The sequence below is a fragment of the Streptomyces sp. NPDC050439 genome, from assembly GCF_040655335.1.
In the GTDB taxonomy this organism is placed as follows: domain Bacteria; phylum Actinomycetota; class Actinomycetes; order Streptomycetales; family Streptomycetaceae; genus Streptomyces.
The window spans coordinates 57135-111482 of sequence record NZ_JBFAJT010000010.1 but is presented as its reverse complement, the minus strand read 5'-3'; the positions used below and the strand labels follow the sequence as shown (position 1 = coordinate 111482).

General features: G+C 68.3%; 59 protein-coding genes, 1 pseudogene and 1 riboswitch (2 of these 61 running past the window's edge). Of the genes and pseudogenes, 29 read left to right on the top strand and 31 right to left on the bottom strand.

Going from position 1 to position 54348, the window contains the following annotated elements; genetic code table 11:
- Positions 1–686 carry the 3' portion of an FG-GAP and VCBS repeat-containing protein gene (locus tag AB0I66_RS35135; protein WP_363212081.1) on the top strand. The gene continues 547 nt to the left of window position 1, outside the view, so 686 of the gene's 1233 nt are visible here — the last part of the coding sequence; its start codon lies off the left edge, out of view; the stop codon is at positions 684–686.
- 197 nt (positions 687–883) lie between these two features.
- Here AB0I66_RS35135 and AB0I66_RS35130 read toward each other — a convergent pair whose 3' ends face one another.
- Positions 884–1489, bottom strand: a complete 606-nt coding sequence (locus AB0I66_RS35130) for a TetR family transcriptional regulator (protein ID WP_363212080.1) — start codon at positions 1487–1489, stop codon at positions 884–886.
- Positions 1490–1598: 109 nt separating this feature from the next.
- On the opposite strand from AB0I66_RS35130, the gene AB0I66_RS35125 reads away from it, so the two are divergent.
- Positions 1599–2288, top strand: coding sequence for a nitroreductase (locus tag AB0I66_RS35125; RefSeq protein WP_363212079.1), 690 nt, complete (start codon positions 1599–1601; stop codon positions 2286–2288).
- A 197-nt stretch (positions 2289–2485) separates the two neighbouring features.
- Here AB0I66_RS35125 and AB0I66_RS35120 read toward each other — a convergent pair whose 3' ends face one another.
- Positions 2486–2914 (bottom strand): hypothetical protein, encoded by a 429-nt coding sequence (locus tag AB0I66_RS35120; protein ID WP_363212078.1) that lies wholly within the window; start codon positions 2912–2914, stop codon positions 2486–2488.
- 253 nt (positions 2915–3167) lie between these two features.
- Between AB0I66_RS35120 and AB0I66_RS35115 the strand changes: the two genes are divergently transcribed.
- On the top strand, positions 3168–3857 hold the full coding sequence (locus AB0I66_RS35115; protein ID WP_363212077.1) for a DUF4232 domain-containing protein: 690 nt from the start codon (positions 3168–3170) through the stop codon (positions 3855–3857).
- 139 nt (positions 3858–3996) lie between these two features.
- On the opposite strand, the gene AB0I66_RS35110 is transcribed toward AB0I66_RS35115, so the two are convergent.
- Positions 3997–4659: a class I SAM-dependent methyltransferase gene (locus AB0I66_RS35110; protein ID WP_363212075.1), complete on the bottom strand. Its 663-nt coding sequence runs from the start codon at positions 4657–4659 to the stop codon at positions 3997–3999.
- Positions 4660–4730: 71 nt separating this feature from the next.
- Between AB0I66_RS35110 and AB0I66_RS35105 the strand changes: the two genes are divergently transcribed.
- From AB0I66_RS35105 to AB0I66_RS35085, 5 genes are all read left to right on the top strand, one after another.
- Entirely contained in the window at positions 4731–5387 is a 657-nt protein-coding gene (locus tag AB0I66_RS35105) for a TetR/AcrR family transcriptional regulator (RefSeq protein ID WP_363212074.1), read from the top strand.
- Positions 5384–5755 carry a hypothetical protein gene (locus AB0I66_RS35100; RefSeq protein ID WP_363212073.1) on the top strand — a complete coding sequence of 124 codons (372 nt, stop codon included), beginning with the start codon at positions 5384–5386 and terminating at the stop codon, positions 5753–5755. The genes AB0I66_RS35105 and AB0I66_RS35100 overlap by 4 nt, the downstream gene beginning before the upstream one ends.
- Before the next feature lie 209 nt (positions 5756–5964).
- A complete protein-coding gene (locus tag AB0I66_RS35095) occupies positions 5965–6660 on the top strand; it encodes a L,D-transpeptidase (protein ID WP_363212366.1) in 696 nt (231 codons plus the stop codon).
- Between the two features lie 119 nt (positions 6661–6779).
- Positions 6780–7328 carry an EF-hand domain-containing protein gene (locus AB0I66_RS35090; protein ID WP_363212072.1) on the top strand — a complete coding sequence of 183 codons (549 nt, stop codon included), beginning with the start codon at positions 6780–6782 and terminating at the stop codon, positions 7326–7328.
- Positions 7329–7395: 67 nt separating this feature from the next.
- Positions 7396–7947, top strand: a complete 552-nt coding sequence (locus AB0I66_RS35085; protein ID WP_363212071.1) for an EF-hand domain-containing protein — start codon at positions 7396–7398, stop codon at positions 7945–7947.
- Positions 7948–7994: 47 nt separating this feature from the next.
- Here AB0I66_RS35085 and AB0I66_RS35080 read toward each other — a convergent pair.
- The 7 genes and pseudogenes from AB0I66_RS35080 to AB0I66_RS35050 form a co-directional block, all read right to left on the bottom strand.
- Positions 7995–8321: pseudogene (locus AB0I66_RS35080) on the bottom strand (hypothetical protein); the annotation flags it as partial.
- Between the two features lie 168 nt (positions 8322–8489).
- Positions 8490–9890: a cytosine permease gene (locus tag AB0I66_RS35075; protein WP_363212070.1), complete on the bottom strand. Its 1401-nt coding sequence runs from the start codon at positions 9888–9890 to the stop codon at positions 8490–8492.
- The gene (gene tenA, locus AB0I66_RS35070; RefSeq protein ID WP_363212069.1) at positions 9887–10576 is read right to left on the bottom strand and encodes a thiaminase II; all 690 of its coding nucleotides are present in this window, start codon (positions 10574–10576) and stop codon (positions 9887–9889) included. Before tenA ends, AB0I66_RS35075 begins: the two co-directional genes overlap by 4 nt.
- 5 nt (positions 10577–10581) lie before the next feature.
- Positions 10582–11406 (bottom strand): bifunctional hydroxymethylpyrimidine kinase/phosphomethylpyrimidine kinase, encoded by an 825-nt coding sequence (gene thiD / locus AB0I66_RS35065; RefSeq protein ID WP_363212067.1) that lies wholly within the window; start codon positions 11404–11406, stop codon positions 10582–10584.
- A complete protein-coding gene (thiE, locus tag AB0I66_RS35060) occupies positions 11403–12041 on the bottom strand; it encodes a thiamine phosphate synthase (protein WP_363212066.1) in 639 nt (212 codons plus the stop codon). The genes thiD and thiE overlap by 4 nt, the downstream gene beginning before the upstream one ends.
- Before the next feature lie 203 nt (positions 12042–12244).
- Complete coding sequence (gene thiM / locus AB0I66_RS35055; RefSeq protein ID WP_363212065.1) at positions 12245–13078, bottom strand: hydroxyethylthiazole kinase; 834 nt, start codon at positions 13076–13078, stop codon at positions 12245–12247.
- Positions 13072–13197, bottom strand: a riboswitch (TPP riboswitch). Its footprint overlaps the gene before it by 7 nt.
- 541 nt (positions 13198–13738) lie before the next feature.
- Positions 13739–14245: a peptidoglycan-binding protein gene (locus tag AB0I66_RS35050; protein WP_363212064.1), complete on the bottom strand. Its 507-nt coding sequence runs from the start codon at positions 14243–14245 to the stop codon at positions 13739–13741.
- 299 nt (positions 14246–14544) lie between these two features.
- Here AB0I66_RS35050 and AB0I66_RS35045 point away from each other — a divergent pair, with 299 nt between their 5' ends.
- Positions 14545–15513, top strand: a complete 969-nt coding sequence (locus AB0I66_RS35045) for a helix-turn-helix domain-containing protein (RefSeq protein ID WP_363212063.1) — start codon at positions 14545–14547, stop codon at positions 15511–15513.
- Between the two features lie 226 nt (positions 15514–15739).
- On the opposite strand, the gene AB0I66_RS35040 is transcribed toward AB0I66_RS35045, so the two are convergent.
- Positions 15740–16120, bottom strand: a complete 381-nt coding sequence (locus tag AB0I66_RS35040) for a hypothetical protein (RefSeq protein WP_363212062.1) — start codon at positions 16118–16120, stop codon at positions 15740–15742.
- 278 nt (positions 16121–16398) lie between these two features.
- Between AB0I66_RS35040 and AB0I66_RS35035 the strand changes: the two genes are divergently transcribed.
- Positions 16399–16809 (top strand): ASCH domain-containing protein, encoded by a 411-nt coding sequence (locus AB0I66_RS35035; RefSeq protein ID WP_363212365.1) that lies wholly within the window; start codon positions 16399–16401, stop codon positions 16807–16809.
- A 566-nt stretch (positions 16810–17375) separates the two neighbouring features.
- Here the strand turns inward: AB0I66_RS35035 and AB0I66_RS35030 are convergent.
- A complete protein-coding gene (locus AB0I66_RS35030; RefSeq protein ID WP_363212061.1) occupies positions 17376–18203 on the bottom strand; it encodes a serine protease in 828 nt (275 codons plus the stop codon).
- A gap of 121 nt (positions 18204–18324) precedes the next feature.
- On the opposite strand from AB0I66_RS35030, the gene AB0I66_RS35025 reads away from it, so the two are divergent.
- Complete coding sequence (locus AB0I66_RS35025) at positions 18325–19398, top strand: LysR family transcriptional regulator (RefSeq protein ID WP_363212060.1); 1074 nt, start codon at positions 18325–18327, stop codon at positions 19396–19398.
- A 49-nt stretch (positions 19399–19447) separates the two neighbouring features.
- Here AB0I66_RS35025 and AB0I66_RS35020 read toward each other — a convergent pair whose 3' ends face one another.
- Entirely contained in the window at positions 19448–20461 is a 1014-nt protein-coding gene (locus AB0I66_RS35020; protein WP_363212059.1) for a LysR family transcriptional regulator, read from the bottom strand.
- Between the two features lie 175 nt (positions 20462–20636).
- Complete coding sequence (locus AB0I66_RS35015; RefSeq protein WP_363212058.1) at positions 20637–21581, bottom strand: saccharopine dehydrogenase; 945 nt, start codon at positions 21579–21581, stop codon at positions 20637–20639.
- Between the two features lie 156 nt (positions 21582–21737).
- Here AB0I66_RS35015 and AB0I66_RS35010 point away from each other — a divergent pair, with 156 nt between their 5' ends.
- Both AB0I66_RS35010 and AB0I66_RS35005 read left to right on the top strand, forming a co-directional pair.
- Positions 21738–22328: a TetR/AcrR family transcriptional regulator gene (locus AB0I66_RS35010; RefSeq protein WP_363212057.1), complete on the top strand. Its 591-nt coding sequence runs from the start codon at positions 21738–21740 to the stop codon at positions 22326–22328.
- A gap of 289 nt (positions 22329–22617) precedes the next feature.
- Positions 22618–23193 carry a hypothetical protein gene (locus tag AB0I66_RS35005; protein WP_363212056.1) on the top strand — a complete coding sequence of 192 codons (576 nt, stop codon included), beginning with the start codon at positions 22618–22620 and terminating at the stop codon, positions 23191–23193.
- A gap of 70 nt (positions 23194–23263) precedes the next feature.
- Here AB0I66_RS35005 and AB0I66_RS35000 read toward each other — a convergent pair whose 3' ends face one another.
- The 4 genes from AB0I66_RS35000 to AB0I66_RS34985 all read right to left on the bottom strand — a co-directional run bounded on the left by AB0I66_RS35000 (position 23264) and on the right by AB0I66_RS34985 (position 25875).
- Entirely contained in the window at positions 23264–23908 is a 645-nt protein-coding gene (locus AB0I66_RS35000; protein WP_363212055.1) for a hypothetical protein, read from the bottom strand.
- A gap of 132 nt (positions 23909–24040) precedes the next feature.
- Positions 24041–24832 carry a sulfite exporter TauE/SafE family protein gene (locus AB0I66_RS34995; protein WP_363212054.1) on the bottom strand — a complete coding sequence of 264 codons (792 nt, stop codon included), beginning with the start codon at positions 24830–24832 and terminating at the stop codon, positions 24041–24043.
- A gap of 89 nt (positions 24833–24921) precedes the next feature.
- Entirely contained in the window at positions 24922–25149 is a 228-nt protein-coding gene (locus AB0I66_RS34990) for a hypothetical protein (RefSeq protein ID WP_363212053.1), read from the bottom strand.
- Between the two features lie 117 nt (positions 25150–25266).
- On the bottom strand, positions 25267–25875 hold the full coding sequence (locus AB0I66_RS34985; protein ID WP_363212052.1) for a hypothetical protein: 609 nt from the start codon (positions 25873–25875) through the stop codon (positions 25267–25269).
- A gap of 610 nt (positions 25876–26485) precedes the next feature.
- On the opposite strand from AB0I66_RS34985, the gene AB0I66_RS34980 reads away from it, so the two are divergent.
- The gene (locus AB0I66_RS34980) at positions 26486–27694 is read left to right on the top strand and encodes a hypothetical protein (protein ID WP_363212051.1); all 1209 of its coding nucleotides are present in this window, start codon (positions 26486–26488) and stop codon (positions 27692–27694) included.
- 94 nt (positions 27695–27788) lie between these two features.
- Here the strand turns inward: AB0I66_RS34980 and AB0I66_RS34975 are convergent, their stop codons facing one another.
- A complete protein-coding gene (locus tag AB0I66_RS34975; RefSeq protein WP_363212050.1) occupies positions 27789–28127 on the bottom strand; it encodes a thioredoxin domain-containing protein in 339 nt (112 codons plus the stop codon).
- A gap of 190 nt (positions 28128–28317) precedes the next feature.
- On the bottom strand, positions 28318–29457 hold the full coding sequence (locus AB0I66_RS34970; RefSeq protein WP_363212049.1) for a helix-turn-helix domain-containing protein: 1140 nt from the start codon (positions 29455–29457) through the stop codon (positions 28318–28320).
- 86 nt (positions 29458–29543) lie between these two features.
- Between AB0I66_RS34970 and AB0I66_RS34965 the strand changes: the two genes are divergently transcribed.
- Positions 29544–30599 carry a ferredoxin reductase gene (locus AB0I66_RS34965; protein ID WP_363212048.1) on the top strand — a complete coding sequence of 352 codons (1056 nt, stop codon included), beginning with the start codon at positions 29544–29546 and terminating at the stop codon, positions 30597–30599.
- A gap of 7 nt (positions 30600–30606) precedes the next feature.
- A complete protein-coding gene (locus tag AB0I66_RS34960) occupies positions 30607–31731 on the top strand; it encodes an acyl-CoA desaturase (RefSeq protein WP_363212047.1) in 1125 nt (374 codons plus the stop codon).
- An 86-nt stretch (positions 31732–31817) separates the two neighbouring features.
- On the opposite strand, the gene AB0I66_RS34955 is transcribed toward AB0I66_RS34960, so the two are convergent.
- Complete coding sequence (locus tag AB0I66_RS34955; protein WP_363212046.1) at positions 31818–33080, bottom strand: MFS transporter; 1263 nt, start codon at positions 33078–33080, stop codon at positions 31818–31820.
- 112 nt (positions 33081–33192) lie between these two features.
- Between AB0I66_RS34955 and AB0I66_RS34950 the strand changes: the two genes are divergently transcribed.
- On the top strand, positions 33193–33570 hold the full coding sequence (locus AB0I66_RS34950) for an ArsR family transcriptional regulator (protein ID WP_363212045.1): 378 nt from the start codon (positions 33193–33195) through the stop codon (positions 33568–33570).
- A 149-nt stretch (positions 33571–33719) separates the two neighbouring features.
- Here AB0I66_RS34950 and AB0I66_RS34945 read toward each other — a convergent pair whose 3' ends face one another.
- On the bottom strand, positions 33720–34211 hold the full coding sequence (locus tag AB0I66_RS34945) for a hypothetical protein (protein WP_363212044.1): 492 nt from the start codon (positions 34209–34211) through the stop codon (positions 33720–33722).
- Positions 34212–34477: 266 nt separating this feature from the next.
- On the opposite strand from AB0I66_RS34945, the gene AB0I66_RS34940 reads away from it, so the two are divergent.
- The 4 genes from AB0I66_RS34940 to corA all read left to right on the top strand — a co-directional run bounded on the left by AB0I66_RS34940 (position 34478) and on the right by corA (position 38488).
- Positions 34478–35221 (top strand): SDR family oxidoreductase, encoded by a 744-nt coding sequence (locus AB0I66_RS34940; RefSeq protein ID WP_363212043.1) that lies wholly within the window; start codon positions 34478–34480, stop codon positions 35219–35221.
- A 20-nt stretch (positions 35222–35241) separates the two neighbouring features.
- Entirely contained in the window at positions 35242–36237 is a 996-nt protein-coding gene (locus tag AB0I66_RS34935; protein ID WP_363212042.1) for an RNA polymerase subunit sigma-70, read from the top strand.
- Between the two features lie 276 nt (positions 36238–36513).
- Positions 36514–36924 carry a VOC family protein gene (locus AB0I66_RS34930; protein ID WP_363212041.1) on the top strand — a complete coding sequence of 137 codons (411 nt, stop codon included), beginning with the start codon at positions 36514–36516 and terminating at the stop codon, positions 36922–36924.
- A 586-nt stretch (positions 36925–37510) separates the two neighbouring features.
- Entirely contained in the window at positions 37511–38488 is a 978-nt protein-coding gene (gene corA, locus AB0I66_RS34925; RefSeq protein WP_363212040.1) for a magnesium/cobalt transporter CorA, read from the top strand.
- A 185-nt stretch (positions 38489–38673) separates the two neighbouring features.
- Here corA and AB0I66_RS34920 read toward each other — a convergent pair whose 3' ends face one another.
- Positions 38674–38907 carry an ANTAR domain-containing protein gene (locus AB0I66_RS34920; protein WP_363212364.1) on the bottom strand — a complete coding sequence of 78 codons (234 nt, stop codon included), beginning with the start codon at positions 38905–38907 and terminating at the stop codon, positions 38674–38676.
- A gap of 947 nt (positions 38908–39854) precedes the next feature.
- On the opposite strand from AB0I66_RS34920, the gene AB0I66_RS34915 reads away from it, so the two are divergent.
- Positions 39855–40502, top strand: a complete 648-nt coding sequence (locus AB0I66_RS34915; RefSeq protein WP_363212039.1) for an ANTAR domain-containing protein — start codon at positions 39855–39857, stop codon at positions 40500–40502.
- Between the two features lie 50 nt (positions 40503–40552).
- Entirely contained in the window at positions 40553–41302 is a 750-nt protein-coding gene (locus AB0I66_RS34910) for a GAF and ANTAR domain-containing protein (protein ID WP_363212038.1), read from the top strand.
- A 354-nt stretch (positions 41303–41656) separates the two neighbouring features.
- On the opposite strand, the gene AB0I66_RS34905 is transcribed toward AB0I66_RS34910, so the two are convergent.
- Entirely contained in the window at positions 41657–42241 is a 585-nt protein-coding gene (locus AB0I66_RS34905) for a TetR family transcriptional regulator (RefSeq protein WP_363212037.1), read from the bottom strand.
- A gap of 292 nt (positions 42242–42533) precedes the next feature.
- On the opposite strand from AB0I66_RS34905, the gene AB0I66_RS34900 reads away from it, so the two are divergent.
- From AB0I66_RS34900 to AB0I66_RS34885, 4 genes are all read left to right on the top strand, one after another.
- Positions 42534–43127, top strand: a complete 594-nt coding sequence (locus AB0I66_RS34900) for a dihydrofolate reductase family protein (protein ID WP_363212036.1) — start codon at positions 42534–42536, stop codon at positions 43125–43127.
- A gap of 666 nt (positions 43128–43793) precedes the next feature.
- On the top strand, positions 43794–44438 hold the full coding sequence (locus tag AB0I66_RS34895) for a DUF2975 domain-containing protein (RefSeq protein ID WP_363212035.1): 645 nt from the start codon (positions 43794–43796) through the stop codon (positions 44436–44438).
- A complete protein-coding gene (locus tag AB0I66_RS34890; RefSeq protein ID WP_363212034.1) occupies positions 44439–44660 on the top strand; it encodes a helix-turn-helix transcriptional regulator in 222 nt (73 codons plus the stop codon).
- Positions 44661–44922: 262 nt separating this feature from the next.
- Positions 44923–45522: a GPP34 family phosphoprotein gene (locus tag AB0I66_RS34885; RefSeq protein ID WP_363212033.1), complete on the top strand. Its 600-nt coding sequence runs from the start codon at positions 44923–44925 to the stop codon at positions 45520–45522.
- A gap of 433 nt (positions 45523–45955) precedes the next feature.
- Here AB0I66_RS34885 and AB0I66_RS34880 read toward each other — a convergent pair whose 3' ends face one another.
- Together AB0I66_RS34880 and AB0I66_RS34875 are read right to left on the bottom strand one after the other, a co-directional pair.
- Positions 45956–46813: a lamin tail domain-containing protein gene (locus AB0I66_RS34880; RefSeq protein WP_363212032.1), complete on the bottom strand. Its 858-nt coding sequence runs from the start codon at positions 46811–46813 to the stop codon at positions 45956–45958.
- Between the two features lie 381 nt (positions 46814–47194).
- On the bottom strand, positions 47195–48583 hold the full coding sequence (locus AB0I66_RS34875; RefSeq protein WP_363212031.1) for an NAD(P)/FAD-dependent oxidoreductase: 1389 nt from the start codon (positions 48581–48583) through the stop codon (positions 47195–47197).
- 154 nt (positions 48584–48737) lie between these two features.
- Between AB0I66_RS34875 and AB0I66_RS34870 the strand changes: the two genes are divergently transcribed.
- Positions 48738–49850, top strand: a complete 1113-nt coding sequence (locus AB0I66_RS34870; protein ID WP_363212030.1) for a glutamate--cysteine ligase — start codon at positions 48738–48740, stop codon at positions 49848–49850.
- 154 nt (positions 49851–50004) lie between these two features.
- Here AB0I66_RS34870 and AB0I66_RS34865 read toward each other — a convergent pair whose 3' ends face one another.
- Positions 50005–50733 (bottom strand): SDR family oxidoreductase, encoded by a 729-nt coding sequence (locus tag AB0I66_RS34865; RefSeq protein WP_363212029.1) that lies wholly within the window; start codon positions 50731–50733, stop codon positions 50005–50007.
- Between the two features lie 76 nt (positions 50734–50809).
- Here AB0I66_RS34865 and AB0I66_RS34860 point away from each other — a divergent pair, with 76 nt between their 5' ends.
- Entirely contained in the window at positions 50810–51187 is a 378-nt protein-coding gene (locus tag AB0I66_RS34860) for a MerR family transcriptional regulator (RefSeq protein WP_363212028.1), read from the top strand.
- A 226-nt stretch (positions 51188–51413) separates the two neighbouring features.
- Here AB0I66_RS34860 and AB0I66_RS34855 read toward each other — a convergent pair whose 3' ends face one another.
- The 4 genes from AB0I66_RS34855 to AB0I66_RS34840 all read right to left on the bottom strand — a co-directional run.
- A complete protein-coding gene (locus AB0I66_RS34855; protein WP_363212027.1) occupies positions 51414–51956 on the bottom strand; it encodes a hypothetical protein in 543 nt (180 codons plus the stop codon).
- Positions 51957–52100: 144 nt separating this feature from the next.
- Positions 52101–53009, bottom strand: a complete 909-nt coding sequence (locus tag AB0I66_RS34850; protein WP_363212025.1) for a helix-turn-helix domain-containing protein — start codon at positions 53007–53009, stop codon at positions 52101–52103.
- Between the two features lie 418 nt (positions 53010–53427).
- Positions 53428–53841, bottom strand: coding sequence for a hypothetical protein (locus tag AB0I66_RS34845; protein ID WP_363212024.1), 414 nt, complete (start codon positions 53839–53841; stop codon positions 53428–53430).
- A gap of 379 nt (positions 53842–54220) precedes the next feature.
- Positions 54221–54348, bottom strand: the end of a protein-coding gene (locus AB0I66_RS34840; protein ID WP_363212023.1) for a hypothetical protein. It continues 202 nt past the right edge of the window; 128 of the gene's 330 nt are visible here — the last part of the coding sequence; its start codon lies off the right edge, out of view; its stop codon occupies positions 54221–54223.

The window sequence follows — 54348 nt, the reverse complement described above, 5'->3', positions numbered from 1 at the left end:
CATATGCGGAAGACGAGGATCCGGGTTCAGACCCGATTCCGGCAGCTGCCTACTTCCGTGGCGGCCCTGACGGCCCTGTCCGGGCCGACCCGCCCAAGGGCCTGGACAACAGCGTCGAGGACGGAGTCCTGACGCCGCTGGCCGGCGACGTGAACGGCGACTGCATCACCGACCTCCTCATCGGAGGAGGCGGCCTTGCGTCACCGGCCGAAGGCCTTGACCCGGGACAGCTCACCATCGTCTACGGCGCCCCGGGCGGCCCCGGTACGGGTCGCCGCAACACGGTGTACGACCAGGAGACCCCGGGCATCCCCGGTGATTCGCAGGGCAAGGACATGTTCGGTGCGGTCTCCGGCGCCGGTGATGTGGACGACGACGGGCACCCCGACCTGGTGGTCAACACCCCGGGCGAGGACAAGGCAGGTCGCTTCACCCTGCTGCCCAGCGCGACCGACGGCTCCGGCCCCGACCCATCGCGGGCCACCGCCTTCGATGCGACGGCCTACGGCGGGGAATCGCTCAGCGCCACCATGCCCCTGCTGGACATCAACGGCGACAGGTACACGGACGTGGTGGCCGAGACAACGGACGGCCTGCTGCTCTTCCCGGGAGGCAAAGCGGAGTTCCCCGCCAGGGAGCCGGAACTCACCAAAAGCGCGAAGGCGGGGATGGGCGTGCGGAGCTGACGCTGCGGGCTCCCTCATCTCCCCACCCTCGAACCGTCGATGACTCGATGAGACTCGATCGCCCTTCGTCCTTCGCCCTTCGCCCTTCGCCCTTCGCCGGCGCAGGACGGCAGCGGTGCTGAGGTCAGCAGGGCCGGACTCCCCGGTGTGGGAATCCGGCCCCGGTGCGTGCGTGGTGCAGCACTCGCACGACATCGTCAGCTTGATCTTGGCAGAGCCTGATCGAGGAGGACTTCCGCCGCCGCCCAGGCGTGACGGCCGTAGTCCGCTTCGTCGAGCACCATGGCGCGGCTGGCCGCGCCATCCGCGAGGGTGGCCAGTTGCTCGGCGAGTACGAGGGGTTGGCGACAGCCCAGCTCCGTCACCAAGGCCACGATCAGTTCCACCATGCGCAGTTTCTGCTCGCGGGCGTAGGAGTGCACCGCGCTCTGCGGGTCGGGGAACTCCGCTGCGGCATCGATGAACGGGCACCCGCGCACCGGAGCCGCGTCCGCCTCCCAGGGGTCGAACAGCTTACGGATCCGGTCACGCGGCGGGATGTCCTCGCGGGTCAGCACGGCTTCCAATGTGGCCCCCGACGTTACGAGGCCCTGCAAGTGGGCGATGACAAGGTCGTTCTTGGTGCGAAAGTGCGCGTAGAGCGTCCGCTTGGACACGGGTGCTTCTTCCGCGACCTGTTCCATGCCGGTCGCGTTGATGCCCTGAGTCGCAAACAGTCGGGCGGCGATAGCCAGAATGCGCTCGCGCCCTCCACGCCCCCGCCGAGGGGATGCGGGTGCCGTCGCGCGCTCGGTCGTATCCACGCCGTAAGTATACGGGTTCGTTTACTTCGGTCGGCGGGCACGCTACGGTGACGTCCTGATGTAAACGCATCCGTTTACATCGGCTCTTTCTCGATCACCAAGGAGTCCCATGGACACGTGCGTCCCCACCGAACTGAGCGGTTGCGCGGAGAAGCTCATACGCGGCCGCCACGCGACCCGGGCGTTTCGTCCGAACGCCGTACCCGAGGAGACGATGCACAAAATCTTCTCGCTGGCCGGCACCGCGCCGTCCAACTCCAACGCCCAGCCGTGGCAGGTGGAGGTGGTGAGCGGAGCGGCACGTGAGCGACTGACCGCTGCCTTGCAGACGGCCCACGCCGGACAGCGCACTGCGGCGGACTTCCCGTATTCCGAGGAGATGTACACGCAGGTGCACCAGGAACGCCGGCAGGCGTTCGGCGCCGAACTGTACGGGGCGTTGGGGATCGGTCCCGATGACCACGCGGCACGTGCGGCATACGACGTGCAGAGCCTGCGGTTCTACGGTGCGCCACACGCGGCGTTCCTCTTCGTCCACGGTGACGGACAGGCGCGCCTGGCCGCGGATGCCGGCGCCTACATGCAGACATTGCTCCTGGCGATGACCGCGTACGGCGTGGACAGCTGCCCGCAGGGGTTGTTGAGCTTCTACGCCGACACCGTCCGCACTGAACTCGGCATCACCGGTGGGAAGTTGCTCGTCGGCATCTCCTTCGGCTACGCCGACGAGAGCGCGCCGGTGAATCGGGTGAGGACCCAGCGCGCTCCCGTCGAGTCGACTACGGCCTTCCACCGCTAGATGTGCTGTTCGGGCACGTTGCATCAGAAGCGAGCTTCGGTGATCTCGTGTCGCGTGCGGCAGGTGTCTGGCTGCGCTTGCGAGGGCCCTAACGAAATCCGGCCACTGGCCGACGTCGTCCCGGCCCACGGCGCTGGACGAGTGGAGTGCGTGCGATGTCTACCGCCTCGCCGCCATCCGTACACGAGCCGCACAGGTCAAGTCAGCTGTCGGGATACGGCCGCAGCGGCTGTTTCCTGTTGGCGATGAAGCTTCTCCAGGACACGGTCACGCAGAAGCTCATACTCCTCGCGGAGCCTGCGCCACTCGGTCACGGGCGGGCGAGGGATCACGATGCCTTCGGTGACGATCTCCTCCGGCCTGAACTGCTCGCGGGTGAGGTCGATGTCGATGCCCATGCCCAGTCGGTTCCACCAGTGGTAGTCCACACGCTCTCCGTCGACGTGGACCTCGCCCCGGATCAACTCGCCTTCCAGCAGGTCGTTGAGCACCATGGCAGTTACGCCGCACTGGTCCCGGGCCGGATTGTCCTTGGTCCAGTGCGACCGAAATTCAGGTGTGGCCGTCTCGGCACTCCAACTGCTGCGAACGGCTCGCTCGATGTCGGTGAGAAGCAACGGTGTCATGCCGGTGATCCTGCCAGCAGGCACTGACAACGGCCGGGCGCCGAAGGCACGCTGCCGTCCGCCACGGTGACACCCCCGACCGTGCGATGCGATGCAGTGCGGTGCGGTGCGTGGACAGAGTGGGAGCTTGCGCGGGGGGATCTTTGTTAGGCGGACGTTAGCGGGACAGCAACGATGCAGTAGCGGCCTCCCGCAACGTGGGTGTTGTTCCCCAGAAGGGAGCACCTCGGACGACCTAGCAAAGGATCCCCCCATGCGCTCCAACGCCACCTCCTTTGGAAACCGCCGTCGCACGCTGCGTTTGGCCGCCGCGGCTCTGACCGTGGCCGCGGGCCTGTCCCTGACCGCCTGCGGCAACGGCGACTCCGGGGCGGACGCCTCCGCCGAGGGCTCCTCGTCCTCTTCTTCCGGTGAGGGCACGAAGACGGAAAGCGGCTCGGGCTCTGGCAGTGCGGCGGCCGGCAACGCGGCAGCGGGCTCCCAGAAGGGCCCGGCGAACCAGGCGGCCACGGATGGTGCGGCGCAGACCAGCACCAAGGTCTCCTTCTGCAAGAGCGAGGACCTGGCCATCAACGCTGTTGACGCTGCGCCCGACGAGACGTCCGGCAGGATCAACATCACCATGATCAATCGGGGTTCGGCCACCTGCTCGGCCACCGGTTTCGCGGGTGTGGACATCAAGGATGCCGACCACACCTCCAGCCCGATCGAGCGCGGCTCCGTGCAGCCTCGCGTCACCACCCTCAAGCCCGGTGACGCTGCTGTCTTCAATCTCGCCTACACCGTCGACAGCAATGGCAACAGCCTTACGTCCCCGACCCACATCCTGGTGACGCCCCCGAACGAGACCCACACCGTGACCCTGGACTGGCCCGCGGAAGCGGGGGCCATCAAGGGCGCCTACACCGACGTCCAGGTCTTCCCCACCCACACCGCGAAGTAGAGCTCGTACCCGGCCCTGGCTCCGGCAGTGTGCAGGCCGCCGGCGGGGCAGGCGGGCAACGATTGAACCTTGTCCCTTCTTCGGGCGAAGCTCCGTCGAAGAAGGCGATGCCCGTGCCTGATGACGACGTCAGACACGTCTAGAGGCGGCAGCTGATCTCCATGCCGTCCTCCACGGGGAACGTGACGCTCTGATAGCCGTTCTGGGGGTTACGTACGTAGTCGAGGTAGGGCGCCAGGTCCTCCAGGTCGACGTCGTCGGCGACGACGAGGGTGCCGGGCGCGAGGCGTGGTTCGAGGAGTCGCAGGACGGGCAGGCACAGGTCCTTCCAGCCGTCGAGAAGGACGAAGTCCGCGGACTCGGCGACTTCGGTGAGGGTGTTGCGGGCGTCACCTTCGAGGACGGTGATCAGGTCGTCCAGTCCCGTCTCGGCGAATGTCCGGCGGGCGGCTGCGGCCTTGACGGCGCTCAGTTCCGTACTGATCACGTGTCCCGTCCCGTTGTCGCGCACCGCGGCGGCGAGATGGAGCGTGGAGATGCCGAAGGACGTACCGAACTCGATCACGGTGGCGGGGCGGATGGCCCGGATCAGGTTGTAGAGGAGGCGACCGCCCTGGGCGGAAATCGGCATGTACACCTCTGCTTTGGCGTCGGCCTGCTCCTGCGGGCCGAGGGGCGCCGCGCCCTGGGGCCATGCCGCCCGGATCCGCCTGCTGGTCGCCTCGTCCTGCTCGGCGTGCCGGAACATCCGGTCGAGGGCAGAGGCGACGCGGGGTTCCTCGAGGGTGTTGGTGGGTGTCATGAATCCTAGAGTAGACGCACCGTTGCGTAGCGTCTAGAGGTTCTGGCCTACTCTGACCTCGGGAGGCAGACATGGAACGAGGAAGTACGGCCGCAGCGGCGGCCGGGCCTAAATCGGCGGCACGCCACCACGGCAACCGACACGGCCGCAGCGAACAGGCCCGGCAGGCAGTGCTGGAGGCGGCCGACGACCTCCTGGTCGAAAAGGGCTTCACCGGCGTCACCATCGAGGGCATCGCCGCCCGGGCAGGCGTCGCCAAACAGACCGTCTACCGCTGGTGGAAGACCAAGACCGACATCCTCCTGGACGCCTTCCTCCAGGACGCGGCCGAAGCCCTGACCCCGCCGGACCATGGCGACCTGGCCGCGGACCTGCGCGCCCACCTGCACCAACTGGCCTTGTTCCTCACCCGGTCCGACGCGGGCGCCGTCTTCAAAGCCCTCATCGGGCACGCCCAGCACGACCCCGCATTCGCCGCCGCCCTACGATCCGGGTACCTCGATGAACAGCGCCGACGCGACCAACTCCCGCTGCAACGCGCGGTCGAACGCGGCCAGCTCGCCGCCGGACTCGACATGGCGGCAGAGATCGACCAACTCGTGGGACCGCTCTACCACCGCGTTCTGGTGACGGCGGAACCCGTCGACCAGACTTTCATCGATCGCCTCGTCGAGGCGTTCCTGCGCCGCGCGGGCGTAGCCGACGCAGGGGAGATGGGAAGCAGATGACTCTGAAGGCAGGCCAGCGGGTGGTGTTGGCAGCGGACACCCGACTCACCGATTCGGCCGAGGTGTCGGGGGTCGTCATCGGGTTCCTGTCGTTGGCGGCGGGTATCGGCGGGACCGTCGAGCAGGTGGTCGACCACCAGGACGAGACCGACGACGTGCGCGAGTACGAGCGGCTCAAGTCGCTGCTCGACTCCTTCGGAGGTCAGATGCCCACGGAGAGCAGGAAGCAGCTCGAAGAGAAGATCGCCTCTCTGAAACCCGCGTGGATCGCTTTCCAGGAACGGGGGCCCAGCGTGAGCGTGCGGGTCCGATTCGACAACGGGTTCATCCTCGATGGGGCCCACGAGGACGTCTTCGTTCCTGCCTGAAATCTTCCGCCAGCTGACCGCGACCTCACAGTGATCACCGGCGCGACCGTCGTCCGTGCGGTGGGGGGACTGGGACGGGCAGCTCCCCTGGCGACGACGCGGCCTCTGTTACACACCTGTGTCGGTTTGTCCTACAACGAACGGCGGGGCCGTGTCGTCTAGCAGGTGGGACGCACCCGCGGACCAATGACGATCGGGGAGTGGCAGCAGTGGGGGACATACGCAGACGAGGAGCCGTGGTTCTGGGGATCACCGCGCTGGTGGCTCCGCTCACGGTGGCGCTCGGCACAGGCAGTGCTCAGGCAGCGTCGTGCTCGACACAGACCGGCCCGTACCAGAAGCAGGTCGAGAAGTTCCTCGGCCGCCCGGTGGACGGCAAACAGTCGGCCACGGACTGCAAGGCCATCAAGGCCTTCCAGACCAAACACAAGATCACCCCGAACGCCGGGTACGCGGGCAGCGTCACCTGGGGCGTCATGAACCTCATGAACAAGCAGAAAGCCGTCGGCAACAACCCCAACAAGGCCGGCAAGTGCCCGACCAACAAGGGGCGCATCGCCTGCGTCGACCTGACGCTCCAGCTCAGCTGGATCCAGGACGGCAAGACCCTCAAGTACGGCCCGGTCCCGGTGCGCACCGGCCGCAACGGCCACGAGACCCGCACAGGCTTGAAGAAGGTCTACTGGCGCAACATCGACCATGTGTCGAGCATCTACCACGTGCCCATGCCGTACAGCCAGTTCTTCGACGGCGGCCAGGCGTTCCATTCGGTCGGCGTCAGCGTCTGGTCCCCGCCGGGCTCCCACGGCTGCGTCAACATGACGAAGAAGGACGCCGTGAAGTACTGGGACATGCTGCGCAAGGGCGATGACGTCTTCGTCTACGGCCGCAAGCCGGGCACCTGATCTGCCGTCCGGTAGGGGTGCGGTGACTCTGGAGGCCGCACCCCCAGGAAGAGAGGTCTGCGCATCGACGGCCGGGAATAGGCCTAGCCGACCGGCTGACGCGCTTTTACCGTGCGCCTATGACTGAGCTGCGTGTACGCAAGTATGAGCGGTGGTTCAGCGCCGCAGACGTCGACGGCGACAGCGCGATAACGCGGCAGGACGTCGTCATGATGAGCGAACGCTACGTGCAGGCCAGGGGGCTCGCCCCCGACTCACCTCAGGCACGGCAGATGTACGACACCATGAACGAGTTCTGGGAGTCCGTGATCGCCCCTGCCGACGCCGACAAGGACGACAGGGTGACCTCGGCGGAGCTCACGCAGGCGTTCGCCGCCGCCTTCACCAATCGTGCTCACTACCCCGAGGAGCTCGCGCCGGTCGCCGACCGCTTCTTCGACCTGGCCGACGGCGACGGCGACGGCGCCGTCAGCCGCAGCGAGTTCACACACATCTTCGGTAGCACGGGACGCGCCACCGACGCGGAGATCGCTGAGGTGTTCAACGCACTCGACCTCGACTCCTCCGGGTCCCTGTCGCGGAGCGAGTACCACAAAGCCGTCTCAGAGTTCTTCTACGGGAACGATCCCAACTCGCCGGCCAACCACATATTCGGCCGCCTCGCGTAAGGGAGGAAGGCGGTGAGTCGGCACGACAGGAGAATCCCGATCAACCTCTGCGTTCAAGGAGAGCACCATGGTGCAGGACAGCACCGAGCGTAAGTTCACCTCCCTGTTCACCTGGTTCGACCGCACCGGCGACGGCTACCTCACCCGCAATGACTTCCAGCAGATCGGCGAGGTATTCGCCGCGGTAGCCCCGGACGAGAGCAACAAGAGCGCGCTGCGCGACGCCTTCATGCTCTGGTGGGGCGTCATGGGTGAGGCCGGCGCACTGGACACTCAAGGCCGTATCGGGCGGCAGCAGTTCATCACCGCCATGCGCTCCCACGTCGCCGCCGATGCCAAGACCGTCGAACGTCTCGTCATGCCCATCATCGACGCCCTGATGCGCGCCCTGGACACCGACAAGGGTGGCATGCTCACCGTCGATGAGTACGTGCGCATGTACGACGCCCTCGGTATCGACCCATCCACCTCGGGCGCGGCCTTCCGGCGCCTTGACCGCAACGGCAGCGGCACCATCACCCATGACGAGTTCCGTACCGCCATCGAAGAGTTCTATCTGAGCACCGATACCGAGGCACCCGGCAATTGGTTGCTCGGATCGCCACTGCCACGTGGTTGATCGGTCCCGATGAGCACCGGGTCTTCGTGCCGCCGCGGTAGCTGCGGCTACCCCGTGTGTAGCCGCAACCAGCGGTCGAGAGCGGCAAGGTCCTTGCTCGCGATGCCTTGTCGGGGGTCGATGCGATAGGGCAAGGCTGGGCCTGGGTGCTGTGCCTCGATCCAGGTCCGGTCGGCGTCTGTGATCTCGTCATCGACCCAGGCGAAGGGCCGTCCGGCTGCCCATCGGAGAAGGTCACGGGTCTTCCAGTGCAGCCCGTCCCTCCCACCCTCGTCGGACGGGTCGGGCCACATCACCACGGGCAGCTGCGGCAGGCCGAGCCACGGCGCGATGCATTCGTTCGCGTCGGACATCCACGTCGTGGCCCACACCAGAAGGGGAAGCGTGGAACCGATCACGGCTGCACGCTAGCGGTGTTCGGGCTCATGTGACAGCGGACTGAGCCGGTCTCCGGGCAGGGACCTCCCACCACGCCGCCGCGAGGATGGCCAAGCGGCGGCGGTCGTGGTGGCCAGGTCGAATAGCACCCGTGCTGCCCGGCACTACCCGGGCAGCGACTCGGGCGACGCTGCAACGTGCCGCCGCCTGCGGCCCACGGCGAGGGTGGCGAGGGCAGCCACCGCGAAGGAGAGCAGGGAGGCGCTCATCCACGGCTGGACGGTGAGGCCCACGGCGTCCTGCAGCCAGGCCCAGAAGTCGGACCAGCCGGCGATGTTCGTGGGTGCGATCAGTTGGTAGGTGGCGAAGCCGAGGGTCCAGGGCAAAAGCATGACCCAGCGGGTGGGGGCCTGTTCGGAGACGTCCCAAGTGCGGTGACCGCCGAGGACGAAGAAGTCCACGACCAGGACGGCGAACATCGGGATAAAGACCGCGCCGATCAGGTAAAGGAAGCTGGCGTAGCTGTCCATGTTCACCAGGAGTGCCAGGGTGGTGGCCAGGGTGCCGCTGATCAGGCACAGGATGCGGCGGTCTGCCCGGGGGAGCAGGTTCTGGGCGGACACGGCGGTGGAGTAGACGTTGGCGAAGGACTGGTCGACCTCGCGCAGGACCAGGACCCCGAAGCAGATCACGCCGACGCTGGTGGCGGTGAAGGGGTCGAAGACCTTGTATGGGTCGGTGCTGTCGAAGGCGATCATCGCGAGGGCGGCCACGCCGAGGACCGAGCCCGCGACGCCCGCCAGGGTCTGGCCGATGACCAGGCCGCCAAACGCCGCCTTCTCGCTGCGGGAGTGCCGTGAGTAGTCGGCGACCAACGGCAGCCAGGAGATCGACACGGCGATCACGCTGTCGGCGGCGAACCAGAAGTCCTTCCAGGAGCCGCCCTCCATCGGGATGCCGCGGCCGGCCAAATCCCAGCCCAGGTAGGCGATCGCCACGACGACGGCGATGGTGACGTAGCGGCGGATGATGCGCAGGGCGCCCAGCGGGCGCAGCGTGAGCGCTGTCGTCACCGCGCCCGCGATGAGCACGTACAGCCAGCCGGGGCCCGGTTCGCCGAAGGCCTGACGGGCCAGGATCTTCAGGCCGGTGGAGATGACCACCAGCTCGAAGACGGCCCAGCCGACCATCTGCAGCACGTTGAGGACAGTGGGAAGGTAGGACGCCTTCGCGCCGAACAGACCGCGCAGCAGCACCATCGAGGGCGCGCCGGTGCGGGCCCCGGTGATGGCGGCGAGACCTAGGGCGACGGTGCCGATCAGGGTGCCGACGACGGACGCGGTGACGGCGGCGGCGAACGACAAGGTCGGAGCGCCGGTGCCCAGCGGGTCGAGGACGACCAGCATGCCGCTGAAGCCGAGCAGGCTGACGCCCAGGTTGGCCCAGAAGGTGCCTTGGTCCAGGCCGGACAGGACCTTGGGGGTGGGCTGGTCGAGGGTGAGCGGCGCCTCGTTCGCCGGCACCGATTCCGGTGTCGGAGTGGTGGATTCGCTGGTGATCGTCACTTGGCGGGCTCCGAGACCTGGGCAGGAGCGTCGCCGAACGGCCAGGACTCCACGCGCCAAGCGGCGTCCCAGAACATCCACTCCCAGGTGGACGCGGTGGTGAAGGCCGTACGCATGCGTGCGCGGGTGGCCGGTTCGGCCTGCTCCGCAAGCCGGTTGACGATCTGTCGGGCGTGCTCGGTGGCGGCCTCGAACTCCTCGTCGGCGTACGTGCCGATCCAGTCGCCGTACGGGTGGGCCGTGAGGTCGCCGGCCTGTTCCAGGAGCGCCCGGCCCACCTCGGCGTAGATCCAGAAGCAGGGCAGGACCGCGGCGGCCAATTCCGCATACCCCTGGGTGTGGGCCACCGAGAGCAGGTAGGAGGTGTATCCGGTGCAGGTGGGGGAGGGAGTCCAGGCATCGACGTCGACCACGTTGGTCTCGTGCAGGGAGCTCTCGACGACGACGGCATCGTGGGCGGACTTCGCGAAGAATGCGATGTCCTGCGGCCGGTCCGCCTTCGCGGCGGCGCTGGCCAGCGCGCGGGCGTAACCGCGCAGGTAATGGGCGTCCTGGGCCAGGTAGTAGACGAACTTCTCCCGGTCCAGGCTGCCGTCGCCGAGGCCGGTGACGAACGGCAGCTTGTCGATGGCCGAACGTATCTCGGCCGTGGCCGCCCACAGCTCGTCGCAGAACGTCGTGGTCATGGTGCTCAACTCCAGTACTGGTGGAAGTGGTGGACGGGGCCGTGGCCGTGGCCGACGTGCAGGGTGTCGGCGGCACGCAGGGCCCCGGTCAGGTACTCCTTGGCGGCGCGGACGGCGGTCTGCCAGTCGTCGTGCTGCGGGCGGAGGGCGGCGATCGCGGCGGAGAGGGTGCAGCCGGTGCCATGGGTGTTGCGCGTGTTCACGCGCGGCGCGGACAACTCGGTGACGCCAGTGCCGCTGGCGTCCGTGGAGTCGATGAGGATGTCGACGGACTCGGCGTCCTGAGTGTGGTGGCCGCCCTTGAGGAGAACGCGCTGCGCGCCGGTCTTGAGGAGCGCCCGCGCCTGTTCGACGGCCTCGGTGCGGTTGTGTGCGGAGGAGGCGCCGAGGAGGTCGCCGGCCTCGGGGAGGTTGGGGGTGATGAGATCGGCGAGCGGCAGGAGACGGTCGCGTAGCACCGACACCGCATCGGCCTCCAGGAGGCGGTGACCGCTGGTCGAGACCATGACGGGGTCGAGGACGACGTACCGGGGGCGGTGGCGCTCCAGAGCGTCCGCGACGGCCGTGGCGATGGCGGCGTCGGCCAGCATCCCGATCTTGACGGCGTCCACCGCGACATCGGCGAACAGCGTGTCGAGCTGCTCGGTGACGAACGCCGGAGGGATGGCATGGATGCCGGTGACGCCTCGGGTGTTCTGTGCGGTCAGGGCGGTCAGAACCGCTGTTCCGTAGGCGCCGTTGGCGGAGAACGCCTTGAGGTCGGCTTGGATCCCGGCGCCGCCGGAGGGGTCGCTGGCGGCGATGGTCAGGGCGATGGGCGGGCTGGTCATGCGGGGACCTCCGGTCGCAGGGCGCGGACGAGGGAACGGGCTGAGGTCTCGGGGTCGGGCTGTCCGCAGATCGCGCTGACGACGGCGATCCCGGCTGCACCACTTGCCTTGACCGCAGCGGCCTCGGACACGCCGATCCCGCCGATGGCCACGCACGGCAGCGGGCTCTGGCGGACGATCCGGGCCAGACCGTCCAGACCCAGCGGGGTATCGGCGTCCGGCTTGGTGGACTGCTCGAACACCGGCCCGACACCGAGGTGGTCGACGGCATCCGGTACGTGCGCCAGCTGCTCGGGACGGCTGACGGACAGGCCGACGTATGCCTGGGGACCGAGCTGGCGCCTGGCGGTCGCGGGGGAGACGTCCCGCTGCCCCAGGTGGACGCCGTCCGCGTCCAACCAGACCGCCACATCCAGGCGATCATTGACGATCAAGGGGACATCGGTGCCCGCGAGTTCGGCCTGGATGGCCCGGCCGAGCGTGAACAGCGCGCGGGCGTCCGCGTCCGGATCGCGCAACTGGACAGCAGTGACACCGCCCCTGACAGCGGCTGCCACGGTGGCGGCAACACCGCGGTCGCGGCAGAGCCGGGTGTCGGTGACGAGATACAGGGACAGGTCAAGTGGTGGTCGCATGGGTTGCTCCTTGGGGTCTCCCGGCCGGGGAAGGGCGCGGGAAACGCATCGGGAGGTGCAGGGAAGGGGAGCGGGACGTGCAGTGCGGCTGCGAGGACTGGCCGACTTGATGTCGGTGGGTCGCCCTCAGGTCGGGCGGGCGCTGTTCAGCAGCTGGCGGCCAGGCCGACCGCTCACCGCGGAAGTCCGCAACGCCCGCAAGCTCAGCGCAGGTTGAGAGATCCGGCGAGCTGATCCGGGCTGAGCTTGTGCAGCGCGTCGATCAGCGCGACCGCGAAGGTGCCGGGGCCCGCCGAGCGGGTGGCGGCGGTCTCCGCGGCCACGGTGAGCAGACCCGTCGCGGCAGTGGCGGCCAGCAGCGCATCGCCGGTGACGGCTGTGCAGGCGGCCACCAAGGCGCCCAGTGAGCAGCCGGTTCCGGTCACCAGGGGCAGCATCGGGTGCCCATTGGCGACCCGTACCACTCGCGTCCCGTCCGTCAGGACGTCCTCCGGGCCGCTCACGGCGACCGCGCAGCCGTAGCGCCGGGCGAGCGCGGTGGCTGCGGCCAGCGCAGCCTCGGGGGCGTCCGTGCTGTCGACGCCGCGCCCGCCCGTGCCGCCGCCGTCCAGCGCCAGGATCTCGGAAGGATTGCCGCGAATGACTGCTGGAGGTGCGCTCTCCAGGAGTTCGTGGGCGAGTTTTGTGCGCCAGGGCAGCGGACCGACCGCGACCGGGTCGAGCACCCACGGGCGCCCGGCCGCGGCCGCTTCCTTGACCGCGACGCGCATCGCCTCCGCCGTCACGGACGTCACCGTCCCCAGGTTGACCAGGACACCCCCGGCCACCCGGGCCAGCGCTCCGGCTTCCTCCGCGCTGTGCACCATTGCGGGGGCAGCCCCCGCCGCGAGCAGCACGTTCGCGGTGAACTGCGACACCACGACATTGGTCAGGCAGTGCACAAGGGGCGCGGAGGCCCGCAGCGACGCGATCACGTCCGCCGCGGCATCACGGGAAACGGCAGGGCCGTTCTGGGCAGGTACGGAGGCAGCATCCATCGTCAACACTCTTCCTACGCCGGAATTACCCGGTCCAGGTTCATGCGGTCGGCGGAAAGGGGAGCAAGTCCCGTCCGCCCTCTCAGCCCGGCTACTCCCGAGCTCCCGCGGTGGTCACTAGGCAATGTACCTCCCTTGGGAACGGGAGTCCGCCCTTGGGGCACAACGCGGCAGGACACGGCTCTGCTGGGGGGAGCGGAGCTGGCGATCTCTTTGGGTCACAAGGTCCGGTTTGTCCATGGGTATCGCCTGATGCCGCAAGTGCGTGTTAAAAGCACCACAGGGAGCCCACCACCTGCGCAGGGCCACGCTCAGATTCACGGTCGGGGCATCTCGGATGTCGTCGACCGTCACGACGTGCTGGTCGTTCACGTCGATCAGCGGGGCCTGTTCGGCGAAGGCCGGCGAGAGGGGCAAGCTCTCGCCCGCGTCTTCGACGGAGAGCAAAACCTCCTCGTCGTCCACGCCGCAAGGTGAGCGCACGACCCACTTGTCTGACGGCAAGCCGAGATGAGGATGGCGGCCAGAGTCCCACCGCCCGGTTTCGGACCGACAGCCAGATCCGTTACGTGTGCCAGTACCTACGGGAGTGGCCGGCACGGCAGACGTCGACGCCGGCCTCAGGCGCAGAGGTCGGCGTCGACAGACGTTGTGTTGATGTTAGAAAGGGGGCTGGAGGCAGGCGATGTAGGTGCCGCCCTCGGTATACAGCGGCCACCGCATCTGTTCACGGGTCGCCGGCCCGTAGTCGCCGTCGGCGCTCACGCCGAGGCGGTTCGCTTGAAGCCACCGAACGGCATCCTCGGTGCCGGCGCCGTAGTCTCCGTCGGCTCCTCCGGTGTCGATGATTCGCCTGGCGGCGTAGGTGCCGTCGTAGCAGGAGACGATGGCCCTCTGCAGCGCAGTCACGGCGTTCGAGCTGCCCGTCTGATATTCCATGTAGCAGCTCAGACCGTTGCCGGTGCGCGCGGGGATTTTGTAGTGATTGCCAGGGTTGCCGCCACTGCCCAACCCATCGGTGCGCTTCACCGTCGTGTTGCACGGACCGTAGGCGGCATGGGCCGGCGCAGTCATCATCGGGCTGGCCGTCAGGCCGGCCGCGAAGAGGAGAGCCAGAGCCCCCAACACTCCGATCCGCATGCGGAGCGTCGTTGATACACGTTGCACGATGCGACCCTTCTGGTCGGTGATGGCGTCTCAGTGACAGCCTCGCCAACGACCATAGGGTCGTCGTGACCTTCGGACTTTGTCATCCGTGCAGGGAACCTTGTCAGCTGTGCACAGCCTCGATTTGACGCCGCATCAGGTGAGGACCCTGCTTGTGTCCGCGGAAGTCGTTGCGCGGCGAGAGGGAATCCGGCCAGACTGATTTCGGCAACGGTCCGTGTCTAGGGGGGACTTGTGGGGGAACGGGCAGAGGCACTGTCAGGTTGGCTTGATGCCCGAGGCAGACGAAGGTCTCTCTCATGAGCCCGGTCCTGGACACCGCGTTCATACCGCCGCGGGACCGGGAGGAAGTGATCCGGAATGCGGTGTGGGAATCCATGGTGGCGGTCGACATCGACCACCGTCCTCCGGCTGAGGGCATCTCCGTTCGCATCGGGCTCGCCGCCGCGGGGGCCGTCAGGATCTGCGCGGCGCAGGCGACCGCGGTCACACTCCGTCGAACGGAGCGGCTTGCCCGTAAGGACGAGGAGCCGGCCGTCACTCTCGGTGTGCAGATGACGGGCAGCAGTCTGGTGGTGCAGAACGGGCGTGAGTGCCTGTTGCGGCCCGGACAATTCGCCGTCTACGAATCGATCGATCCCTACACGCATATCTTCGACGAGGCAGTCGACTACCGCTTCATTCGTTTTCCCCGCGCGGCGCTCGCGCTCCCCGACCGGTTGCTACGAGACGTCACCGCGGTTCCGCTGGGGTCCGACAGCCTCGTTGCGCGTCTGGCCTTCACCTACTTTTCCCAACTGGCGGTCAGCGACGAACTGCACCAGGGAAGGCACGCCGACGCCGTGGTGGAACCCAGCGTCGAACTCCTCCGTGCCGTCCTGACCACCCAGCACGGCAACTCCACCCTGGCCAGAGCACCCTTGGAAGCGACACTCAGCCTGCGCATCACTCAATACATCCGGGAGCACCTGCGTGATCCCGAGCTGTCGGCGGCACGGATCGCCGCTGCACACAACATTTCCGTACGTCACCTCTACGCGGTGCTGTCCCGGTCGGGCATCCGTCTCGGGGACTGGATCCGCACCCGCCGCCTGGCCGCATGCCGGCGCGAGCTGGCCGATCCGAACGGACGGCTGCGGACCATCGCGGCGATAGGGCGGAGTTGGGGCTTCGTAGAGGCGACCCACTTCAGCAAGGTGTTCAAGCAGGCGTACGGGATCTCGCCTCGGGCCTGGCGCGACCAGAACCGCCCCCGCTCCTCCGGGTGATGGTCTACGCGTGGCCGTGTTGCGCTCGACCGACCTTGGGTGTTCGGTCTCGGCCCAAGATCTGCCGAGCGGACCAACACAGCTCGCGGACCTGGTGCACCGTGGTGGCGATGTGCAGCGCGGCTGTATCTGGCGGCTGTACTGGCGGACCGGGTGTGGCTGGCGGCGCCGCACCCTCGACAACCCCGCACCCCTGTTGGCCACCTCGCCGGTCCGCCGGGCGACTTCAGCAGGTCAGGCGGCGTTCGGCGCTCTCGTAGGTGGCGAGGTTGGAGTCGACGCCCACAACCGTCTTGTAGGTGTAGGTGCCAGAGCCCGTGCAGTGCCAATAGGCCAACTTGGTGCCGCTCTCAAGCGGGGTCCAGTCCATCTCTTCCCAGCCGTACCAGCGGTGGCGCTGCAGGGATATCGTGGCGTCCGTGCAGCCGCTGCGGGTCTTGCCGGCCTTGCCGATGATCTCGCTGATGCCCTTGTAAGGGGCCGAGATGCTGTAGCAGTTGCGGTCCCAGTCCGAGGCGGCGGCCGGAGTGGCCGGCATCAGCAACGTGGCGGCGCAGGCCAAGGCGAGGGCGACGGATGACTTTCCGGCGAAACTGAGAGTGCTCATGACAAACGTTCCTGTCTGCGAAAACGTGTGGGAGGAAACGTGCAAGAACACTCTTTCATCGGGGCCGAGACAAGATCAAGCCAACGCCTACACAGCGTCAAACTCGCGCCCGCTGCGGCTACTTGGCGCCGACAATACCCACCGGCCCTCATGGTGGTTGCGCCACAACTGAGTTGCCCGCCGTACACCGGCATTTCTACTCTCTCCCAAAGCGTGGATGCCGGAGAGCTGCGCGTACAAGGCAAGGGGGCGAGCCAGTGTGGCCGCGAGTGAACGGCATGCGAGCGATGGAACTGGGGTCCGCCGGGAGGGTACGCGAGCGGTTGAACTCACTCGTGCTGGCCGAATCCAAGGTCGCGACGACGGGGCTGCTCGCTGAGTACCGTGCGGAGACCGAGGGGCTGGAGTACGTCGGAGAGCGGCTGGCCCTCCTTGACGACTCAGGCCATTCGATCGCGACCATCGAGATCACCGGGGTAGAGGTCAGGCCCTTCAGTGAGGTCACCTGGACGCACGCACAGGCCGAAGGCGAGGGCGATGCCTCACTCGAGCAATGGCGTGTCGGCCACCAGGCTTTCTGGAGCCAGATGGGCACTCCTGTCGACGACGACACGCTCCTGGTGTGCCTTGCCTTTCGCCTCGCCAGCCCATCGCCACTGGCCGATCAGCTTCGACCTCGAATGGCATGAGCTTGGCGTGGCACGCCCGCCTGGCGCCCACAACCCCGACTGGACGGGGGAGACCAGCCGGGGTCGTGGAGCGTGACTCGCGGAGGGCGGTCGCCTCTCGGCGAAAGGCTCCATGGGGCTTCAGCCGAACGATCTTCCCCATGGGCTATAGGTGAGGCCCGGGGACACTGTCCCCTCCGCAGCCACATCTAGATGAACGGTGGACCGCTCGCGGATGTTCCGGGCCGGCGTGGAGTCCGAGGGTGAGCTGTGGCACATCGGAGAGGGCAGCGCGGTCGGTGGCATGGCCAACGGAGGCGGGCGCACTTTGACTCGTGGTGCGCCTGGACAGGCGGCGGGGCACGGGTTTCTCAATGGCTCTCGTACGCGGGGATGGCCGTCGTGTTCGCCCCCGCACAATGAGGTCATCGGCGAGCCCGTTGCCCCGCCGCTTTCGCACCGCCCCGTCACGCCCCATGGACGTCAGCGGTGCGAGTCTGGCTCGGCAGGATCCTCCCCTGCCCGTACGGGACGCCGTGCCCGGGGACCCTGCCGACGCATGGCAGAGGCCCCCGGGCACGAGGTGGTCAAGAGCGGGTTGCGGCTCCGCCGGTGTTCTGGCTGATCCACTGCCGGTGTGCGGTGACGTCGGTGTAGATGGTGGCATTGCCGGTGCCGCATGTGTTGCCGTCGCGCCCGGCGCGGCTGGTGGCGCCGACCAGCTGCCAGCTCCCGGACGAGCCGATCAGGGCCGGGCCGCCGGAGTCGCCGTAGCAGGCGGTGGCCTGCGGGGTGCCGTAGACGCACAGTTCGCTGGCCGGGTTGAAGCCGGCCGCGCACATCCGGTCGGGGTTGATCCGGGTGTCGAGCTGCTTGAGCATGCGCGGCGGCTGTTGCGAGCAGCCCTGCTGGGGACAGGTCTGGCCCCAGCCGAGCAGCCGGGTCGAGGTGCCTTCGGCGGGTGAGCCGGTCGCGATGGAGACCGGCTGGTTGCGCACCTGGGTGCGCAGTTGGAGCAGGGCGATGTCGTTGCCGCCGGAGACGTCACCGCTGTAGCGGGGGTGTCGGATGACTTGCTGAACGGCGGTGGCGGTGCCCTGGGTGTGGTCGGTCGAGCCGATGCGCAGCTGAAGCTGCTGTGCGGGGACTACTCCGCCCTGTCGGTTGGTGACGCAGTGGGCGGCGGTGACGACCCACCGCGCAGCGATGAGCGAGCCGCCGCAGCCATGCCGGCCCTGCTGTTGCAGCGAGGCCATGAACGAGTAGGTCTCGCTCGCCTGGCCACCGCCCACGATGGGTTTCGAGCCGATCGCTACGGGGTCGGGTGCAGCCTGGGCGGACGCGGGGAGGGCGATCGCCGCGGTGGCGAGCAGCAGCGTGCTGAGCACGCCGCGTATGAGGGATGTGGGAGACACGCAGGATCCTCCGAAGGGGAGTGGGAGGCGGCCGCGGCGTCGGGCGCCGGGCCGTCGGGTGGCTCAACCATGGGCGGTCGGCGTCTTCCCGGGTAATCCCACTTGGTTCTAAGGTCCGCCTATGGGCCTGGAGTTGAGGCAGTTACGCGTAGTCAGGGCGATTGCTGATCGAGGCAGTCTGTCTGCTGCGGCACGAGAACTCGGTCTGGCTCAACCGTCCGTCACGCAGTCGTTGGCCAAAGCTGAACGCGGCGCCGGCGGCTTGCTGTTCGAGCGCGGCTCCCACGGGGCGGAGCCGACGCCGCTGGGGAGGGTGGTCATCGAGCATGCGCGTACCGTGCTGGATGCTGTGGAGCGGATGGCCGCGGCGGCGATCCGGCACCGGCAGGGCGCGTGGCCCGCGGTGGTGCGCATCAGCTGTACGCACGGACTGCTGGTGGCCCAGCTGTCCGTGGCGGTGCCCTCGGTGGCCGGGACCGACGTGCAGATCACCATTGCCGCCGGTGCGGCCGCTCATCTGCGCGCACTGAGCGAAGGGCGGGCCGAGGCCGCACTGATCACGCACTTTCACGCGCCCGACGCCGTCTGCGGCCCGCCCGAGGCCGGCCCCGTCTCGTCGCGGGCCGGTGGGCAGGCAGGGGCGGGTGTGCAGGAGGGGTTGCGCCGGGTGGTCGTTGCCGTGGAACCGCTGTTCGTCGCCCTGGCATCGGACCATCCGCTGGCCTCCTGCCAGGAGGTTTCTCTGGCCGATCTGGCGCAGGAGCGGTGGTGCCTGCCGCCGGGACTAGACGATGACTTGAGCAGGCACCTCATTGCCGCGGGCCGCGCCGCCGGACACACCGTCTCGTTCAGCGTCGCCGACGGCGCCTCCGCCCTCGCGCTCGTACGTGGGCGACGCGCCGTTCTGCCGGTGATGCCGGGTATCCGCGAGGTTCCCGATGTGGTGTTGCGGCCCCTGGGCGGCGAACCTCTTGCCATGACCACCACGCTCTACTGGCGGCCGGACGGGCCCTTGTCCGAGCAGTGGATACACAGCTTGTGGGACCGTTTGGCGCGCGCTCAGCGTGACATCGTCGAGAGGGCCCCCGCCTACCGTGCCTGGTTGACTGCCCATCCCTCTTGGCGCACCGTGCCCCCGGCACCGGCAGCCGCTCACCGGCCGAGCGTCCGGCCGCACAGTGACAGAGGCCTGTAGAGGTGACGGCAGACAGAGGTGGGGTGTGCAGCTCGCCGGTCTCAGGGCGTCACTTCGCTGTTCCGGTCTCCGGTTCGCTGCTCGAGTTTCCCGGCGCCGAACCCAGCCAGCCGAGGTTGCGCTCCCACCAACCCGGTACCCGCCCACTGTGCGGCAGGGAAGCCCGATAGGCCTCCCGAAGACCTGTGCGCAGCCGACCGATCAGTCGCTCATCAACCACGCCGCTGTTCTCGCGCCACAGCAGCACGTGCCGTGTCCGCACCGGGCTGCCCCGCAGCTCGCGCACCACCCCGGGGATGTCCAGGCCGCTGCTGAGGGCGTTCATGGCCGTGACCACCCGTCCGCCGCGCCGCATCAACTGCACCAGCAGCAGGGGCTCGACGGTACGGACCACCAGGGTGGTGTGACCAGCCAGGCGGCACTGCTCGATCAGATGCCGGTCGAACTCGTCGTCACCGTTGACCGCCAACAGCCATGTTCCTGTTGCCAGGTTCGCCAGATCGATCACGGTGCGTGCGGCGAGCGGGTGGTCATCGGGCAGACCGACGAAAAGGGGCTCCACTCCGACCGCAGTCATCCGCACCCCTGCTGCCGGGGTGATGGGTCGACCGGGGAAGTCCGTGTGCAGCACCAGGTCGACATCCCCCCGCACCAACGCGGCGACCGCGTCGACCGAGCGGTCCAGGACCACCAGATCGGCAATCTCACCGCCGACGACGTCAGACACCACCTCGTACAGCAACAGCGCCAACGGGGTCGTCCGCACGCCCAACCGCAACGGCTGGCCCACGAGCGCCGTGTGATGGACCTCGATCGCCTGGGCCAAGGTGTCCATGCCGCGCAGGATCTCGCGTACATAGGGCAGCAACACCTCGCCGAGGGGGGTGACGCTGACACCCGTAGAACTGCGCTCGAAGACCTCGCCCCCCACCGCGGCCTCGATGCGGTGCAACTGCGCGCTCAGTGCAGGCTGCGACAGCCCCAACAAGCCCGCGGCCTTGTTCAGGCTCCCGGTCGCCGCCACCGCTTCCAGGCATCGAAGGTGCCGCCCCTCCACGTCCACGGCATGAGTATCGACCTCACACCCGGCACCTGTCAGGGACACGGCACAAAGCTTTGGCGGTGCGCCAACTCCCTCACGCGGTCCCGCTCACACGGAAGGGGCAGGTCCGGGCCGCCATGGTCGGGGTCTGCGGCCCGCACGACACGCGCCAGTCAATGGCAGCACCTTTCGCCGATCAACTGTGGCTGGGCGCGGCGATGAGGGTGGCGCCGATTTCCGTCAGTCGCTTGGTCGCGTAGGCGGGGTCGTGGAGGCTCTCTGGGGTGTGGATGCCCGGTGAGAGGCGTTCACCGTGCAGGCCGAGCTGCCGCTCGATGCCAAGGGCGATGCCCAGTGCGGTCAGAGGACGCTGTCCTGCCGGATGGGCGAGGTAACTGCTCGTACTGAGCGCGGCACCCGTTACATCCACTCCTTCGAGGTCGATCCGGATCTCGACGGAAGGGGGGCCGCCGCGGCGCCGGCCCGCAGATTCACCGACGGCCATGTCGACGCGGACGTTGGGGGCGCCTGTGGCAAGGGCGAGGCTTGGTACGTCGAGGATGGCGATGCTCTGGCCGGGCAGGACGACGCCGTCGGTGCACGGCACGTCCGTCTGGGCGTCGGGGCCGTTGACCCAGGTGAAGACGCCGTCACGGCGCACCATTCCCGCCGTGGTGGCCTTGGCCCACCGTTCCAGATCCGCTGCTCCCGCGGGCCCGCCGGTGTCCGACTCGTCCAGCACGGCGCCGATCCGGATGGTGTCGACCTGCTGGAACCGGCGGGCTATGTGCAGCGTGGCGAGGACGACGATGCCGGCGCAGAAGTGGCTGGCCACCAAGATCGAGGAGGCGCTTGCCCGTTGTGCGCCCGCGACGATGTCCGGTGCGATCTCCACCAGGCCGCTGGAGATGCTGAGGTAGGGCACCCCGCGCTCCTGCGCGTAGTGCAGCCCGTTCAAGTGGTCGTCCCACAGGGCGGCGACCACGGCCGAGCAGCGGTGCTCGGCCGGCAGCCCGAGATCGCTGCGTCGCAGGTCAATGGTCACGGCTGTGGCGGCGCCGAGTTTGTCGGCCACCTGTTGTGCGCGGTCGATGTTGCGACCCGCGATCGTCAGCGGCAGGCCCGGGTACCACTGACGCAACAGAGCGGCGGTATCCGAGCCCGCCTGCCCCGAACCACCCAAGATCAGTACGGGTTTTGGCTGTTCCACTGTGGGTCCTCACATCCAGGAAGTCGAAGCTACATTTTGTAGCCTACGTTTTGTAACATAGTCTGGAGGGCAACACAACGGAGGACCATGGCCACCACCTCGACCCGCCTGTCCAAGCAGGCCAGGCGGGAGCAACTGCTCGACACCGCCGTGACGATCGCGCGCTCCCAAGGCACCGACGGCCTGACCCTGGTCACCCTCGCGGAGGCAGCCGGGGTGAGCAGACCGATCGTGTACGACCACTTCGGCACACGCCCCGGCCTGCTGCTCGCGCTCTACCAACGCCTCGACGAACGCCACCGAGCCGCGATCACACAGGCATTGCAGGAGGCCGCACCCCTCGCCGACGAGGTCGCCCGCGTCATCAGCACCGCCTACTTCGCCTGCGCCACGGACATGCCAGAACTCGCAGCCATCTCCGCCGCGCTGAAAGGAAATCCGGAGAAGGAGGCGATCCAGCGCGAAATGCTCGACCAGTACACGGAGTTGATGGCCGCAGCGCTGCTGCCGCACTCGGGCCTGGCGCCCAAAGCCCTGCGGCTACGGTGCCTCGGAGTGCTGGGCGCGGCCGAGGCCATGGCCACCGAGTTGAACCAAGGACGGGTATCGGCCGACGACGCGGTCACCGCACTGACCGACCTCATCGTGGGCGGCCTCAACACCCAAACCGGCCCGTAGCCGCAGGGCTTGGCTCGCAGTGAGGCCGTATACAGCGCGGCGCCCAGGCCCCGGCGAGCAGCTGTGCCGAAAGCGCCGGGCCGCTGCCTCTCTACATGACCGCGGCCTGAACCGGGAGCAGGCCAATGGCTTCAGCGCATTGATCCTTCAGCGGTGGACGAATATCGGTAGCGTTCGGGCTCTTGGACGACGCAAGGGGCAGGGCGGCCGCTGGTTGCCCTGCCCGCTCTCTGCCGAGGTCTTGATCTGCCAGCCGCCGGCTGCCGTAACGAGAGGAACCCCGAACCTCATGCCAACGGGATTGCAGGGAGTGGATTGGGGCAATGTGCCGACGTGGGTCAGTGCCGTGGTGACCAGCACATCGGCCTCGATCGCAGCTGTCTCGTATCGGCGCAGCGTGCGTGACAAGGAGCGTTCCCAGGCCAGTCTCGTGGGCGCGTGGATCAGCGTCGAGGACAAAGACGCTGCGCAGGAGCGGGTCATACGCATCAGCAACGCCAGTGATGCTCCGGTCTACGACGTGTCCATCCGCATCCCGGGGATGAGGGAAGAGCGCCTTGGGGAGCTCCCTCCGAAGACCACGACGACGTTGGAAGCGCGAGCACCCTCGTCGAACAAGACGTCGCGGGCCACATCCGCGGCCGTCAGCCTCTTTCTGGTGCAGGCCTCCGTGACGCGTGAGACGAGGACAGAAGATCCGCCACCAGAGCTGGAGTTCCGGGACGGTTCGGGAAAGCTCTGGCACAGATCACCCGACGGGAAGCTACGGCAGATGCGCGAGCGGACCTTCACGTCGGTTCGCGCGTCAGTCAAAGCCCCGTTCATGGAACTCACCTCTGAATCCGAGCCACGCAAGTCTCGGTGACTGTTTGAGGCCGCTGAAGGTGGCTGGACCTGGCTGGACGTGGAGAGTCGTGGTGTCTGGCGGTGCTCGCTCAGTGGACGGGCGTCCAGTGTGCGAAAGCGTCATCCAGGTCCGGTGAGTTGGGGTCTTGCCACACCAGGCAGTCCCACACGATGCCGGGAACATCGCAGCCCATCAGGTCGGGTGGCCCCACGGTCAGGGTGCGGTGGACGCTTTCCAGGTAGGCGGCCATGGACGGGTGGCGCGGCGGGGACACCTCTGGTCCGGTCATCGTCGACCAGTGGCCGACACCGGCCAGAGAAACGTACAGGCCGAACTCGGGTCCGGCCTCGTCTGGAGTGAGCCAGGGAACCACCTGTGCCCCGTCCCAGTAGTCACGCTGGCCGCTCTCGTGGAGCCGTGGGCCTACCGCCTCGGACGGGGTCAACAGCCGCCCGTCCGGGAGGAACACACCGGAGGCGACCTCGCCCTCGTCTTCGTTCTCTTCGATGTACTGATGCTCTACGCCGCCGCACAAACGCCACACGGCGGACAGCTCTGCGGGCAGCCCATAGCCGAGGTGGTGCATCAGACGGAGCTCGGCGCCGTGGATCTCCTCGTCCGTGGCGGGCGGTAGCAGCGAAGCGTGTGAGGTAGGGGCGTGCACCCGTAGCCAGTCGGTCAGCTGCTGCCACGCGGCAGTGACCCGCCCCGCCTCGTCACATCGTCCAGACATCCGCTCACCGTACGGGAAAGAGGGGGTATCGCACCCTCGGCCCGTGGCCGTCGTCGTGCTCAACGTCGGTGTGGTGCTCGGGCGCGCACCTTTCGCAAACGCCGAGTGCAATCACTGGCGGGACGCCCCTACTCACCTCACGAGGGCCTGGACGGCGTACACCGCACCGAGGGTGGCGGCCAGGGTGCCGAGCAAGAGGCGGAGCGCGGTCTCGGGCACGTGCCGTTGCAGACGTGCGCCGAGGTAGCCGCCGATCAGACCTCCGAGACCGCAGGCCAGGCCGAGCCACCAATCGGGGGCGACGGGACCGGAGTTCACCGCAGCCAGCACGGCGTACGCCGCGGCTCCGGCGAGCGAGGTGGTGAAGGTCGCGGCGAGCGTGGCGGGAGCGAGACGGGCCATGGGCATGCCGCGGGCGGCGAGGATGGGGCCGAGCAGCGAGCCGCCGCCGATCCCGTAGATCCCACCCACCACCCCGACGCTCAGCGCCAGCGCGGCGAGTACGGGCGCCGACGGCTCGCGAATCTGAGGGCCGGGCCGGTGGCGGGCAGGGCGCAGGGTACACAGACACAGCCAGGCGCCCAGCGGCAGCAAGAGCACGGCCACCAGGATGCGGAAGACGTCGGGGCCGGGGAGGGCGAAGACGCGGATGGCGGCGCCTGCGATGACGCCGGGCAGTGTCCAGACGACGAGGCGCCGGGCCAGTGCGCCGCGCAGAGCGCCGGCGCGGCGATAACGCCAGAGTGCGCCCGGCCCGGCCACCACATTGAACAGCAGGTTCGTCGGGGTGAGCGCGGGACTTGGCACGCCGAGCACGCTGAGCTGGACCGGCAGGAGGAAGACCGCCCCGGACACACCGACCGGCGCGGTCACCGTCGAGATCAGCAGACCGGCCACGAACCCGGCCCAGATCGTCCACTCCACCGCTACTCCCGCCCCGTCCCGCTCGCCGGCTCAGTATCGGTGGAGCGGAACAGGCAGGCGCTGACCCGCGCGGACCTGCAATGAGATGTTCACGAACAGCAGGAACCGTCCGGCGCTAAACCGCACACTTCTGCCTTCGCCTCAATCGGCCGGCGTTGAGGACGACGGTATTGAGGGATTCGGTGCCCAGGTGGCCGACGGAAGTCTTCAGCTCCCGTGTTGGCGAGCTGTTCGGCGATGCCGATGTCGGCATTGCCGCCGTCCACCAGCCCCGTCGTGCCGCCGGCGCGCGGGGGCTGGTCGACGTTGCAGGCCACGAAGGCTCCTTGCCGGTTACGGGTGAGGGCGTACGGCAGCAGTCGGGCCGAGCCCTGTGCAGGCGTCGGAATGCCTCGGCCACGGCGGCCTTGCGGTCGGGCCACGGCGCGCCTGGCTTACGCCCGCTCTTGGTGTGGGCCCAGCTCGTGGTCCGACCAGAGTGCCGCGCCGGCGTGGCCCAGGAGGAGCTTGGGGTAGTAGGCCCAGGCGAACCAGGGCGCGGTGTGTGAGGGGCCCAGGAGTCTGTCCAGGGCGAGCCCGCCCGCGGTGAGGGCTGCTGCGAGGAGCCGTCGCTGTGCCGGGTGACGGCGGATGAGCACGGTTGCGGTGGCCATGTACGCATAGTGGGCCGCGGCCCAGGCCGCGGGGTGCGCACGCCATGTCGTGCCCCTGCGCGGGGGACTCGCGTCGAGCCAGGCGACCGCTGCGGGGTGCATGTGGCATGCGGCGAAGGCGTAGTGCTGGGAGTTGCCCTGCCCCGGGCGCTCGTACCAGCGGGCGCACGCCCGTGTGTTGTTGACGTAGACCCCGCCTGCGAGGTCCACCGCCATGAGCCCTGCGATGGTCGCGCGTCCTGCGTCCGCCCCGTGCGCCCTGGCCGTGATCGGCGCTGTGAGTGCGCCGGCCGCCGTCGTCAATGCGGTCAGCGCATGGTTGGTCCGGGTGGCCTCGGGTCCGACAAAGGCACCCCACGTGCGGTGCAGCGTTGCGCCGAGCTCTGTCATCGTGCCTCCCTTGTGCTGGTGCCGACATGCTCGGCGGAGCCCTGCGGCCATGTGGCCTCGGAGAGCGAACGAGGAGCCGCGAACCACGAGCCGCGAACGAGGAGCCCCTGGCCAGCTCGGCGCCAAGCAGGAGAACACGTGTACGGTAGCCCGCTTGGGCAGATGTGCGCCGAGCCGATGTGCCAGAACGGCCCGTTCTCGCCGCCCGAATGCCGCCGTTCGATGCAGGTGAGCCCCGCAGATCTGCCGACAGCTTCCTGCCGGGTTCTTGCACTTACGTGCTCAGTCTTAATCGCGGCGACTTCCCTTGCAACGCCGAGAACCTCGACGCTGTTCATGCTGGGCTGAGGCGGGCCATCGGTAGGTCCACGAACAGGCGGCCGCAGACGCGACGGAGTACGCCACGGCAGACCCACGGCAGATGCGACGGAGTACGTGACGGGTACTGCCTTGCGCTGGCCCCAGAGCGCGCACTTCCGCCGCGCGCAAAAGGCCTGAACAGTCCCGGTGCTGGTACCGCCGGGCTGTCACTGGTGCGGCAGCACCGATGATCTCGATCGAACCTCGTGATAGGTATGTGATCGAAAATCGTGAGCCAGGGGGGCCATCAATGGACAGCGCAGCCGTAGTTGCCCAACTGAGCGGGATTGCCTTAGGGAGCTCGCGTGAGTTGGACCGCGTCTGCCTGGAGACCGCTGCCGCGCTGCTCGCTGACGACGTAGAACCGCCGTTTGACGTCGCATCGGCGGATTTCGCCACGGACGCCTACCTCATCTGCGCGGACCGCTACTGGTGGCAGCGGTTCCTGCGCAGCCCCACGATCCGGACGGCCGCCGCGTGCGCGCGCTGGCTTGGCGACCACATAGCTGAAGCCCACAGGGTGGAAATCGGGCACAGGTGGGCTCTGGGAAACGCGTTCGTCACCAGGGACAATGTCGAAGAGATCAGTGAGCTCGCTGGTGATGCCCTGGTCGACATCATCGGGAACGACGGCGCCGCAGAGGACATTGCCTTCTTCGTCACCCTCTATCACGCGGGGAAGCTCCGTGCGAACTTTTGGCATGACGCCTTGCTTCAGTTCCTGGAATCCGCTCCACTGGCCAACGCCGCTGGGCCGCACCGTCACGAGTCGATCTTTGTTGCTCTTCGCGCGTTCGGGGCCCTGGGCAGTAGGGCCATCACCGCTGAGCACGCCACCGGCCTTGTGGACCAGGCATGGAACGACCCGCACCGTACCCGTGATGTCGTCGACATCTGCCTGAACGGGCTGGCCATGGCGACTCCGTTCGACATGCAGGGCGAGCTGTTGCGGGATCGCGCGGGAGCTGCTGTGCGCGAATACCCGGATGACCACATGTTCCACTTCCGTCTCGCTCAGGGACGGCACTTGTGCGCCGATTACGGTGCCGCCCTCGAAAGCGTCGACACGGCGCTGCGGCTTTTGCCGGCGACGGGGAGCCGGGTCAGTCACGGGGCGCTGCAAGAGCAGTACCTGTCCAAGCGCGACACCATTCAGGAGGGTCGGCTTCGCGCCCGGTGGGATGCCGAGCTGCGGCAACGGTGGGACCGACAGGAGGCGGCCAACGCCGAGTTGGCACGCACTGTCCGCTCGTCCTCGGTGCGGTCGATCGAGTTGCTCGCCGTGTTCACTGCCGCGATCGCGTTCGCCGTCGGATCCCTGCAGGTGACTCTGACCGGCAGCCTGTCTCTGCGTGACCGGCTCTGGCTCCTGGCCGCGCAAGGAGGCGTGTTGGCCGCTTTCTCGCTGCTCGTCGTGGGGGGCACGTGGCTGATCACCAGGAAGTCCCACCGCGAGTGAGCCCCGAGGCTGTCACGAGCACGCCATCAACCTCGGCGTGGCGCGCCTCCCAAGGTGACGTGCCGGGCGTTGCGGCCACTGCCGTGGCGGCCGCTCAGAGGTGGCTGTCCAGGAGCTCCCGTACTTCGGCGATGGTCATAGACCCCGTGCTGTGCGCCACCGCCTCTCCCTTCTTCAGCAGGACGTAGGACGGTGCTCCGGTGATCCCGTATCGCTGGGTTGCGGCCGGACAACGCGTGATGTCGGTGCGGACGACTGTCAGGCGGTCCGCGTAGTCGTCGGCGATGCCACCCACGACGAGATCCATCACCCGGCAGGGCTCGATGGCCTTGGGCCATGTCCCGATGAAGTACGCGAGCACCGGAACTTCGCTCATCCCGAGGATGAAATCGAACTCCGCGTCCTCACGGGGTCGGTGAACCTGCTTCGCCATGGGAGATCCTGACCTCGCGTTCCGTCATTCCGGCCCCATCATCCCTCGCGCGGTGCGCCAGGCCGGCCCGGTCGGTCGTCCGGCTGACCTGCCGGAGAGGTAGGCGCGGGCCGCACGGCACGCCGCCGTTACGCGCCGGAGCAGCGTCTGCATGCGTCTGCATGGGCCAGCTGAGCGGTCGACGAACACGTCAGCTGGCCCGAAGACCGACTGCCAGCGTCAGTTCAAGGACCCGGTTTGGCGACGCGAGGTCGGGAAACAGCTCCCGCAGCTGCGTCATCCGGTAGCGGACGGTCTGGGGATGGACGAACAACGCCGCCGCCACCTCCTCCCGCCTGCCTTGATGCAGCAGCCACGCCCGCAGCGTCTCCTCCAGCCGCCGCCCGGTCGCGGCAGGCAAGGCCCGCAACGGTGCGAGGGCGCGGGCACGCAGGTCTGCGAACGCGTCCACGTCGGCGCTCAGCACCAGCTCAGGCAGGTGGTCCTCGGTGTCGCGTATGTCGGAGGAGAGGGAGCGTGCGCGTACGGCTCGTGCGTAGGAGGCGGACGCACGAGTCCAGGGCCTGGCCGGGCCGACCACGGCGGTGCGGTCGGTCAGCTGCCGCAAGAGATGGGATCGGTCGGCGTCGGGGACGAGCAGCACACCGGCGGCATCCGGCAGATCGTCCAGGACGAGGGTGCTCGGGTCGAGCACGCGGTAGGCGGGGCGGGCCTGGGCGGCGGGCAGCAGGACCGCGGTCAGCGATTCCGGAGGCTGCCAGCCGGCCCGTTGCGCAGAGGTCAGCAGCACGTCCGGGCTCGCGCCGGCGAGGAGGTCGCGGGCGAGGTGTTCGAGGTGGAGCTCGTGGGCCCGGCCCCGGGCGGCCAGTTCGTCGGCGTGGCCTGCGGCACTCGCGGCGGAGAGCTCGTCGATGTAGGCGAAGGTCAGCTCGGCGAACTTGGCGACCTCGGCGGCGGGCAGACCTGCGGGTACGGCACCCGCTGCCAGGTATCGCCAGGCCACGCGGGCGCCGACGCGGTAGGCGCTGAGCAGGGCGTCCATGGAACGGCCGTCGCGCACCTCGCCGCGGCCCAGCTCGTAGGCGGCGTCACCGGCGTCGCCGCCTGTGGCCTTCCCGCTCGCGAGGTCCAGGTAATGTCCCAGGGCGGTGCGGACGGCTCGGCGGATGGTGGCGCCCATGCGGCCCGAAAGGGCGTTGGCGTAGGGAGGGACCTCGTCGATGATCGCTTGGACGATCTCGTCGGCGGTGGTCTTCAGGGTGGCCCGAAGTGCGGTGACCGTCGTCTCATCGAGGGCCAGCTCGCTGGCCTTGCGGATTGCATGGTTCATGTTTTGTTCCCTGCGAACAATTTGACTGACCAGATTTACGTCCTGTGGTCAGGACTTTACGCCTTGAGGCGCAGCAAGCTGGGGTCATGACGAGTACAGCCCTCCGCAGCAGGGCGTGGAAACTACTGGAGATGGTCACGACGCCGCTGCTGCCGTCGGACTACCTCGACCTGGTCAGCCCGCTGCGGGCGGGCGCGGACCTACGCGGGCGCATCGAGGCCGTGCACCCCGAGACGGGCGACGCCGCGACCATCGTGATCAGGCCGGGGCGGGGCTGGCGCGGCCACACGGCCGGCCAGTACGTGCGGATCGGGGTCGACGTCGACGGAGTGCGCCTGTGGCGTGCCTACTCCATCACCTCGCCGACCAACCGCCGGGACGGCCGCGTCACGATCACCGTGAAGGCGATCCCGGACGGCAAGGTCAGCAATCACCTGGTCCGCAGGGCGAGACCGGGCACGCTGATCGAACTCGACCAGCCGACCGGCGACTTTGTGCTGCCGCAGGCCAAGCCCGCCAAGGTGCTCTACCTGACGGCCGGCAGCGGCATCACGCCCGTGATGGGCATGCTGCGCGACAGCGAGTTCGACGACGTCGTCATGGTCCACTGCGCGCCACGGCCGCAAGACGTGATCTTCCGCAAGGAACTGCGCGGCCTGGTCGCGGACAAGAAGCTGCGGCTCACCGAGGTGCACACCGACACGGACGGCATGCTCGACATCGCCCGCCTCGACGAGCTCGTGCCCGACTGGGCCGAGCGCGAGACCTGGGCCTGTGGGCCCGCGGGCCTGCTCGACGCCGCCGAAGAGCGCTGGACCGAGCGCGGCGTCCAAGAGCGTCTGCACACCGAACGCTTCCGCCCCAGCATCGTCGTCGCGGGCGACGGCGGCGAGGTCACGTTCAGCGCCACCGGCAAGACCGTCGACGGGGACGGCGCCACGCCGTTGCTGGACATCGGCGAAGAGGCCGGCGTGCTCATGCCGTCCGGATGCCGCATGGGCATCTGCTTCGGCTGCGTCACCCCCCTCAAGGCGGGCGCCGTCCGCGACCTGCGCACCGGCGAGATCACCGAGGCCGAGCCGGGCGTCCTCATCCAGACCTGCGTGTCCGCCGCGGCGGGCCCCTGCGACATCGAACGGTAGGAGCACCTTGACCGCCATCGACCCCACCGCCCACCTGACCGCAGAGCAGATCGAGGAGCTGGGCCGCGAGCTGGACGCGATCCGCGACGAGGTGATCGCCGGCCGCGGCGAGAAGGACGCCGCCTACATCCGCAAGGTCATCTCGGCGCAGCGCAAGCTCGAGCTGGTCAGCAGGGGAGTGCTGCTGTTCTCGATCTTCCCGCCCGCGTGGCTCCTCGGCACCGCCGGGCTGTCCGTGGCGAAGATCATGGACAACATGGAGATCGGCCACAACATCCTGCACGGCCAGTGGGACTGGATGCGGGACCCGAAGATCCACTCCACCACCTGGGAGTGGGATCACGTCTCGCCGTCCGACCAGTGGAAGCACTCGCACAACGAGCTGCACCACACGTACACCAACGTGATCGGCAAGGACAACGACCTCGGCTACGGCATCATGCGCGTCGACGAGGACCAGAAGTGGCACCCCTTCCACCTCGGCCAGCCGCTGTGGAACTTCCTCAACGCCTGCTTCTTCGAGTATGGCATCGCCGCGTACGACCTGGAGCTCGGCAAGAACCTGGACAAGCGCCGCCGCAAGAACCCGGAGTTCCGCGCGCAGGCCAGGGCCGTGGGCCGCAAGATCCGCAAGCAGGTGCTCAAGGACTACGTGATCCACCCGCTGCTTTCGGGCCCGTCGTTCCTCACCACGCTCGGCGCCACGTTCACCGCGAACCTGGTCCGCAACCTGTGGACCCACTCGGTGATCATGTGCGGGCACTTCCCCGAGGGCGTACAGGTCTTCGAGCGCCGGTCGATCAAGGGCGAGACGCGCGGCCAGTGGTACCTGCGCCAGATGATGGGCTCGGCGAACATCAGCGGCAGCAAGGCCATGCACTTCATGACCGGCAATCTGTCCCACCAGATCGAGCACCACCTGTTCCCGGACCTGCCGAGCAACCGGTACGCCGAGGTCGCGGTGAAGGTCCGCGCGCTGTTCGAGAAGTACGAGCTGGAATACGTCACCGGCCCGCTGCCCAAGCAAGTCTTCTCCGCGTGGCACAAGGTCTTCCGACTCTCCCTGCCGAACAAGAAGCCCAAGGTCAAGACACCGGACCGCGAGAGGGAGCGGGAGCTCGTCGCGGCCTGATTCCGGGGGAGGGGTCCAGATCTTTCGGCTGACCTGCCACCGTCGTTGGGCGGTGCCCGACTGGCCGGGGCCCTGTGGAGGTTTCCTCAGGCCGGGTCGGTCACCTGGTGGCTCGTGGTGCGCACGATCAGGGCGCCGATGACCGCGAGGCTCAGCAGGGCGATGCCAAAGATGGTTGCGCCGTTGGTCAGCCCCACTGCGTCGCTGAGGTAGCCGGCCGAGACGGGCAGGAGGCCGGCGAGGAGGTAGCCGCCCACGTTGAGTGCGGCGTTGGCTTCGGCCAGGCGCTGGGGCGGCACGGTGGAGTTGAGCAGGGACAGGCCGGCGAGTTGGCCCATGCCCTGGCCGGCGCCGGCCAGCAGCGCGGACAGGATCAGGACGGCCACCGTCGAGGTGTGCACGGCAACGATCAGTGCGGCCATGCTCAGGGCGGTGCTGGCCGCGCCGGCCGTCAAGATGGTGCGACGGCTGTGGTGCTGCACGGCGAACTGCACGCCGGTGGCAGCCAGGAACATCACAAACGCCATGGCGCCGGCCACGATGCCATTGGTGGTGCCGAGCAGTCCTGACAGCAGCGAGGGGCCCAGGGAGAGCACGAAGGACGTGGCGGTGATGCCGGGGGCGAAGACGGCGATCCCCAGCGTGAGTTGACGCCCGTTGCCGGCCGGTACGCCGGGCACGCGCAGCCAGGCGCCCTTGGCTCGCGCCTCCGGGCGACGTACCGGCATCCTCAGCACCACGAGCAGGGCGGTGGCCAGGAGCACGGCCTCGACGACGAAGACGGTCACGGTCGGCGCGGGCGCCAGCTCGGAGAGCACGCCGGCCAGCAGCGGGCCAAGACCGGCCCCGAAGACCATCGCGCAGGAGGCAAGCAGGGCGGCGACCGGTTTGCGTGCGGGCCCGGCGACATCGGTGACCGCGGCCATACCCGCGCTGACGACGGCGCCTACCGCGATCCCGGTGAACAGCCGGGCCACGATCAGTGCCGGCACACTGTCGGCAGTCGCGAAGATCAGGCAAGCGGCCAGGGCGAGGGCGAGCGCGGGTACGAGCACCGGCTTGCGACCGACGCGGTCGGAGAGCACGCCGCACACGAGCAGCGAGCCGATGAGCCCGAGGATGTAGAAGGCGAACACCACGGTCAGCGTGCCCTTGGAGAAGCCGATGTCCCGCTGCCACAGCACGTACAGCGGAGTCGCCGCATTGGAGAGCACGAAGACGGCGGTGACCGGCCAGGCCGCCAGCCAGAGCCACCACTGCGGCGCGACAGGCCGCTCGCGGCCATGCTCGCTGCCCTCACGGGGCGCGCTGCCGACAGCGTGGGCGGATGTGGCCTGAGTTGGGGGCATGACAGTTCCTCCCGGTCATTCCTGCCGGAACACCGGCAGTACGAGTCGAGTCGAACTTAGCATGCAGTACGATTGAAGTCGTACAGAGAAGATCACGTGATGAGGTCCCGCCATGCCCCCACGCCCGAGCGCCGCGCACACCTTCACGACGCTCCCCGAACCGCCCGACCTGCCCGAACCCCTCCCGGAACCGGCGACGCACGAACTCCGCCTGGAGACCGTCCTCGGCGCCCTCAGTGACCCCCTGCGCCTGACGATCGTCCGCAGGTTGCTGCTCGAGTCCGAAGAGTTCGACCACACCTGCGGCTGGTTCGGCTTCGACCGCCCCAAGTCATCGCTGACCCATCACTTCAAGGCGCTACGCGAAGCCGGAATCACGCGACAGCGCCAATACGGCCTGGAACGCCGAAGCCAGGTCCGCATCGACGACCTCAACGCCCGCTTCCCCGGCCTCCTGGGCCTCGTCGCTGACTGGACGCCCCAGGCCTGACGTGCCTTCGGGTGGGCCGCGGGCGCCCTGCTCTTTGGCGACACCGGCAGGCAGGGTTCCCGACGGCGGCGGGCGGCGCCTTCGCCAAGCGCTGGTGTCGGTGCCCCTCGGAGGCGACCGTCTGGGCGCGGCGCTGATCCCGTCCTTCGTCAGTGCAGGATCTCGGCGCGCAGCCTCTCCTTGGGCGTGTTGATGTCCCAATAGCGAACACTGCCCCGGGCGTCCTTGAAAGCGCCCGTGCCGCCGGTGATGGCCATGTCGAGTGAACTCGCCTCGTCCGGCCGCAGCGATTGCATCGTCAGAGAGCCACGCTCGAGCTCTATCGTGATCACGGCTTGCGACGTGACTTTCCCACCGTCGACGTGCACGACCTGAGCCGTCCCGGCCCCCCGTCCGACGTTGCGACCGTTCTCCACCGCGGTGGCGCAGTAGACGCTCATGTCGCCCAGGCTGGGCCCTGCCTTGCCGAGATCGACGGACTCGTACTCCAGGTCCTTGAGCCGGAGTTCGATGACCTCGACCCGGCCCGTCTTCGGGGCATCGGCATTCGCGCCCCCCGCGGCTACGACACCGACTGCCACGGTGACCAGCGACAGGGCGGCGAATCTCTTGTACAGGGGCCGATTGCTGTGATTCCTCATGGTGGAAACTCCTCTTGGCGATCTACGTCTGCAAGCAACTTGACGCTATGGCGGGCGAGTTGAGGCGTCCAAGACCAACATCACCATGACGTCATAGCGCTGGCGGCATGAGGCGTCGCCTCGGCCAGCGGTCGGAGTGCAGGGTGGGCTCGGGTCGATGACGTGTGATGCACATCACTCTCGCCGTACCGGGGTGGGGCGACGGTATTTCCCGTGGCGGCTGGTCCAGATGGCGACCAAGCCCCACCACCCCTACGGAGTCCTCGATGTCTGATCTCTTCCAGAGCGCTGTGGTGACCGGAGCCGGCCGCGGTTTCGGGCGTGCCATCTCCGCCGTGCTCGCCGCGAGCGGCATCCGCGTCATCGGTATCGCCCGCACCCACCAGGAGTTGCGCGCCGTACAGGACGAACTCGGCGACGGGTTCACGCCCATCGCCGCTGATGCCACCGGCGAGGCGCTCGCCGCGGACGTCATCCGCGAACACCGCCCCCAACTGCTCGTCCTGAACGCCGGACTCGCACCGCACATGGCACCCGTGCAGGAGCAGACCTGGGAAACCTTCAGCCGTCACTGGCAGACCGACACCCGGCACGCGTTCACCTGGACGCGTGCGGCGCTGCGGGAACCGCTGGCCGCGGGCAGCGTCGTCGTCTCGATGTCCAGCGGAGCGGCCCTGGGTGGTTCTCCGCTCAGCGGCGGATACGCCAGCGCCAAGGCCTCCATCCGCTACATCCGCCAGTACGCGGCCGAGGAGGCGCAGCGGGCGGGCCTGGACATCCGCTTCCACACGCTGCTGCCGGACATGACGCCGGCCGGCGGCGTCGGCCTGGTCGCGGCCGACGGATACGCCGCGCTTCAAGGCGTGGACCGTGAGACCTTCGTCGCGGGACGGGAGCAGCCGATCCTCACCGCGGAACAGGTCGCCAAGTCCGTCATCGCGGTCGCCCAGGATCCTGGCAGCGATGCGGAGTACCGAGTGCGCGGGACCGGACTGCGCCCGGTCGGCTGAGCCACCGACGACCCGTTACCGTGAACGCCACCGCACCCCCGGGAGAGGCCGCCATGCCCTCGGACGCCGAATTCTCCGACCTGGCCGAGCCGTTCAGGGCAGAACTGCTCGCGCACTGCTACCGGATGCTCGGCTCGATCCACGACGCCGAGGACCTCGTACAGGAGACCTACCTGCGGGCATGGCGCGCATTCGACCGGTTCGAAGGCCGCTCCTCGGTGCGTCGGTGGCTGTACAAGATCGCCACCATGGCCTGTCTGACCGCACTGGAGACACGCTCCCGGCGGCCGCTGCCCTCGGGCCTGGGGGCGCCTTCGGATGATCACCGGGTGGCCGTGAGCGCGCGCGAACCGTCGGAGGCCTGGCTCCAGCCGGTCCCCGACGCACTGGTGGGCACCGATGACCCCGCGGCCGTCGTGACCGCGAGGAGCACCGTGCGACTGGCCTTCGTCGCCGCGCTGCAGCTGCTGTCCGCCCGGCAGCGGGCCGTGTTGACGTTGCGTGACGTGCTGGCGTTCAGGACGGCTGAGGTCGCCGCCATGCTGGACACGACGGCCGCAGCCGTCGACAGCGCACTGCGCCGCGCCCGCTCCCGCCTGGCTGCAGCCAATGGGGCGCTAGAGGATCTGGCCGAGCCGGATGAGGAGATGCGGCGCACGCTCCTGGACGGCTACGTCGAGGCGTTCACCAAGGCGGACCCCGACGCGCTGCTGCGGCTGCTGAGGGCGGACGTCGAGATGGAGATGCCGCCGACCCCTACATGGTTCACCGGCCGAGAGGCAGTCGTGGGGTTCCTGACCCACCGGATCCTGCGCCCGAACCGGTGGTACCTGGTCCCCACTCGTGCCAACGGCCAGCCCGCCCTGGTCGCCTACGCGCACGGGGGCGAAGGCCGCTACGAGGCGTACGGCGTACAGGTCCTGACCCTGCGCCAGGGCCGGATCGCCCGGATCACGGCGCTCAACGACCCAAGCCTGGTGCCGGTGTTCTGCCTGGCGCCCGTGCTCGTGCGCTGAATGACCGATGGGCAGCGGCAGCCGCCGCGCATCCTCGCCTCTCCTGGGTGCTGGAACTCGGATGTTGCGGCGCAGGACGACGACGACCAAGTTCCGGACGCTTATCAGGGGCCGGCTTCGCGATGGCCGATCTGGAGGCGCCGGGCTTTGCGCTGGTGGTCACCGAGAGCGGGGCGTGGCAACGAGATCGATTCGGATACCGGACAACGCGAAACCCACGGCTCCCGAGGAGCGCGCGGCCGCCGGGCGTTTTCGATCTTGTGTCAAGATCGTGGGATGCTGCGACTCACCGATTTCATCATCGACTGCCCGGACCCGATGAAGCTGGCGGCCTTCTACTCCGAGGTCACAGGCCGCGCCATCAAGGAGGACAGCGACGAGAACTGGGCCGGCATCAAGTTCGGCGACATCGAGCTCGCCTTCCAACGGGTGGACGACTACCGCCCCCCGCAGTGGGGCGAGGGCGCGCACCCCAAGCAGTTCCACCTGGACTTTGAAGTGGACGACAGCGAGGCCGAGGAGCGCCGCGTCCTCGCACTCGGCGCGACGCGGGTGCAGGACTTCATCGGCCCGGAAGGCTACGGCTGGCGGGTCTACACCGACCCGGTGGGGCACCCCTTCTGCCTGTGCCACAACAAGGGCGTCACCTGGACCGACGAGGGCCCGATCTGGCCCGAGCGCCCCTGACTGCTTCTCACCGGAACGGTTGATCGCGTGACCCTTGGCGTCTCGGCTCGATGACCCGGTGCTGGCGAAACGACGGGCGCGGCCGTCGATGGTGTCGGAGGAACTGTTCGCGCTCATCGAGCCGCTGCGGTGCGAATCGGGACCGAAACCGGCACGGGGGATGGCCAGAGCATTCCGTTCGCGGTCACGCTGATCGGCGGCAACCTTGGGCGATGTCGCCTAACTCCTGCGCCTACTCGACAGGATCCCGGCAGTCGAGGGGCCGGCCGACCTCGGCACCGGCCTGCCGCGCTGCTGGCCGACCGAGGCTACGACCACGACGTGTAGCGGCGCTTGCTCCTGACCTGACAGCGCGGAATCCGCTCCGGTGATCGCGTTGCGCGTCGAGCCACACGGCACTGGCCCGGGCACTCTCCGGTATGCCGTCGAGCACCATCGTCTGGCGGCAGGCCGTTCGCCGCCTGCGCATCGGCTGGGAGGGACGCGACCGCCGAGGAGCCACCTGTCACGCCGGGCTACCCGGAGTCTCGAGGCTCTCGGGCAGATGGCAAGCATAGATCGGCGTGTGGTGCGCAGGTGGCTAGGCATGGAATGTGTGATCTATGGAAGCGACGGCGCCCGACAGACACCGGACAGGGTGGAAAGCGGTGCAAGCGCACTGAAGCGGCTGCGGGCCGCGTCCCAGGAAACGTTCGCGTGGATTCGCCTGGTGGATCCTTCCGCCCAGGAGGTGGAGACGCTGGCCGAGGAGCTGGGTCTGCATCCCTTGGCGGTCGAAGACGCCGTCCAGGCGCACCAGCGGCCCAAGCGCGAGCGCTATGACGAGGTGCTGTCCGTCGCGCTGAAGACATTGCGGTACGTCAAGGAGACCTCGCAGGTCGAATCCGGCGAGGCCATGATCTTCCTCGGCCCCGACTTCGTCCTCACCGTCTGCCACGGGCAGACAGACCCCGCGGTGGAGGCCGCTCGCCGACTCGAACGTGCCCCTGCCATGCTGGCAATGGGGCCGGTGGCGGTGCTGCACGCTGTCCTGGACGTGACGGTGGACACCTACACCGCCATCGCCGAGGAAGTGCGCGGCGACCTGAGCGACTTGGAGCGCCGGGTGTTCTCCCCGGAACGCGAGGACGTGATCGAAGAGGTGTACTCCCTCAAACGGGAGGTGCTGGAATTTCGGGACGCTGTGCAGCCTCTGGTGCCCGTGGTGCAGGACTTCGTCAGCCCGCTCTCGGGTTGGCCCCAGGAGGCTTTGCCGTACTTTCGGGACGTCGCCGATCACATACAGCGCACTGATACCGAGGTCCGGTCCCTGGACGACCTGCTGAACTCCGTCCTCGACGCCCACCTGGCCCAGGTGGGTGCCCGTCAGAACGACGACATGCGCACCATCTCCGCCTGGGCGGCCATTTTCGCCCTGCCCACTCTTATCGCCGGCGTGTACGGCATGAACTTCACGCACATGCCCGAACTGCAATGGGTCTATGGCTATCCCCTTGCCGTCGCCGTGATGGCCGGCGCGTGCACCCTGCTCCACCGGGTCTTCCGCCGCAACGGATGGCTATGACTCCATGCCTCAGCTGGGGCCTTGGTCCGGTGCAGGCGCATCCGTTGCACGCCGGAGCCATGAAGAGGTAGCTGAGCCAACAGATGTCGGCTACAGGCGAGTTGCAGCGGCCCGCCCCCCCACAGCGCCACGATGGGCGGCCAGCAAGTACGTGACCTTGTACGTCCGCGGATCGCAGATGGAGGTCAGAGGCGGATCCTATTGCCGACGATCTCGCGGGCGAAGAGGTGGAGCGGCTCGTGCATCCTGTCGCTGTACTCATGAAGGAGAGTGAGGGATTGGCCGACGGAGCAGTGGAGCCTCGCGGCGACGATGCCCTTCGCCTGTTCGGTCACCACGGCCTGCCTCAGGAGACGATCGAGTGGAGTTTCACCGGGCGAAGGCGCGGCCGGGGGAGAGCCGGCGAGCTCGCCGCGCATGGATCGTGCGAACAGGCGTATGGCGACCGCCCGAAGACGCATCTCAACTGCTGTGGCCTGCTTACGCGCAGCCAAGTTCTGGACGGCAGCAGTCTCTTCGCGCTGCCGCACGCACTCTTGGGCCCATTGGTCCCGCCAGTCAGACCGATCGGGATCAAAAGCAGGAAGTGTCACGTCCTCCCCTCTCCAATGGGTGAAGTACCGGCATTGACGAGTGTTCCTGATCTGGGGAGACGGCGAAAGGCCCGTGGGCGCCATCTCTTTCCGCACGACCGCACGCGGAGCCCGACCGGGGCAGAGGGATCGCAGTCGGTGGTGCTCCGCTCATTTCGGGCTCGGGCTCGGGCTTGACCTTGGGGCCGAGTGAGGCGGAGGTGGGCGGTACACCTGTTGCATCGCCATGCCGGGAAGCCGCCGAGCTACGGGGTTGGCAAGGGGGCCTCTTTCCATACGAAGGGGCGACTTCCGGCCAATGAAGGCCACTGCGCCAAGAGGGCTTCAGTACGGCTACGAGCAAGGGCTTTTGCGGGCATCCTCCGTGTAGGGCAGTTGGCCCATAAGATCTTTGGCTCAGACTCCAAGCCTCCGCGTCGCGGTAACTCCTTGGAGACGGCTGGAGCCGAGTCGCCGACGAATCCGCTCCAGCCCCGTCCTCACAACGTGCGCCGGGGCATTCCCGCGCCCTGCCGCCGTGGACCGGCCCTTCCCTAGGGGAAGGCCTTCACTTCTCAGGGTTCCACCGTTGCCTGTTGTCACATCACGCCCCGGACGCCGCCTCCCCTGCCGTACTCGTAGTGGGGAAGTCCGGTTCCTCGCCCTTCCCGCGCCACGGCTGCTACTAGGCTGAAACGGTGCGGTCAGCATCCGCCGCGCCGCACGACCGGCACCCGGAAAAGCGGTGAGCTGTGGGCTCCTCAGTGAGACAACTCTTGGGCAGGCTGAGTGCAATGGCAGGGGCGGACGAGGAACAGCGCAGGCAGTGGGCGATCACCTGCGCGCACGGCCTAGGGCTGGGCGGAATAGCCCTCACGGTGAATCAGGAACTGGTGTGGTTCAGCGACCAGACCAGCGCACGGCTGGAGGATCTGCAGTTCCTGTTGGGGCAAGGCCCCGCTCTGCGCGGCGAGGACCCGACCGAGGTCCTCCAGATTCCCGATATCGGCCAACTGCTGGCCCAGCAGTGGCCGCAGTTCGCCGCGGAGGCGGAAGTACTTGGTGTCGTCGCCTTGTTCGTGTGGCCCGTGCGCATCGGCGCCGCGCAGGTGGGCACACTGACCGGCTACCGGCGCACGATCGGCCCACTGACCCCTCAGCAGTCCACGGAGGGCTGGCTGGTCGCCGATCACCTGGCCGAGGCGGTCCTGACCCGCTGGCCGGGAGAATCCGGCCCGAGCAACGGCCCGGGCACCGTGGGGGCCGTGGAACTGCACCGGGCCGAGGTCCATCAGGCCACCGGAGTCCTCAGCCACCGCCTGGGCGTCCCGCTGCCCGAGGCCCTGGACCGGCTACGGGCCCGCGCCTACGCCTCCTGTCAGTCCCTGGCACAGACCGCCCGCGACGTCATCCGCCAGGAACTGCCCCAAGACTTCCCCTGAAACCGGTCAGCCCGCCGACCAGCTACCGTGCGGGGCCAAGGAGTATCGCCATGAGCAGGGAACAACACATCACCCGCACCTTTTTGGAGCTGGCCGACACCCTGGTCGACGACTTCGATGTCATCGACTTCCTGCACCAGATGACTGTGCGTTGCCAGGAGCTCCTCGACATCACCGCCGCCGCCGTCTTCCTCGCCCACCCCGAACCCGGCCTGCACAGCCCTGCTCCCTGCGACCCCGGCCCCGCCCTGCAGGACCTGCTGAGCGCAGCCTGCCACCAGGGCCCGGCCCTGGACGCCGTCACCACCCAGCGGCCGATCACCATGCGCAGCGGGAACGACGCGACCCTACGCTGGCCCCAGTTCGCCTCAAACCTCGAGCGCGCCGGCTACACACAGGCCACCGCCGTGCCCATGCGGCTGCGCCACGAGGTCCTGGGCAGCCTGCTCCTCCTGCACACCGGCACCCGCACGCTGACCCCCGAAGACTTCGCCCTCGCCCAGGCCCTGGCCAGCGCCGCCACCATCGGCCTGCTGCACGCCCGCACCATCACCCACCAGCACACCGTCAACGAACAACTCCACAACGCCCTGCACAGCCGCATCATCATCGAGCAGGCCAAAGGCCTCCTCGCCGCACGCGAGAACATCACCCTCAACCATGCCTTCGATGCCCTGCGCCATCACGCCCGCGATCACCGGATCTTGCTCAGCAGCGTGGCCCGAGACGTCATCGACCGCGAGTTCACCCCCGCGATCCCACCCGCTCGACCACGAGCACACCCCTCGGACACCGAGTAACACACCGCGCTATCCGGACGTCCCCCACTGCCATGGCCATCTGAGCCCAGTTCCATGTTCTGCCCTTCTTGGATTCGGCCGGTGGAGACAACTCCGCTCAATCAGTCCCTCCAAAGGAGCCGATCGCCCGTTGTGAGGATACGCGGAGAGCCGCGGTCTGGATCTTCTCGGTGTCTCGCTGGCCGGGCTCGGCGACGGCAGGTCGCGCTGCTCGGTCAGAAAGCCTTCAGGGCCTCGGTGGCCCAGGGGGTCCCGTGGGGGAGGGGACAGCGTGTGAGGGGTAGGCCCACCCCGGGCCGTGGGCGGCTTCTCCTGGCCCGAGCGCCGGGTGCTCGGGTGTTTGGGTGGTTGACCTCAGCCGTCGGTACCCGCGCCCACGACGCGCCGCGCCAGCTCGTCGATCAGCTCGTCGACGGAGTATGGGGCGAGCAGGTCCGGCACGGTCAGGTCGTCCACGATGAGGCCGACCATGGCGAGATACATCAGGACGACGCCGGTCCGGTCACCCGGCAGGCCGCCGTCCAGGTGGAAGTGGATGTTGGCGTCGAGCTGGTTGGTGAAGAACCGGGTGAGCTCGGTGTGCAGTTCGGGGCGGCGGGTGGCTTCCAGGCGCAGTTCCATCAGGGCGAGCCAGCTGCTGCGGTCCGCGCGCATCCGAGCCAGGAGCTGTTTGAGGAGGGTGGCGACCAGCTCGACGGACGGCTTCTCGCTCATGGTATGGGCGAGTTGGGATTCCTCGGGCGTCAGGCGCTCCTGGATACGCGTCATGACCTGGGCCAGCAACTCGGCGCGGTTCGCGAAGTAGTTGGTGGTGGTGCCTTTGGGGACCCCGGCTCGGGTGTCGACCGCGCGCAGGGTGAGACCACGCGAGCCCTCGCGGGCCAGGACCTCGATCGCGCCATCGAGGAGGGCGGTCCGTCGTGCGGGGTTTTGACGCATGGCGTGTTCCTTCCGGAAGTCTGTTGACACCACTGTGAGTGCAGTACTAAGTTCAAACCACTTCAATCAGAGTACATCACTTGGTGTGCCGAAGATGCTTCCAGAGGAGTCAGATGCGAAACCAGATGAAGCCCCAGCACAGTGCCCGGTTCCCGCTGCCCCGACCCCGCCCGCTGCCCAAGCCGGGCTCCCGCCGCTGAAAGGCCCCATGACAGACGCCGTTACGCATGACATTGAAGATCACCACGACGTAGTCGACCGCCGTCCCGGATCCGACCAAGAGGAGACCCCCTTGCGAAAGCTCATCTACTTCATCGCTGTCAGCCTCGACGGATACATCGCGGGCCCCGACGGCTCCGACCCCACCTCGGGCCCCGACGCCTTCTGGCCGATCGGGCAGGACTACGTCGAACACCTCATCGCCCAGTACCCCGAGACGCTGCCGGGCCCGGCCCGCGACGCGATGGGAATCAGCGGCGAGGGGGCGCACTTCGACACCGTTATCGAGGGCCGCAGGACGTATCAGAACGGCGTGGACGCCGGAATCGACAACGCATACCCCCACTTGAGGCACCTGGTCTTCTCCCGCTCCCTCACCGAGTCCCCCGACCCGCGCATCGAACTCGTCGGCGACGACCCCGTGGCCAGGGTGCGTGAGCTCAAAAAGGAGGACGGCAAGGGCATCTGGCTGTGTGGTGGCGGCGAGCTGGCCGGGGTGCTCTTCGCAGAGATCGACCAGCTCATCGTCAAGCTGGCACCGATGGCGATCGGCTCGGGAACACCCTTGTTCGGGCACCAGCAGCCCTTCGACCCGACGTTCTTCACCTTGGCCGACAGCAAGGTCATGGACAGCGGCACCATCTTTCTCACCTACGACAAGAAGTAGGTGCACGCGCGCAACGGCTGGCGCTCACAGAGGATAGGGAAGGCGGGGCTGCCGCCCGGATGTGGCCCCTCAAAGAGTTCCTCATGCCTGCTGGCCAGCCGCGAGCGCGCGGACACTCCTGGCTCTTCTTCGGTTCGTCCAGGCTTCACGGCCATGGTGTCGGACTTCTTCCTTGCCGCGGGGGAGCGCTTCCGCCGCCGTGTTCATCCTGGTGCTGGCGCCGGGGGAGGAGCCCGTGGCCGCCGATGCGGCGGGCGCGACCGCAAGTCCGGGCATGACCGGGCATGACCGCGGCCGCGGGTGTCTTCAGTCGCCGCTAGGACCCAAGGCCGGGCTGCCGCCGCCAGTTGACGCCGGCGCCACCCCCTGCGCCGGTCCTGCACGGTCGTGATTCCCGGCCGACATGCTCTGGGGTGCGGCGCTGACCTGGAGTGCGGACGCAGGGCGCGCTTCGAGGGTGATCCGGCGCAAGTGCCGCAGGGGTGCGCCCTGTTCGGTGATGGCCCCCCGCTTTGCGGCCTCCGCCCGGCCTCCGTCGAGCCGACATGGGTGTCGGCGTCGGCGCTGGCGTCGCGGCAAGGGTAGGGGCTTGCTCGTTCGGACGCGGCTCTATATCGTTTATCGATAACATCGATAAACGATATAGGGCGTGACCGGGGGTCTGTGATGGCGAAGACGCGTAATCCACTGGAGCCGATGTCGACGACGGCCAAGGCGCTGGTGACGTTCCTGGCGTTGCTCCTGGGGGCGGGGCTGCTCGGCATGCTCTTCGCGGACAACGTGTCCGTTCTCGGGATCGGAGATGCCTCGGTGTGCGTCACGGACACGACTGCGAGCGCCGGGGGCGGTGAGGAAACCGCCTCGGGGTTCAAGGCCGCGCCGGGGGCCGACCTCATCTTGGATGCTCACCCCAAGTACTGCGCGCAGGACGCCGGCATGGCCCTGAACATGCTCGACACCGCCTCCCGGCTGGTGCCCCTGACGTTCACCATCGGAGCGTTGCTGCTGGTGCTGCGGCTGATCAAGGGCGCTGAGCGCGAGGGGCTCTACACCGCACAGACGGCCGGCCGACTGCGCGGTCTGGGTTGGTGGCTGCTGGTCGGCAGCGTCCTCTCGGCGATCCTCACGTCCGTGGCGGACCAGGCCATGGTCGCCTCCCTGAGTGCCGACAGTGACGCGCAGGCGCTGGCGGGACTGTTCGTATGGGATGTTCCCTTCATGGCCATCTGCACCGGCCTGGGCATCCTCTCCTTCGCCCGGATCATGCAGATCGGTTGCACCATGCGCGAAGAGCTCGAGGGGACCGTCTGAATGCCCGAAGAAGAGCACGCCATCGTCGTCCATCTCGACCGGCTGCTCCTGGAGCGCGAGATGACGTTGACGGAGCTGGCGGAGCGGGTGGGCGTTACCCACGCGAACCTCTCCATCCTGAAGAACGGCCGGGCACGGGCCATCCGCTTCACCACCCTGACCCGCATCTGCGAGGTCCTCAACTGCCAGCCCGGGGACCTGCTCGACTACCGCCCCCGCTGAGCGAGCGTGCCCTTGAGGACTGCTCGGCCGTGGGACGCGTACTCGGCCTTGCCCCGGCGGCATCGCCACGCGCTACGAGAAGACCGCGACGATCCCCCTGGCCGGACCTCTTACCGCTGGAATCTTCCGTCGGTCCGAGAGGCTGCGGCCGCGCGGGCGGGCGATACTGATCCTGACAGTCGCCCCGTCGCCGGATGGGCCTTGGACCCGGGCCCGTTGGTGGAGAGGTGCCTTTGCCGATGTTTCTTGAGGGGAGCCGTTGATGACTACGGCGAAAGACCTGTTCATCATCGTCATGGATGTGAAGCATTCCGTGGGGCAGGGCGACCTGTCCCTCGCACTCGCGGGAGCCGAGCTGATCGATCTCATCGGTGCGGGGGCGGCCGCCGTGGACGGCGAGTCCATCGTGCCGGGTGAACAGCCGACGTTGGACGATCGGTTGATGAACGAGGCTGCGGCAGGTCTTACTCGACGGGCGCCCCATGAGCGGATCGAGGACTGGCTGTGGCGCCGGGGCCGCGACCTTGCGGCCGCATATCAGGCTGCCCTGGAGGAGAACGATGAGCTGAAGCCACAGCGGAGCGGCCGGCTGCCCTTCGGCTCGAAGCGCGTGGAACCGGTCGATACGCCCGCGCGCCGTCGTGCAGGGGAGCGCTGGAAGGAGAAAGAGCCCGTCCTGGCCGCCCTCGCCTCGATCGTGGGCATCGACGCCGAACGATCCGACGATGATCCCGGCCTCGATGACGAGGCGGTGACAACCGTGCTGGCCGCCGTCCACGACGCGGTGATGGAGCTGGAGGCCGTACGCCAGAGGCGGACCATCGAGAACGCGGCCTACGCCAACCTCTGGCGCGGACCGTGAGCCGAACCCGCTTTCGGGGGTGGTCGAGCGCGACGGGTGACAGTGACGGCGACGCGGTCGCACGCCGGGCGGGCGGTGCCTGCAGCATGTCCGTGGAGCAGTCCCCGTCAGGGCGCGCGGCCGGCAAGGTCGACTGCACCTAAGACGACGTCGACGAGCAAAGGGACCTCGAGGACGTACAGGGCCGGGTGACGCGTACAGGTACAGCATCGACGACACCTGCAACCCGAGCATCGCTCACGGTGCTGCGTGGGTTTGGTCTGGCTGCGGCCCGGGCCGACACGGTGTGGGGCGGCCTCTGAGGGCGGCGCCTGCTTCAGGTCGGTGACGTCTGGGGGTCGGTGATCACGAGAGGCGGATCGTCCATGCGCCAGGCCCCGCCGTGACCGTCGGCTTCCTCCTGCCGACGGTCAGTTGAGTCGGGGTCGGCGGATTACGGCGTGGCGGCGGAGCCGTAGGCGTGCTCGGACACGAGGTTGCCGTCCGTGTCGCGCAGCTTGGCGGCGTCACCCCGGTCGTTCCAGATGGGCCGCCCGCTTCCGTAGGTGTAGCCGCCCCACTGGGCGTGGATTTCGTTGGTGTAGATGCGGACGCGTTGACCGGGCAGGAGGACGGTGCCGGGCGGGAAAGTGAAGTTCTGTCCCGCGTCGTCGGCGCCGAGGACCCAGCCGGAGACGTCGGCGGGCGCGGTGCCCCGGTTGACGACCTCCACGTACTCGTCGGCCTGGGTGCGCTTGACCTGTCCCTTGAAGGACACGGTGGTGATGTGGACGTCCGGCCGTCCGGTGCGCGCGAGCACGGCGACGAGGTCGGCGCTGTTGGAACCGTTCTCCGGGCTGATGAACCGGTTGACGATCTGGCCGCCCTGCTTGAACCCCGTGATCACCACGGCGTATTCGGTGTTGTCGATGGTCACCGTCTCCGGGGACACCCTGGTGGGCAGCTCGACGATGTCTTCCGGGCTGGGACCGACGTTGGGCGTCTCGTTGTGCTGGAAGCGGAAGCTGAAGTTGTGCGGTACCTGGTCCTCGAACAGGACCCGTGCGGCAAGGTCGACCTCGAACTGGTTCTGCGGCATCCCCTGGATGGGGAAGTTCTGGTGGGTGAACGTCCCCAGCGTGAACTCCGTGCCATCGAGCAGCACCTCGACGCTGCCGCCTGCGAAGAGATATCCGCTCTTGCCCCCGCCTGCGGGGATGCCCCACTTGATGTTGTCGGAGGTCAGCCCCTCAAGGTTGGGCGGGTTGATGGTGATGGCGGTCCAGGTGCCTGACGTGTCGACTTTGGACATGCGCCGGTCTCCTCTTCTGCCGATCGAGAGTCGGCTCGGCCGGACGGCCGAGCGAGGGTGAACATAGCTGTGCGCACTGTCCACTCGGAAGGCAAATAGCGCCACTATGCCAGTAGTTGCCATGATTGGCCGGTTTCTCGCGGATGCGCACCGGCTGTTCCCATTGAGCGCCTCCGGTGTGTCGGCCCGCGGTCAGCGGCAGACGCCCGGAGAGCCGATCCGGGCCTGCCGCTGTGTGGCAGTGAACCGGCCCGAGCTCGCGGCGGCGCTTCTGTCGGGTGCGGCGATGCAGCGCCCAGAACTGCGGCAGCGGTAAGCGTGGCGGCCTCGAGTGGTCGGCATCGCGCGGCGGGCGTGGCATCTTGCCTCCTGGCGGGCGGGTCAGCTCGCGTGGAGCAGCCGAGGGTGGGGGTCGAGGCCGAGGTAGAGGCCCGCTGTCGCGTGGGCGGGGTCGCTGGGCAGGTGCAGCATGTGGCTGGTTCCGTGGCCGCCGAGCCCTGGGGCGCGGTGTCCGTTTAAAGGCTCGGTGAGTCGGCGCTGTACGAGGGCCACGGCGTCCTGCTGGGCGTCGTGGAGGTCATCGACTCCGGTGATGATGTTGAGGAAGGACTCGTGCAGGCGCAGATCGTTCTGGTCGCGGTGGCTGAGGGTCTGAGCCTTGCGGAAGTAGGCGTTGCGCCCGTCGTGGATCCGGTAGAACGCGCTGACCAGCAGGAGCAGCCGTTCGTAGGCGTGGCGGTAGGTGGTGCCGTAAAAGCGGCGGGTCGCCGGCTCGTCCACGTCCTGCTGCATGATGCTGGTGATGGAGGCCGAGGCGAGCAGGCCGCTGTACATGGCCAGGTGGACTCCGGTGGACAGCAGCGGGTCGAGGAAGCAGGCGGCGTCTCCGGCGAGGAAGTATCCCGGTCCGCAGAACTGTTCGGCTACGTAGGAGTAGTCGCTCTCGACCTTCAACTCCGAGGTGAGCCGGGCGTTTTCGAGCAAGCGCAGCAGTGCGGGGCAGCGGCTGAGGGCTTGGTGGTAGAGGGCGTTGACGGAACCCGTGGCTCGGCGTGCTTCGTTGAAGGAACGCTTGTCGGTGACGAGGCCGAGGCTGAGAGTGCCGTCGTGCAGGGGAATGGCCCAGAACCAGCCGCTGTCGGGCAGCGAGAACACGCCGATCGCCCCGGCGGGAGCCCCGGGCAAAGGCGGGACGTCGCGCCAATAGCCCCATGCCGCGACGTTGCGGAACACGTCGTGGAATCTGCGGTGGCGCAACTGGCGGGCGCTGAGCACGCCGGCCCTGCCACTCGCGTCGATGACGTGCTCAAAGGCCGTGGTGCCGTACTGCCCTTGGCTGGTCGACCAGGTGGCGGTGGCAGCCCGCCCGCCATCCCACTCGACGCGGCCTACGGTGACTCCTTCGCGCACGTCGGCGCCCTGGCGCCGGGCGTGCTGGAGGAGCAGGTGGTCGAACTCGGACCGGACGACCTGGAAGCTGTAGGCGGAGGGCCTGCCCGGCTCGTCGAAGCCAAGTGACCACTCCTCGCCGCCCCAGCCGTAGAAGGCGCCCGTCTTGCGCACGAAGCCATGGCGTTCCACCAGCTGTCTGGCCCCCATCACATCGAGGAGCGGCAGCAGGGACGGCAGGAGCGACTCGCCCACGTGGTAGCGGGGAAAGTGCTCCCTCTCCAGGAGCGTGACCCGCAACCCCTGGCGGGCCAGGAGCGCGGCGGCCGTCGAGCCTGCGGGCCCGCCGCCGATGACCAGGACGTCCGTCGCTTCCGACACGGAGTGCTCCCTCGTCCTGGTCGCGCAGCTACGGCTGACCACTTGTGTCTGCCTGATCACCATAAGTGACAGAGTGGTCGCCATGAAGAGTCAAAAGTGGACGCGCCCGTCAACGGATGGTCTGGCAACCGGCGTTGGGGAGGGGCGCGAGGCCGTGGCGGGGCCCGCGTCCCTGACGATCGGAGTCGAGGAGGAGTACCTGCTCGTGGATCCCGTGTCCCGGCAGGTGAGCCCCGAGGCCGACAAGGTCGTCGCCGAGGCGTCGGTCGAACTGGGCGCATCCGTCACCACGGAGATCACCCGCTACCAGGTCGAGATCCGCACCGATCCCCACGTCAGCCTGGCGGACTTGGGCGGTCAACTACGCGCCCAACGCCACGCGGTGGCGCGGGCCGCCGCCCGATTCGGGCTGCGCATCATCTCCAGCGGCACGCCGGTCCTGGGCCAGGACACTCCGGTGCCCTTGACGCCGGGCCCCCGCTACGCGCAGAGCGCCGCCATGTTCCGCTTCCTGGACGAGGAACAAAGCGCTTGTGCCTGCCACGTCCACCTCGGCGTACCCGACCTGACCACCGCCCTGGGGCTGAGCAACCACCTGCGGCCATGGCTCCCCGCCCTCATCGCACTCACCGCCAACTCGCCGTACTGGGCCGGGCAGGACACCGGATACGCGAGCTGGCGGACCATGACCTGGTGGCGCTGGCCGGTGGCGGGACCACCTCCGTATTTCGAGTCCCGCACCCACTTCGACGACCTGGTCGAGGGCCTTCTCGCATCGGGCACCGTCATGGACCGCGGGGGCCTCTACTGGGACATCCGCCCGTCCCATCATGTGCCCACCCTGGAGGTCCGCGTCGCCGACGCCTGCCCGACCGTGGAGGACACGCTGCTGCTCGCCGCAGTCCTGAAGGGCCTGGCCACCCGCGCCCTGGAGGCCGTACGCCAGGCGCGTCCCGCTCCGCGGCCGCAGCCGGAAATGCTGCGCGCCGCGTGCTGGCGAGCGGCTCGCGACGGCCTGTCCGGACAGGCCGTCGACCCGCACACCGGCCGGCTCGCTCCCGCCTCGGCCCAGCTCGACCGGCTTCTCGACGCGGCACGCCCGGCCTTGACGGCCACGGGCGACCTTCCGATTCTTCGGTCCGCGGAAGCGCTACTGCGTGCCCAGGGCAACGGCGCCGACCGCCAGCGGGCCGCTCACCAGCCCGGCCGCGGCCTCAACGACGTGGTCGACCACCTGATCCGCACTGCCGCGACGCCCCGAGTCTGATCCTCGTGGGCCGCGCGCCCCACTGGGGGTGAGGATCTGCCGGAGCTGGCCTCGGGCGGTACCTTGCCGCCGGCCCTACCGGTGAGCTTGGCCCGGTAGGGGCCTTGAGGCTGATGGAGAAGCAGCCGACCGAGGTGCGCGGCCCGAGGGCTTCTCAGGCCGCCATCAGTGCCGCCAGGGCGCGGTCCATTTCGGAGTTGAACTCTGCCGGTGCCAGCGGCAGACGGGACTTGACGTCCCGGCTCCACTGGTCGGCGAGGACCTCGGCGGAGCCCGCCTCGACACCGTCGAGCGCCGCGTCGGCCAGGTCCGACGGAGTGATCTTGTCCACGGGCCAGCCCGCCGCCATGTCGGTGTCGGCCAGACCCAGGTGTACCGCTGTGACGAGCGTGTTTTGCTCGGCGAGCTCCAGGCGGACGCCGTTGGTCATGGCCCAGGCGGCGGCCTTGGTCAGGTGGTAGGCATTGGCCCCGTTGATCCCGAACCACGACATGGCCGAGAGAACGTTGACGATCGCGCCCCCGCCGTTCCTGGCGAGCGCCGGCGCGAACTCCCGGATCATTCCCAGGTGGCCGAACATGTTGGTCTCCAGCTCGTGCCGCACGGTGTCCAGCGAACCGGTCACCAGGCTGGTCCCCGTATTCATTCCGGCGTTGTTGATGAGCAGCGAGACGTCCGGGGCGGCCTCGGCGGCGGCCCTCACGGATGCGGGATCGGTGATGTCGAGGGGCAGCACCTGGACCCCGGGAAGGTCCACGGTCTCGGGACGGCGGGCGGTCGCGTAGACCTTGCGGGCGCCCCGTTCGAGCAGGTGCTGGGCGAAGGCGCGGCCCAGGCCGCGGTTGGCTCCGGTGACAAGGGCGACGGAGTTGTTGATGTCCATGACCGGTACGCTAAAACCTGACGTTAGCGTCAGAGGCAAGTGCTGGCCGTCGGGGCCTGCGGTGAGAGGGATCACCATGACTGTCACAGTGGCCGCGGACGAGCGGTTGATGCGAATCGGCGAGGTGGCACGAGGCGCCGGGGTCTCCGTGCGCGCCGTGCGCTACTACGAGCAGCAAGGGCTGCTCATCGCGGAGCGCAGCCCATCCGGCCAGCGTCTGTACCGGCAGGACGCGGTCCCCCTGGTTCGCTTCTTCCAGCAGATGTATGCCGCAGGCCTGACCAGCCGAAGGATCGCCGAACTCCTGCCGTGCTGGGACTCCGGGCACACCGATACCGAGCAACGCGCCATGCTGCGAGCCGAGCGTGAGCGCATCCAGGCCAAGATCGACGACCTGCAGGCCGCCCTGGACCACCTCGACAAGGTCATCGCGATCACGGACACACACCCGTAAGCGCGGTAGGCCATGACGTCTCATCAGCGATTTCACCTCGCTGGCCTGACTGGGGCGATGAGGAGTTGTTGAGGGGGAACGGTTGCCGATCTGCCGCCATTGGCTGCGAGCGGGTGACATTCGCCGAGGGCGCCGTTGGCCGTCAATGATGGCGAACCCGTGCAGGCCGGGCCGCGCCTCGATGGCGGTGAGAGCGGTCCGGCCTGCTCAGGTCCCGTTGCCGTGGTCAGTCGATCTTTATGGAGCTGACGCGATCGTTCCAGCCGCTGCGCATCGAGGGCTCGTAGTGGTTCGGTCCGGTGTTGCCGGGATACCAGTAGCCGCGGCCGCCGTTGTGCTCGGCCAGGTGTGCGGTGCAGGCTCCGGTCCGGTAGGAGGACGTCTTGTCGTTGAAGCTGTATCCGTCGAGGTTCTGCCAGGAACCCCGGTCGTAGAACCTCAGCACGCGGCCTCGCAGGTCGTTGTGCTCGCCGAGCTGGAGCGCTGAGGAGCAGGCGGCGAGGGCGCCGGACGCGGCGCGGCTGCGGGTGATGTCGCCTGCCTTGCGGTCAAGTTCGGCGACGGTGCGGAAGCACTTCACGCCGTCCCGCCACACGCCACAGGCCTTTGCCTCTCCCCATCCACTGGAGAGGTCCACCCGCTTGCCCTCGAAGGAAGCGGTCACCCCTTTTGCGCTGGTCGTCGCCGAAGCGGGACCGCCCGCCGTCAGCCCCAGGGCCAGGGCGGCCGCTGACGCACATGTCGCCGCGAGCAATTTCTTCTGCCTCACTGGATTTTCCCCCTTGCGTCGTGGTTCTTCGGTGCTCAACACGGTCGGGCGAGTACGGGACTGATGACACCCGCAGTCACCGGTGACACATCCTGGCGAGGGGACAGGCGGCTGTCTTGAAGATTTTGGTGGTCGGCCGCACCGTCATGTCGGCCAGCCGAAGCTGGTCGACCGTCCGTGCACACGGTCCTGGAAGAGCGGGTCGGCCGGCGCAGGCAGGCGTGCGGGGAGCAGCCGGGACGGCGGAAAGCCGGTCATCCTGCGTACTTCGCGACTCATGTGTGCCTGATCGGAGAAGCCGCAGGCGGATGCGACCTGCGCCCCCGTGGTACCCCCGAGGAGCAGGCGCAGCGCCCGGTGCAGCCGCATGATCCGGGCGGCCGTCTTGGGCGGAAGACCGATCTGGCGTTGGAAGTGGTCGTCAAACTGTCGCCATCCCCAGCCGGTCCGCTGCGCGAGGAGGCCGATCGGAACGGCCCCCGCGCTGCGACGCAACTCGTTCCACGCCCACACCACGCGCGGTGAACAGGCGGGGCCCTCCTGCCACCACTGGCCCAGCACTGTGTCCAGCAGCTGGAACCGTTCCTCCCAGCCGGGCAGGCACGCCAGAACCTCGCTGAGATCGTTGACCCTGCGCCCGAGCAGGTCGGTCGGATCAACGATGCGTTCTGCCCATTCGTGCATGGCTGTTGCGAAGAGCGTGAACGCCGCCCAGGGGGCAACCGTCACCTCCACCCCGTACAGATCACCGCTGTGCTCGCCGAGCGTGGCGCCGCTGCGTAGCGCGGACAGCAGATGGGTTCGGTGTTCGACGATCGGTTTCCGCGCCGCAGGGCCGTCTGGCCTGTTGGTCTCGGTGATCTCCGTGATGCGCAGCCGGTTGCCAAATCCCAACACCAGCGTCACGACCCCGTCGGGTACCTCCAGACGTCTGCGCGGCTCTCGCAACGACAATTTGTACCCCCGGTACTGCATCACCCCGGGACGTAATTGTTTGGCGGGGCGTTGCCACACCATCTCCCAACCATTGTTCGCATCCACAAAGCAGCGCACAGCGCACCTCCGTACGTACGGTAGGGCGCAGGTTGCGGATGCCGTCAGCCCTTGATTCCGTCTCTGGCTCCGCCGCACATAACACCCGAAAGGCCACGCAGTCCGACACCTTGACATCGTCGTCGCGCACGTTGCCGCAGCCCACGCCCATCGCCGGTGGAGCTCCTGGTACGCCGAGGTCTCGTCTGCCCCTTCCCTTGGGACGGCAGGCAGGAGCAGCCTCCACCCCGATGCCAAGGCCGAAGCCGATGCGCTGCGAATCCCGGGGTATGTGCGGATGCTTATGGACGGTCCCGCAGATGGCTCAAATGATTCCGGCGGAGAAAGCGGGTGGTACGCAACATGGGCCCGACGTAGGTTCCGACGGCATGAGGCCCCGGCGGGACGGATCTCGCCGGGGCCTCATGCATTCTTGCTGCTACTTCAGGTGGTATTTGCAGCCCTTGGAGGATCCGCCTCCTGCGTACGTGGCGACGGTTTTCCCGTCGACCTTGATGCTGCAGGGCGGGAAGTCGAATGACCCCTTGGGGGTCATGACGGCTTGGGCCCCCACGGACAGGTTGATGCCCGATTTGAGGAACGCGCCTTCAAGCGTCACATCGGTGGTCTTCTTCCAGGGGAGCGTGGCCTGCTGGGAGTGCAGGGTGTCGGTCACGTAGGTGATGAGGGGCTTGCCCTCGCCTTCGACCGCGACGGTCACTTCGTACGTCTTCGGCTTGCCCCACTTGCTCGCTGTCTTCGCGGGGTCCTTCGTCGGTTTCGTCGAGCTGCCGGCATCGGCCTTCGCGTCGTCGCCCCCGCCGCCGCACCCTGCCAGCAGCGCAGCCGCCATGGTCACAGCGACTCCAACGACCGTCTTACGCATGTCTTTTCCCCTCCGGCACCGCTCTTCCGGCACGGGCACATCGCCACGGCGCCGGGATGCTGATCATATGAGGCAGAGCCCGACCCGAACGACAGGAACGGATCTCCCGCGCCGTCCCCCCCCTGTACACCGGCCACCCGGCGCCGCAGATCAGCGACTGGGCAGCGCGCCCGGCGACTTCCACGCGCCCACGCCACGGCGGGCACCACCCTCGTGCTGAGGGTGAGGCTGTGCGATATGTGGAGACGAGAGGCGAGAGCAGGCGGAACGAGGTCCCCGCCCGGTGTCACGATGGCCGCGTTCAGGGCGATGCTTTGCCCCGTCGCCCGCCTGGCCCCAGGCCCCTTCACGCGCGCCTCGCCCCGCTTTCCAGGAGGCCGACTACAGCCCGCTGGTAGACGGCGTGCACCGTGGGCAGTTCGGCGAGGTGGGCGCGCTCGCCGATGCCGCGCAGCCCCGTGTAGGGCACGCCGA

Excerpts from the sequence above, each read along its gene's own strand:
- AB0I66_RS34930 (WP_363212041.1), top strand. The coding sequence starts at position 36,514 with ATGCTGCGACTCACCGATTTCATCATCGACTGCCCGGACCCGATGAAG.
- AB0I66_RS35120 (WP_363212078.1), bottom strand. The coding sequence starts at position 2,914 with ATGACACCGTTGCTTCTCACCGACATCGAGCGAGCCGTTCGCAGCAGT.
- AB0I66_RS34975 (WP_363212050.1), bottom strand. The coding sequence starts at position 28,127 with ATGGCGAAGCAGGTTCACCGACCCCGTGAGGACGCGGAGTTCGATTTC.
- AB0I66_RS34945 (WP_363212044.1), bottom strand. The coding sequence starts at position 34,211 with ATGAGGAATCACAGCAATCGGCCCCTGTACAAGAGATTCGCCGCCCTG.
- thiM (WP_363212065.1), bottom strand. The coding sequence starts at position 13,078 with ATGGATGCTGCCTCCGTACCTGCCCAGAACGGCCCTGCCGTTTCCCGT.
- thiE (WP_363212066.1), bottom strand. The coding sequence starts at position 12,041 with ATGCGACCACCACTTGACCTGTCCCTGTATCTCGTCACCGACACCCGG.
- AB0I66_RS34845 (WP_363212024.1), bottom strand. The coding sequence starts at position 53,841 with ATGGCGGCTGCGCTGCTGGCAGGGTGCGGCGGCGGGGGCGACGACGCG.
- AB0I66_RS35125 (WP_363212079.1), top strand. The coding sequence starts at position 1,599 with ATGGACACGTGCGTCCCCACCGAACTGAGCGGTTGCGCGGAGAAGCTC.
- AB0I66_RS35025 (WP_363212060.1), top strand. The coding sequence starts at position 18,325 with ATGGGCCTGGAGTTGAGGCAGTTACGCGTAGTCAGGGCGATTGCTGAT.
- AB0I66_RS34880 (WP_363212032.1), bottom strand. The coding sequence starts at position 46,813 with ATGTCCAAAGTCGACACGTCAGGCACCTGGACCGCCATCACCATCAAC.
- AB0I66_RS34860 (WP_363212028.1), top strand. The coding sequence starts at position 50,810 with ATGACTGTCACAGTGGCCGCGGACGAGCGGTTGATGCGAATCGGCGAG.
- AB0I66_RS34980 (WP_363212051.1), top strand. The coding sequence starts at position 26,486 with ATGGACAGCGCAGCCGTAGTTGCCCAACTGAGCGGGATTGCCTTAGGG.
- AB0I66_RS34885 (WP_363212033.1), top strand. The coding sequence starts at position 44,923 with ATGACTACGGCGAAAGACCTGTTCATCATCGTCATGGATGTGAAGCAT.
- AB0I66_RS35045 (WP_363212063.1), top strand. The coding sequence starts at position 14,545 with ATGAGCCCGGTCCTGGACACCGCGTTCATACCGCCGCGGGACCGGGAG.
- AB0I66_RS34910 (WP_363212038.1), top strand. The coding sequence starts at position 40,553 with ATGAGCAGGGAACAACACATCACCCGCACCTTTTTGGAGCTGGCCGAC.
- AB0I66_RS35100 (WP_363212073.1), top strand. The coding sequence starts at position 5,384 with ATGACTCTGAAGGCAGGCCAGCGGGTGGTGTTGGCAGCGGACACCCGA.
- AB0I66_RS35085 (WP_363212071.1), top strand. The coding sequence starts at position 7,396 with ATGGTGCAGGACAGCACCGAGCGTAAGTTCACCTCCCTGTTCACCTGG.
- AB0I66_RS34970 (WP_363212049.1), bottom strand. The coding sequence starts at position 29,457 with ATGAACCATGCAATCCGCAAGGCCAGCGAGCTGGCCCTCGATGAGACG.
- AB0I66_RS35035 (WP_363212365.1), top strand. The coding sequence starts at position 16,399 with ATGCGAGCGATGGAACTGGGGTCCGCCGGGAGGGTACGCGAGCGGTTG.
- AB0I66_RS34920 (WP_363212364.1), bottom strand. The coding sequence starts at position 38,907 with ATGCGCGGCGAGCTCGCCGGCTCTCCCCCGGCCGCGCCTTCGCCCGGT.
- AB0I66_RS34950 (WP_363212045.1), top strand. The coding sequence starts at position 33,193 with ATGCCCCCACGCCCGAGCGCCGCGCACACCTTCACGACGCTCCCCGAA.
- AB0I66_RS35110 (WP_363212075.1), bottom strand. The coding sequence starts at position 4,659 with ATGACACCCACCAACACCCTCGAGGAACCCCGCGTCGCCTCTGCCCTC.
- corA (WP_363212040.1), top strand. The coding sequence starts at position 37,511 with ATGGAATGTGTGATCTATGGAAGCGACGGCGCCCGACAGACACCGGAC.
- AB0I66_RS35040 (WP_363212062.1), bottom strand. The coding sequence starts at position 16,120 with ATGAGCACTCTCAGTTTCGCCGGAAAGTCATCCGTCGCCCTCGCCTTG.
- AB0I66_RS34890 (WP_363212034.1), top strand. The coding sequence starts at position 44,439 with ATGCCCGAAGAAGAGCACGCCATCGTCGTCCATCTCGACCGGCTGCTC.
- AB0I66_RS34965 (WP_363212048.1), top strand. The coding sequence starts at position 29,544 with ATGACGAGTACAGCCCTCCGCAGCAGGGCGTGGAAACTACTGGAGATG.
- AB0I66_RS34985 (WP_363212052.1), bottom strand. The coding sequence starts at position 25,875 with ATGACAGAGCTCGGCGCAACGCTGCACCGCACGTGGGGTGCCTTTGTC.
- AB0I66_RS35105 (WP_363212074.1), top strand. The coding sequence starts at position 4,731 with ATGGAACGAGGAAGTACGGCCGCAGCGGCGGCCGGGCCTAAATCGGCG.
- AB0I66_RS34905 (WP_363212037.1), bottom strand. The coding sequence starts at position 42,241 with ATGCGTCAAAACCCCGCACGACGGACCGCCCTCCTCGATGGCGCGATC.
- AB0I66_RS34915 (WP_363212039.1), top strand. The coding sequence starts at position 39,855 with ATGGCAGGGGCGGACGAGGAACAGCGCAGGCAGTGGGCGATCACCTGC.
- AB0I66_RS35005 (WP_363212056.1), top strand. The coding sequence starts at position 22,618 with ATGCCAACGGGATTGCAGGGAGTGGATTGGGGCAATGTGCCGACGTGG.
- thiD (WP_363212067.1), bottom strand. The coding sequence starts at position 11,406 with ATGACCAGCCCGCCCATCGCCCTGACCATCGCCGCCAGCGACCCCTCC.
- AB0I66_RS34955 (WP_363212046.1), bottom strand. The coding sequence starts at position 33,080 with ATGCCCCCAACTCAGGCCACATCCGCCCACGCTGTCGGCAGCGCGCCC.
- AB0I66_RS34865 (WP_363212029.1), bottom strand. The coding sequence starts at position 50,733 with ATGGACATCAACAACTCCGTCGCCCTTGTCACCGGAGCCAACCGCGGC.
- AB0I66_RS35090 (WP_363212072.1), top strand. The coding sequence starts at position 6,780 with ATGACTGAGCTGCGTGTACGCAAGTATGAGCGGTGGTTCAGCGCCGCA.
- tenA (WP_363212069.1), bottom strand. The coding sequence starts at position 10,576 with ATGACCACGACGTTCTGCGACGAGCTGTGGGCGGCCACGGCCGAGATA.
- AB0I66_RS35115 (WP_363212077.1), top strand. The coding sequence starts at position 3,168 with ATGCGCTCCAACGCCACCTCCTTTGGAAACCGCCGTCGCACGCTGCGT.
- AB0I66_RS35000 (WP_363212055.1), bottom strand. The coding sequence starts at position 23,908 with ATGTCTGGACGATGTGACGAGGCGGGGCGGGTCACTGCCGCGTGGCAG.
- AB0I66_RS34895 (WP_363212035.1), top strand. The coding sequence starts at position 43,794 with ATGGCGAAGACGCGTAATCCACTGGAGCCGATGTCGACGACGGCCAAG.
- AB0I66_RS34940 (WP_363212043.1), top strand. The coding sequence starts at position 34,478 with ATGTCTGATCTCTTCCAGAGCGCTGTGGTGACCGGAGCCGGCCGCGGT.
- AB0I66_RS35010 (WP_363212057.1), top strand. The coding sequence starts at position 21,738 with ATGGCCACCACCTCGACCCGCCTGTCCAAGCAGGCCAGGCGGGAGCAA.